The 57,447-nt window shown below is 58.8% G+C and carries 52 protein-coding genes (2 of these 52 cut by a window edge); 16 read left to right on the plus strand and 36 right to left on the minus strand.

Annotated elements, in window-relative coordinates:
- On the minus strand, positions 1–124 hold the 5' portion of the coding sequence (gene gpt, locus AB5Y86_RS06865; protein WP_005339007.1) for a xanthine phosphoribosyltransferase. The gene continues 344 nt to the left of window position 1, outside the view; the window shows 124 of its 468 coding nt (coding positions 1–124); the start codon lies at positions 122–124; the stop codon falls past the left edge of the window.
- 947 nt (positions 125–1,071) lie between these two features.
- Here gpt and AB5Y86_RS06870 point away from each other — a divergent pair.
- The gene (locus tag AB5Y86_RS06870) at positions 1,072–2,523 is read left to right on the plus strand and encodes an aminoacyl-histidine dipeptidase (RefSeq protein ID WP_108613104.1); all 1,452 of its coding nucleotides are present in this window, start codon (positions 1,072–1,074) and stop codon (positions 2,521–2,523) included.
- Positions 2,524–2,604: 81 nt separating this feature from the next.
- On the opposite strand, the gene djlA is transcribed toward AB5Y86_RS06870, so the two are convergent.
- Genes djlA through AB5Y86_RS06885 form a run of 3 tightly spaced genes read right to left on the minus strand, consistent with a single transcriptional unit; the run spans position 2,605 to position 5,133 of the window.
- On the minus strand, positions 2,605–3,438 hold the full coding sequence (gene djlA / locus AB5Y86_RS06875) for a co-chaperone DjlA (protein WP_368192454.1): 834 nt from the start codon (positions 3,436–3,438) through the stop codon (positions 2,605–2,607).
- Positions 3,439–3,457: 19 nt separating this feature from the next.
- Positions 3,458–4,126, minus strand: a complete 669-nt coding sequence (gene murU, locus AB5Y86_RS06880) for an N-acetylmuramate alpha-1-phosphate uridylyltransferase MurU (RefSeq protein ID WP_368192455.1) — start codon at positions 4,124–4,126, stop codon at positions 3,458–3,460.
- The gene (locus AB5Y86_RS06885) at positions 4,123–5,133 is read right to left on the minus strand and encodes an aminoglycoside phosphotransferase family protein (protein ID WP_368192456.1); all 1,011 of its coding nucleotides are present in this window, start codon (positions 5,131–5,133) and stop codon (positions 4,123–4,125) included. The genes murU and AB5Y86_RS06885 overlap by 4 nt, the downstream gene beginning before the upstream one ends.
- A gap of 174 nt (positions 5,134–5,307) precedes the next feature.
- On the opposite strand from AB5Y86_RS06885, the gene lptD reads away from it, so the two are divergent.
- From lptD to AB5Y86_RS06915, 6 genes are read left to right on the plus strand one after another with little or no spacing between them, the layout of a single operon-like run.
- Positions 5,308–7,752, plus strand: a complete 2,445-nt coding sequence (gene lptD / locus AB5Y86_RS06890; protein ID WP_368192457.1) for an LPS assembly protein LptD — start codon at positions 5,308–5,310, stop codon at positions 7,750–7,752.
- Positions 7,753–7,778: 26 nt separating this feature from the next.
- Positions 7,779–9,077 (plus strand): peptidylprolyl isomerase SurA, encoded by a 1,299-nt coding sequence (surA, locus tag AB5Y86_RS06895; protein WP_042054946.1) that lies wholly within the window; start codon positions 7,779–7,781, stop codon positions 9,075–9,077.
- Positions 9,077–10,072: a 4-hydroxythreonine-4-phosphate dehydrogenase PdxA gene (gene pdxA / locus AB5Y86_RS06900; protein WP_368192458.1), complete on the plus strand. Its 996-nt coding sequence runs from the start codon at positions 9,077–9,079 to the stop codon at positions 10,070–10,072. The genes surA and pdxA overlap by 1 nt, the downstream gene beginning before the upstream one ends.
- The gene (gene rsmA / locus AB5Y86_RS06905; RefSeq protein ID WP_203120020.1) at positions 10,062–10,874 is read left to right on the plus strand and encodes a 16S rRNA (adenine(1518)-N(6)/adenine(1519)-N(6))-dimethyltransferase RsmA; all 813 of its coding nucleotides are present in this window, start codon (positions 10,062–10,064) and stop codon (positions 10,872–10,874) included. The genes pdxA and rsmA overlap by 11 nt, the downstream gene beginning before the upstream one ends.
- A 4-nt stretch (positions 10,875–10,878) precedes the next feature.
- The gene (gene apaG, locus AB5Y86_RS06910) at positions 10,879–11,241 is read left to right on the plus strand and encodes a Co2+/Mg2+ efflux protein ApaG (protein WP_031227971.1); all 363 of its coding nucleotides are present in this window, start codon (positions 10,879–10,881) and stop codon (positions 11,239–11,241) included.
- A gap of 6 nt (positions 11,242–11,247) precedes the next feature.
- Positions 11,248–12,069, plus strand: a complete 822-nt coding sequence (locus AB5Y86_RS06915) for a symmetrical bis(5'-nucleosyl)-tetraphosphatase (RefSeq protein WP_368192459.1) — start codon at positions 11,248–11,250, stop codon at positions 12,067–12,069.
- Positions 12,070–12,188: 119 nt separating this feature from the next.
- Here AB5Y86_RS06915 and AB5Y86_RS06920 read toward each other — a convergent pair whose 3' ends face one another.
- The 7 genes from AB5Y86_RS06920 to rplU all read right to left on the minus strand — a co-directional run bounded on the left by AB5Y86_RS06920 (position 12,189) and on the right by rplU (position 18,130).
- A complete protein-coding gene (locus tag AB5Y86_RS06920) occupies positions 12,189–12,689 on the minus strand; it encodes a 2TM domain-containing protein (RefSeq protein ID WP_047436128.1) in 501 nt (166 codons plus the stop codon).
- Between the two features lie 123 nt (positions 12,690–12,812).
- The gene (locus tag AB5Y86_RS06925; protein WP_110303427.1) at positions 12,813–13,259 is read right to left on the minus strand and encodes a VOC family protein; all 447 of its coding nucleotides are present in this window, start codon (positions 13,257–13,259) and stop codon (positions 12,813–12,815) included.
- A 3-nt stretch (positions 13,260–13,262) separates the two neighbouring features.
- Complete coding sequence (locus tag AB5Y86_RS06930; protein WP_368192460.1) at positions 13,263–14,252, minus strand: luciferase-like monooxygenase; 990 nt, start codon at positions 14,250–14,252, stop codon at positions 13,263–13,265.
- 152 nt (positions 14,253–14,404) lie between these two features.
- Entirely contained in the window at positions 14,405–15,775 is a 1,371-nt protein-coding gene (locus AB5Y86_RS06935) for a YjiH family protein (protein WP_368192461.1), read from the minus strand.
- A gap of 365 nt (positions 15,776–16,140) precedes the next feature.
- The gene (cgtA, locus tag AB5Y86_RS06940) at positions 16,141–17,343 is read right to left on the minus strand and encodes an Obg family GTPase CgtA (protein ID WP_005339026.1); all 1,203 of its coding nucleotides are present in this window, start codon (positions 17,341–17,343) and stop codon (positions 16,141–16,143) included.
- 200 nt (positions 17,344–17,543) lie between these two features.
- Positions 17,544–17,801: a 50S ribosomal protein L27 gene (gene rpmA, locus AB5Y86_RS06945; protein ID WP_005339028.1), complete on the minus strand. Its 258-nt coding sequence runs from the start codon at positions 17,799–17,801 to the stop codon at positions 17,544–17,546.
- Between the two features lie 17 nt (positions 17,802–17,818).
- The gene (rplU, locus tag AB5Y86_RS06950) at positions 17,819–18,130 is read right to left on the minus strand and encodes a 50S ribosomal protein L21 (RefSeq protein WP_005304210.1); all 312 of its coding nucleotides are present in this window, start codon (positions 18,128–18,130) and stop codon (positions 17,819–17,821) included.
- Between the two features lie 242 nt (positions 18,131–18,372).
- Here rplU and ispB point away from each other — a divergent pair, with 242 nt between their 5' ends.
- Positions 18,373–19,344 carry an octaprenyl diphosphate synthase gene (gene ispB, locus AB5Y86_RS06955; RefSeq protein WP_005339034.1) on the plus strand — a complete coding sequence of 324 codons (972 nt, stop codon included), beginning with the start codon at positions 18,373–18,375 and terminating at the stop codon, positions 19,342–19,344.
- A gap of 48 nt (positions 19,345–19,392) precedes the next feature.
- On the opposite strand, the gene AB5Y86_RS06960 is transcribed toward ispB, so the two are convergent.
- The 11 genes from AB5Y86_RS06960 to AB5Y86_RS07010 form a co-directional block, all read right to left on the minus strand.
- Positions 19,393–20,721: an IS4 family transposase gene (locus AB5Y86_RS06960; protein ID WP_368192462.1), complete on the minus strand. Its 1,329-nt coding sequence runs from the start codon at positions 20,719–20,721 to the stop codon at positions 19,393–19,395.
- Positions 20,722–20,861: 140 nt separating this feature from the next.
- Entirely contained in the window at positions 20,862–21,050 is a 189-nt protein-coding gene (locus AB5Y86_RS06965) for a DUF2065 domain-containing protein (protein ID WP_368192463.1), read from the minus strand.
- 118 nt (positions 21,051–21,168) lie between these two features.
- Positions 21,169–22,053, minus strand: a complete 885-nt coding sequence (hflC, locus tag AB5Y86_RS06970) for a protease modulator HflC (protein WP_005339038.1) — start codon at positions 22,051–22,053, stop codon at positions 21,169–21,171.
- 3 nt (positions 22,054–22,056) lie between these two features.
- Positions 22,057–23,208: an FtsH protease activity modulator HflK gene (gene hflK, locus AB5Y86_RS06975; protein ID WP_005339041.1), complete on the minus strand. Its 1,152-nt coding sequence runs from the start codon at positions 23,206–23,208 to the stop codon at positions 22,057–22,059.
- A 91-nt stretch (positions 23,209–23,299) separates the two neighbouring features.
- Positions 23,300–24,586: a ribosome rescue GTPase HflX gene (gene hflX / locus AB5Y86_RS06980; protein ID WP_219594697.1), complete on the minus strand. Its 1,287-nt coding sequence runs from the start codon at positions 24,584–24,586 to the stop codon at positions 23,300–23,302.
- A gap of 63 nt (positions 24,587–24,649) precedes the next feature.
- The gene (hfq, locus tag AB5Y86_RS06985) at positions 24,650–24,913 is read right to left on the minus strand and encodes an RNA chaperone Hfq (protein ID WP_005339045.1); all 264 of its coding nucleotides are present in this window, start codon (positions 24,911–24,913) and stop codon (positions 24,650–24,652) included.
- Positions 24,914–24,985: 72 nt separating this feature from the next.
- A complete protein-coding gene (miaA, locus tag AB5Y86_RS06990; RefSeq protein ID WP_368192464.1) occupies positions 24,986–25,915 on the minus strand; it encodes a tRNA (adenosine(37)-N6)-dimethylallyltransferase MiaA in 930 nt (309 codons plus the stop codon).
- Positions 25,905–27,770 (minus strand): DNA mismatch repair endonuclease MutL, encoded by a 1,866-nt coding sequence (gene mutL, locus AB5Y86_RS06995; protein ID WP_368192465.1) that lies wholly within the window; start codon positions 27,768–27,770, stop codon positions 25,905–25,907. The genes miaA and mutL overlap by 11 nt, the downstream gene beginning before the upstream one ends.
- Positions 27,771–27,969: 199 nt before the next feature.
- Positions 27,970–29,661: an N-acetylmuramoyl-L-alanine amidase gene (locus AB5Y86_RS07000; RefSeq protein ID WP_234822147.1), complete on the minus strand. Its 1,692-nt coding sequence runs from the start codon at positions 29,659–29,661 to the stop codon at positions 27,970–27,972.
- Between the two features lie 23 nt (positions 29,662–29,684).
- Positions 29,685–30,158: a tRNA (adenosine(37)-N6)-threonylcarbamoyltransferase complex ATPase subunit type 1 TsaE gene (tsaE, locus tag AB5Y86_RS07005; RefSeq protein ID WP_005339056.1), complete on the minus strand. Its 474-nt coding sequence runs from the start codon at positions 30,156–30,158 to the stop codon at positions 29,685–29,687.
- A 10-nt stretch (positions 30,159–30,168) separates the two neighbouring features.
- The gene (locus tag AB5Y86_RS07010) at positions 30,169–31,680 is read right to left on the minus strand and encodes an NAD(P)H-hydrate dehydratase (protein ID WP_368192466.1); all 1,512 of its coding nucleotides are present in this window, start codon (positions 31,678–31,680) and stop codon (positions 30,169–30,171) included.
- 60 nt (positions 31,681–31,740) lie between these two features.
- On the opposite strand from AB5Y86_RS07010, the gene queG reads away from it, so the two are divergent.
- Both queG and ppgK read left to right on the plus strand, forming a co-directional pair.
- Positions 31,741–32,895: a tRNA epoxyqueuosine(34) reductase QueG gene (gene queG / locus AB5Y86_RS07015; protein ID WP_368192467.1), complete on the plus strand. Its 1,155-nt coding sequence runs from the start codon at positions 31,741–31,743 to the stop codon at positions 32,893–32,895.
- A 111-nt stretch (positions 32,896–33,006) separates the two neighbouring features.
- Complete coding sequence (ppgK, locus tag AB5Y86_RS07020) at positions 33,007–33,747, plus strand: polyphosphate--glucose phosphotransferase (RefSeq protein ID WP_005339062.1); 741 nt, start codon at positions 33,007–33,009, stop codon at positions 33,745–33,747.
- Positions 33,748–33,851: 104 nt separating this feature from the next.
- On the opposite strand, the gene AB5Y86_RS07025 is transcribed toward ppgK, so the two are convergent.
- Positions 33,852–34,307 (minus strand): hypothetical protein, encoded by a 456-nt coding sequence (locus AB5Y86_RS07025; protein WP_368192468.1) that lies wholly within the window; start codon positions 34,305–34,307, stop codon positions 33,852–33,854.
- 504 nt (positions 34,308–34,811) lie between these two features.
- Between AB5Y86_RS07025 and metN the strand changes: the two genes are divergently transcribed.
- The 4 genes from metN to rfaH all read left to right on the plus strand — a co-directional run bounded on the left by metN (position 34,812) and on the right by rfaH (position 37,912).
- Positions 34,812–35,855, plus strand: a complete 1,044-nt coding sequence (gene metN, locus AB5Y86_RS07030) for a methionine ABC transporter ATP-binding protein MetN (protein ID WP_005339067.1) — start codon at positions 34,812–34,814, stop codon at positions 35,853–35,855.
- Positions 35,836–36,489: a methionine ABC transporter permease gene (locus AB5Y86_RS07035; protein ID WP_005339070.1), complete on the plus strand. Its 654-nt coding sequence runs from the start codon at positions 35,836–35,838 to the stop codon at positions 36,487–36,489. The genes metN and AB5Y86_RS07035 overlap by 20 nt, the downstream gene beginning before the upstream one ends.
- Before the next feature lie 25 nt (positions 36,490–36,514).
- Positions 36,515–37,315 (plus strand): methionine ABC transporter substrate-binding lipoprotein MetQ, encoded by an 801-nt coding sequence (gene metQ, locus AB5Y86_RS07040; protein ID WP_005339072.1) that lies wholly within the window; start codon positions 36,515–36,517, stop codon positions 37,313–37,315.
- Between the two features lie 96 nt (positions 37,316–37,411).
- A complete protein-coding gene (gene rfaH / locus AB5Y86_RS07045; protein WP_005339074.1) occupies positions 37,412–37,912 on the plus strand; it encodes a transcription/translation regulatory transformer protein RfaH in 501 nt (166 codons plus the stop codon).
- A gap of 59 nt (positions 37,913–37,971) precedes the next feature.
- On the opposite strand, the gene AB5Y86_RS07050 is transcribed toward rfaH, so the two are convergent.
- The 6 genes from AB5Y86_RS07050 to arcB all read right to left on the minus strand — a co-directional run bounded on the left by AB5Y86_RS07050 (position 37,972) and on the right by arcB (position 49,892).
- Positions 37,972–39,948 (minus strand): methyl-accepting chemotaxis protein, encoded by a 1,977-nt coding sequence (locus AB5Y86_RS07050; RefSeq protein ID WP_368192469.1) that lies wholly within the window; start codon positions 39,946–39,948, stop codon positions 37,972–37,974.
- A 39-nt stretch (positions 39,949–39,987) separates the two neighbouring features.
- Positions 39,988–41,199, minus strand: a complete 1,212-nt coding sequence (locus tag AB5Y86_RS07055) for an EAL domain-containing protein (protein ID WP_199415547.1) — start codon at positions 41,197–41,199, stop codon at positions 39,988–39,990.
- The gene (locus tag AB5Y86_RS07060) at positions 41,180–45,421 is read right to left on the minus strand and encodes a transporter substrate-binding domain-containing protein (protein WP_368192470.1); all 4,242 of its coding nucleotides are present in this window, start codon (positions 45,419–45,421) and stop codon (positions 41,180–41,182) included. The genes AB5Y86_RS07055 and AB5Y86_RS07060 overlap by 20 nt, the downstream gene beginning before the upstream one ends.
- Positions 45,422–45,644: 223 nt before the next feature.
- Positions 45,645–45,848 carry a hypothetical protein gene (locus tag AB5Y86_RS07065; protein WP_136502003.1) on the minus strand — a complete coding sequence of 68 codons (204 nt, stop codon included), beginning with the start codon at positions 45,846–45,848 and terminating at the stop codon, positions 45,645–45,647.
- A 315-nt stretch (positions 45,849–46,163) separates the two neighbouring features.
- A complete protein-coding gene (gene dgt / locus AB5Y86_RS07070; RefSeq protein WP_368192471.1) occupies positions 46,164–47,528 on the minus strand; it encodes a dGTPase in 1,365 nt (454 codons plus the stop codon).
- A gap of 51 nt (positions 47,529–47,579) precedes the next feature.
- Entirely contained in the window at positions 47,580–49,892 is a 2,313-nt protein-coding gene (gene arcB / locus AB5Y86_RS07075; protein WP_368192472.1) for an aerobic respiration two-component sensor histidine kinase ArcB, read from the minus strand.
- Between the two features lie 206 nt (positions 49,893–50,098).
- Between arcB and AB5Y86_RS07080 the strand changes: the two genes are divergently transcribed.
- Positions 50,099–51,097 (plus strand): DUF2860 family protein, encoded by a 999-nt coding sequence (locus tag AB5Y86_RS07080; protein WP_058059483.1) that lies wholly within the window; start codon positions 50,099–50,101, stop codon positions 51,095–51,097.
- A gap of 67 nt (positions 51,098–51,164) precedes the next feature.
- Here AB5Y86_RS07080 and AB5Y86_RS07085 read toward each other — a convergent pair whose 3' ends face one another.
- From AB5Y86_RS07085 to AB5Y86_RS07100, 4 genes are all read right to left on the minus strand, one after another.
- Positions 51,165–51,863 (minus strand): DUF3334 family protein, encoded by a 699-nt coding sequence (locus AB5Y86_RS07085; protein ID WP_350237132.1) that lies wholly within the window; start codon positions 51,861–51,863, stop codon positions 51,165–51,167.
- A gap of 89 nt (positions 51,864–51,952) precedes the next feature.
- Positions 51,953–52,399, minus strand: coding sequence for an HIT domain-containing protein (locus AB5Y86_RS07090; protein WP_368192473.1), 447 nt, complete (start codon positions 52,397–52,399; stop codon positions 51,953–51,955).
- Between the two features lie 74 nt (positions 52,400–52,473).
- Entirely contained in the window at positions 52,474–53,115 is a 642-nt protein-coding gene (locus AB5Y86_RS07095; RefSeq protein ID WP_252656836.1) for a DUF2057 domain-containing protein, read from the minus strand.
- Positions 53,116–53,186: 71 nt separating this feature from the next.
- Complete coding sequence (locus tag AB5Y86_RS07100) at positions 53,187–54,086, minus strand: LysR family transcriptional regulator (RefSeq protein ID WP_368192493.1); 900 nt, start codon at positions 54,084–54,086, stop codon at positions 53,187–53,189.
- 97 nt (positions 54,087–54,183) lie between these two features.
- Between AB5Y86_RS07100 and AB5Y86_RS07105 the strand changes: the two genes are divergently transcribed.
- Positions 54,184–54,786: a short chain dehydrogenase gene (locus AB5Y86_RS07105; RefSeq protein ID WP_368192474.1), complete on the plus strand. Its 603-nt coding sequence runs from the start codon at positions 54,184–54,186 to the stop codon at positions 54,784–54,786.
- Positions 54,787–54,913: 127 nt separating this feature from the next.
- Here AB5Y86_RS07105 and AB5Y86_RS07110 read toward each other — a convergent pair whose 3' ends face one another.
- The 3 genes from AB5Y86_RS07110 to dapA form a co-directional block, all read right to left on the minus strand.
- The gene (locus tag AB5Y86_RS07110; RefSeq protein ID WP_040065098.1) at positions 54,914–56,017 is read right to left on the minus strand and encodes a phosphoribosylaminoimidazolesuccinocarboxamide synthase; all 1,104 of its coding nucleotides are present in this window, start codon (positions 56,015–56,017) and stop codon (positions 54,914–54,916) included.
- 171 nt (positions 56,018–56,188) lie between these two features.
- Entirely contained in the window at positions 56,189–57,316 is a 1,128-nt protein-coding gene (gene bamC, locus AB5Y86_RS07115; protein WP_368192475.1) for an outer membrane protein assembly factor BamC, read from the minus strand.
- Positions 57,309–57,447, minus strand: partial view of a 4-hydroxy-tetrahydrodipicolinate synthase gene (gene dapA / locus AB5Y86_RS07120; protein WP_005349232.1) — the final stretch only. It continues 749 nt past the right edge of the window; only the last 139 of its 888 coding nucleotides appear in the window; its start codon lies off the right edge, out of view — the gene reads right to left on this strand; the stop codon is at positions 57,309–57,311. Before dapA ends, bamC begins: the two co-directional genes overlap by 8 nt.

Raw genomic sequence — 57,447 nt, forward strand, 5'->3', positions numbered from 1 at the left:
GCACCAGACCACCACGGCTGACCGCGATGATACCTTTCCACTGGCTGACAGGCAGCTGACGACGGGCCAGACGGCGAGCTTCACGTTGCAGGTTGTCCCACGACACATAGAACTTTTTCGGCATGTTATCGATCTCGAATAGTTATTTAAAAACAATTACTTAAAATAACAACATCCGCAATTATCCCTGCGGATGCCTGTAAATGGCGGCCCTTGCCCGACTGAATTCAGATTGCACTTCAGCTGCCTCAGGGCTAAGCCTCGGCAGCAAATCTGATAACAATGGAAGCAAGATGGGCTTATCCGGCGATCGGTTAGATGAAGTGTCCAAACCGCGGACAGGCTGTTGGGCCGATATGATAGCACCGTTTGCAGAGAAAATGCCTGGCAAACGTATGCCAAAAACAGGAAAAATCGGCATCCCCCTCTCCATTCGGCACATCTCGAGCGCCAAACGACTAACCTGCCGTCCCTGCTGCCGAGTCCAAATGGGCTGTGCGGCAAATCGCAGATAAAAAAATAGCAGGGGGAGGATTTACCTCACGCACCTGCTGCTTTCTCGCCTCTGCCTGGTTGGGCAGCTCGCCTTAGCGACGAGTGACGAAGGGGTTAGGGTAGCTGAAACCCTGGGTATACAAAGAAGGGGCAAACCAATAGGTTGAGTTGCTGCCTGGCATATTGAAACTCCTGATTGCTTAACAAGTTACGTACCTTTAATGCGGGCTCAAATCCTTGAACGAACACTCGGTTCCATGGAGGCGCACTTGCTTTGCTTCGGTTCCCTGGAGGCTTTCATCGTCATCCTGACGGGTGGCGAACCACGGGAGCTAATTTACCAGTCGGTGCATTAAATTCAATATTTTTGTGAGATCGGTCACATATTTTCTTTTCTATCGGTCAGCGTCGTCCGAACCTGACGATCGTACTGCCTGGTTGCCATCAGCCAGCACAAGCTGCCTGCGATTTGCGCTGATTGCTCACATTTTTGTGTGATTGACTGTATTATCGTTATCCTCTTCCCCGGCCCGCTGATGGGGCCCTGTTAATTCCGTGCTGGTAAGGAGTCCCGACGTGGCACAGCTTAGCTCTCTCTCTCCCAAACTGATTTGGCATTTCTTCGAACAGATCTGCTCCATCCCCCACCCTTCCAAACATGAAGCCAAACTGAGCGCCTGGATCATCCAATGGGCTCAAGGGGAAGGTCTGGCGGTCAAGCAGGACAAGGTCGGCAACATCATCATCAAGAAACCGGCCACCCCGGGGATGGAAAACCGTAAAGCCGTGGTACTGCAGGCCCACATCGACATGGTGCCGCAGGCTAACGCAGACACCAAACACGACTTCGCGACCGATCCCATCGATGCCTATGTCGATGGCGAGTGGGTCACTGCTCGTGGCACCACCCTGGGTGCCGACAACGGCATCGGCATGGCCGGTTGTCTGGCTGTGCTGGCTGACAAGACCATCAAGCACGGTCCGCTGGAAGTGCTGCTGACCACAGACGAAGAGACCGGCATGACCGGCGCCTTCGGTCTGGAAGCGGGCTGGCTGGAGGGCGAAATTCTGCTCAACACCGACTCCGAAGAGGATGGCGAAGTCTATATGGGCTGCGCTGGCGGTGTGGATGCCAATATCCGCTTCCCGCTCGAGCTGGTTGACGCCAGCGAAGGCGAAGCGTTCGAGCTGGCGGTCAAAGGGCTGCGTGGCGGCCACTCAGGTTGCGATATCCATCGCGGTCGTGGCAACGCCAACAAGCTGCTGGTGCGTCTGCTCAAAGCAGCCGAGCCGCTGGGTGTGCGTCTGGCCGAGATCCACGGCGGCACTCTGCGCAACGCCATCCCGCGCGAAGCCCGTGCCACCCTGCTGGTGCCTGCTGCCAGCGTAAACGAGTTCAAGGCGCTGGTTGACCGCTACACCGGGATCTACCAGACCGAACTGGCCGCCACCGAGCCAAACCTGACCGTGCTGGTCAACAGCGCCGCCAAACCGGCCAAGCTGATGAGCGTCTCCCTGCAGCAGCGCCTGCTGGATGCCCTGATGGCCTGCCCGAACGGCGTGATGCGCATGAGCGATGCTATGCCCGGCGTGACCGAAACCTCTACCAACCTGGGGGTCATCAAGACTCAGGATGGCGAAGTGTACGTCCAGTGCCTGATCCGCTCCCTGATTGACTCCGGCCGCGAGAGCATCGAGCAGATGACCCGCTCCCTGTTCACCCTGGCAGGCGCCAGCTGCGAATTCACCGGTGCCTATCCGGGTTGGGCGCCGAACGTGGACTCCCCCGTCATGGCGCTGGTACGCAACAGCTACCAGACCCTGTTTGGTACCATGCCCAACGTCATGGTGATCCACGCTGGTCTCGAGTGCGGTCTGTTCAAGAGCGCCTATCCGGAGTGGGACATGGTCTCCTTCGGCCCGACCATCCGCGGTGCCCACTCCCCTGACGAGAAGGTACATATCCCGGCGGTCGAACGTTTCTGGCAACTGCTGGTGCACGTGCTGGAAGCGATTCCGGCCAAATAACCCGGCCTGCGCCACACGGCAAAACAAAGCCCCGCACTGCTGCGGGGCTTTTTATTGTCTGTTACAGCCAGATTTTGGCGCTTAACGGATGCCGCGGGCCTCGCGGATCCACTCCCAGGCTTGCTGGATCTCCTGGGTCTTCTCCTTGGCCATCTCCATCATCTCCGGCGGCAACCCCTTGGCGGCCAGCTTGTCCGGGTGATGTTTGCTCATCTCCTTGCGGTAGGCGCGCTTGATATCCTGATCGCTGTCGCTCTCGCTCACCCCCAGCAGCTGGTAGGCATTCTTGAGGCGCTCCGCAGAGGGTGCCGCCTGCCGATACTGCTGGCCACCGGAATGGCCCCCCTGATACTGGCCATGAGCCTGATTGAAGAAGTTCATCTGCGCTTCGGCCATCGCCAGAATGCGGGCCAACTCGATGCGGCTGAAGCCCAGCTCGTCGGCAATGGTGTGCAGAATGGCGCGCTCGCCCTCCTCCACCCGCCCGTCGGCAAAGGCCGCCTGCAGTTGTACCTCGAGGAAGAAGCGCAGAATATCGCGCTGCCCCAGACTGGCACGGCGGAACTCGGCCAGGGTCTCGCGCAGCGGGAAGTCGGCCTCTTTACCGAGACGAAACGACTCCTGCGCCCGGGCACGCTGTTCGCCCGCCAGCCGCATCCGATCCATCAGGTTGGAGGCAACCCGGATCTCCTGCTCGGTCACCTGACCGCTTGACTTGGCGATGTGACCCATCACCGAGAAGGTGGCATGGAAGAAGACGGCTTGCAGCTCTTGACTCGGGCCGCGACGAAACGCCCCCTGCAGCCCCATGCCACGGTCGAAACGGTGGCCGATCCAGAGGCCAATCAGTGCACCGATGATATTGCCGAGCAGAAAACCGAAGAAGGCGCCCAGCACCTTACCCCAAATACGCATGGTTCAAGACCTCTTGAAGTTAATGAGTGCGGGTCTGGAGCTGGTCATCCAGCTCGCGCAGTCGATCGACCGTGCCGATATCGCGCCACTCGCCAGCGAGCAGGCTGCCGCCTACCCGCCCTTGCGCCATCCAGTCACGCAGCAGGGGCGCCAGCTTGCGGGCGCCGCCCGCGAGACCGGCAAAGGCCGCCGGATCATATAGTCCAACCCCGCTGAAGGTAAACGCTGGCGTATCCACGACTCGCCCTTCTTGCAGGGCAAAGTCCCCGCTCGGGTGCTGGGGCGGATTGGGCACCAGCCAAAGGTGGGCCAAATCATCGCCAAGGGGCTGGCTGACCAGAGTGTGATAATCGAGATCGAGCCAGGTATCGCCGTTGATCACCAAAAAGGGGTCAGAGCCCAGCAGCGGCAGCGCCTGCACAATGCCGCCCGCGGTCTCCAGTGCGCTCTCCTCGGCTGACCAGTGGATGGTCACGCCAAGCGCACTGCCATCACCAAGGCTCTCAACCAGCTTGTGACCGAGCCAGGCGTGATTGATGACCAACTCGGTCACCCCGGCGGCTTTGAGTTTTTCGATGTGATGAACGATGAGCGGCTTGCCCCCCACCGCCAGCAGCGGCTTGGGCAGCAGGTCAGTCAGCGGGCGCATCCGCTCGCCACGGCCAGCGGCCAGGATCATCGCCTTCATGATTTAACTCCAGCATTGGCGATCCCCGGCAACACCACCTGCTCCAACCACTGACCAAAACGGGCCAATACCGGATAGGCACTACCATGAGTGCGACAGACATCCACCACGTAGCCGAGGGTACGGGGAATATCCTTGAGATAGCCGGACTTGCCGTCGCGATGATAGAGCCGGGTGAAGATTCCGGCCGCTTTGAGGTGTCGCTGCATGCCGGTCAGGTCGGCATCACGACGGAAACTGGCATAATCGAGCTCGCCAAGCAGACCCGCCTGTTGCAGGGTGGCAAAGCCGTGGCGCATCCCTTCATCGATCACCTCGTCAGGCCAGCGTATGTAGCAATCTTTAAGCAAGGAGACCAGGTCATAGGTAAGCGGCCCGATGACCATATCCTGAAAATCGATGATGGCCAGCCGGCTGCTCTCGGGGGTACCACCGCCACACACCATCAGGTTGCGACTGTGAAAATCTCTATGCATCACCCCCTGCGGCTGGGCCAGATTGCAGGCGGTGAGGCAGGCAAAGGTCTCATCGAACAACTGCTGCTCTTCATGGCTCAGGGTCAGCTGCAGATGCTGGCCCAGCAGCCACTCGGGGAAAATGCTGTTCTCCCGCGCCATAAAAGCCGCATCGAAGGGTTCAAGCGCCAGTTCAACCGCCCCCAGGCGGGGCAGCAAATCAATCGCCTTGTCATACCAGGCCTGCACATTGTGTTCGTTCAGGCAGCTGATCAGCTGGGTATCGCCCAGGTCACTGACCGCCAGCAGACCCTGTTCATAGTCCACAGCCTTGACCTCTGGCGCCAACAGCTGACGCGCCTGCAAGGCCGCTGCGTTACGAACAAACTCATGATTTTTTTCGGTTTTCGGATTGGCATCCACCCACACCAGACCACCACCACGAGAGTAGCGGCGGAAGCTGGCATCACCGGAAATGAGGGTAAGCGTGAGAGTGGCATCACCGGAAATACGGCGTGCCCACTGCAATAGCAGGGAATCGCGATCGTGCATAAGTAGAGGACCAAGGTGGAAAGCAGCACTTGGCTGTTAGCCCTGGCCGCAATAATGCTTTATCATTGCCGGCTAACATAAAGCAATGACATGCAATGTCAACTCGATGAAACCTGTCGTAAAATGCATGCCTTGGATCAACCGTATCTATCACGGATTGCACGAGTCTTTCACATGACAAAATGGACACTGGGGTACCGCTATCCCATCGCCCTGACTATCAGCCTGGCCCCCGCACTCACCCCTATGATGGTGCAGGCGGCCCCGTTCGAAGCGCCGCCAGCCACCGGCATTCTCGATAGTCTCTGCTATGACTATGTTCCCAAGATAGAGAAGCCTGCATCGGATAAGGATGCCAACGCACAGCCGGTCGAGGTTGATGCCGACCGTCTCGAAGCCAAACAGGGCGGCACCGCCGTCTATGAAGGTGACGTCAAGGTTCGTCAGGGTGTTCGCAAGTTTGACTCCGACTATGCCCAGCTCGACCAGAAGAGCCGGGATGTCATCGCCATCGGCAACATCTATTACAACGACGGTCAGGTGACCGTCACCAGCGACAAGACCCTCAAATCCAATCTGGATACCAAGAACTCCGAACTGGAAGAGGGCAAGTATCAGGTGCATGGCTCACCGGTGCGCGGCTTTGCCAAGCGCGTGGTGATGACCAACAACAACCAGAACATCACCATGGAGGGGGCTCAGTACACCACCTGCCCCCCCGGTCAGGAAGTGTGGACCCTCAAGGCGGGCAGTATCGACATCGACCAGAAAGAGGTGTTCGGCGAAGCCTGGAACGCCAGCCTCTGGCTCTATGACTACCCGGTGTTCTACTTCCCCTATATCAACTTCCCCATCAAGGATGAGCGGAAGACCGGTCTGCTCTACCCGGGTTACAAGCAGAGCTCCAGCAACGGCATGGATATCACCCAGCCCTTCTACTGGAACATTGCTCCCAACTACGATGCCACCATCACCTCCCGTTTTATGGACAAACGTGGCCTGATGGAGCAGGTGGAGTTCCGCTACATGCCGGACCCCGCCCACACCGGCACCCTCTATTTTGAAAATCTGGCGGATGACAAGCAGTACAGCCCGAGCAATCCGAGTCTGGCTGGCCTGTCCGATGGCCATCGCTACCTGATGAACGTCCGTCACGGCTCCGCCCTGATGGATGGCAGCCTGCGTTTTGGCATCGACTACACCCAGGTGCGCGACAAGGACTACAACTATTTCAACGACTTCAGCCCGCAAGTGGGAACTCAGGTCGACAGCCAGTTGCAGCAATCCTTTACCGCCGGCTATTACCAGCCTAACTGGAACCTCACCTCCGAGGTGCGCCGCTACCAGATCCTGAGCCCATATGCGCTGCTGCCCCACGAGATGCTGCCGCGTATCGACTACAACTACTATCAGCAAGGCAAGTGGTTCGATCTGGCCTGGAACAGTGAACTGACCAAGTTTGGCTATGACAGTAGCAGTGCCGCCACTCTGCAAGCAGGTGAGCGCTATACCGCCACCCGCCTGCATCTGGCGCCAACCCTGACCGTGCCCCTGGTGGATGTACCGGGTTACTACCTGACCAGTCAGTACAAGCTGATGTTTACCTCCTACAACCAGGAGGTACCCGATAATCTGGTTAGCCAGGACCGCAGCCGCTTCACCGATGCAGACAGCAAACAGCTGACCCTGAAAGAGGGCACCATTACCCGTACTCTGCCGTCCTTCCGCCTCAAGGGGGGCGTCAACTTCGATCGGCCACTCGACTGGTATGATGGCAAGGGTACCCAGACCCTGGAACCCGAGTTCCAGTACCTCTATATCCCTTACAAAAATCAGGACGAGATCGGGATCTACGACTCCACCACCACCCGTCAGGACTACTACAGCCTGTTCAGTGACCGCCGCTTTGCCGGTCTCGACCGTATCAGCGATGCCAATCGGGTCACCGTTGGCCTGACCAGCCGGGTCTATGACAATGTGGGTGATGAACGGTTGCGTCTGGCGGTGGCCCAGGCCTTCGAAATGACACCACCCAAGGTGCGCCTCTACCCTTCAAATCCGGAAAGCACCAACGCCCGCTCCCTGCTCTCGTTCGAGGGGGATGCCCGGATCACCGATGAGTGGTTTGCCCACGCGGGGACCCAGTACGATACCTCCGAGGGTGAATTTACGGCTGGCAACGGTGCAGTCGAGTACCGGACCGGCAAGCTGACCACTCAGGTCAACTATCGCTACATCAAGGATGGCAACCTGGACTATCGCTATCCGACCAACACGGCACTGGCAGAAGATCTGAGCCAGGCGGGTCTGGTGATGATGGCGCCGATCGCCGATCAGTGGCAGATGTATGGCGGTTACTACCGTGACATCAAGCAGGATGTGAACATTGACCGCAAGATCGGTGTCAAATACGACTCCTGCTGCTGGAGCATCAACATGAGCCTGGAGTGGCACAATCAGCCGGACAACGTCACCCTGAAGCCCACTTCGGAAAAAGTCATTGGTCTGCAGTTTGAAATGAAGGGACTTGGCAGCGTGGGTACCGGTGGCCGCAGCGTCACCCTGGATACCGAGCTGTTGCCCTATGTTCGCCCGTTTAATCTGAAAGGCCAGCAATGATGCTGGCCCAGCCTTGAGAGATGGATATGAAAAAGACCCTGATTGCCCTGCTGACCGCGGGAATGTTCGGTGCCATGAGCCAGGCCGCACTGGCTGCGCCCGAGCTGATGGACAAGGTGCTGGCCGTGGTCAACAAGGACGTGGTGCTGTCCAGCCAACAGGACGCACTGGTCAACAAGGTAAAACTCTCCGCCCAGGAGAGCGGCCAGTCCCTGCCTGACGATGCCACCCTGCGCAAACAGGCGCTGGATCGGCTGATCCAGGAGAGCCTGCAGCTGCAACTGGCGGAGCGCCAGGGGCTGAAGATCAGCGACACCCAGCTGGAACAGGCTATTCAGGGCATCGCCGCCGACAACAAGATGACCCTGGATCAGCTGCGCGCCCAGCTCGCCCGTGAAGGGATGACCTATGCCCAGTATCGGGAAGAGGTGCGCCGCGAGATCCTGATGAACGAGGTGCGCCGCAACCAGGTGCGCCGCCGTATCAACATCTCCGAGCAGGAGGTGAAGCAGGTGGTGGAGATCCTGAAGAAACAGGGTCAACAGCAGAACGAATACCACGTCGGCCATATCCAGATTGCCCTGCCGGACAACCCCACAGCCGCCCAGCTGGATGCCGCCAAGAGCAAGATCGAGCGCATTCTGGCCGCCCTCAAGCAAGGTGCCGACTTCCGCAAACTGGCCATTGCCGAGAGTAATGGTCCCAAGGCGCTGGAAGGGGGTGATTGGGGCTGGATGAGCCCGCAAGAGATGCCGACCCTGATGGCCGAAGCGGTACAGGGTGCCCAGAAGGGCGACATCGTCGGCCCGCTGCGCTCCGGCGCCGGCCTGCACATCGTCAAGGTGTTCGACACCAAGGGCCAGCAGCAAGTGATGCAGACCGAGGTGAAGGCACGTCACATCCTGATCAAGCCGTCCATTATCCTGAGCGAGGAGAAAGCCAAGGGGATGCTGGATGGCATTCTGCACGACATCAAGAGCGGCAAGGCAAGCTTCGCCAGCATGGCGGAGAAGTACTCCGAAGATCCGGGCTCTGCGGTGCAGGGTGGCGAACTGGGCTGGTCTGATCCCAACGTCTATGTCCCCGAGTTCCGCGACATGGTCAACCGTCTGCAACCGGGCCAGATCAGTGCCCCGTTCCGCACCAGCCACGGCTGGCACATCGTGCAGGTGGAAGATCGCCGCAGCCAGGATGCGACCGACAAGGCTCAGGAGCAGCGCGCCTACCAGCTGATCTACAATCGCCGCTTCGTGGAAGAGTCCCAGGCGTGGCTGGATGAGCTGCGTGACGAGGCCTACATCCAGATCGAAGGAGCCGGTAGCTGATGAGCTGCCGTCGCCTTGCCGTTACCCCGGGCGAACCGGCCGGGATCGGCCCGGATCTGGTGCTGCAGATTGCCCAACAGGATTGGCCCCACCAGTTGGTGGTGATCGCCGATCCGGCGCTGCTGTGCGAACGGGCAGCCCTGCTGGGGCTGCCCATCGAGCTTGAGCCCTACGATGCCGCCGCCCCTGCCCACCCGCAGCGGGCGGGCACCCTGACCGTCTGTCCGGTCTCCCTCGGCGCCCCCGTGGTGCCGGGCGAGTTGAACGAAGGCAATGGCGTCTATGTGCTGGCGACCCTGCAGCGTGCCTGCGATGGCAACATGAGCGACGAATTTGCCGCCGTGGTGACCGGGCCGGTGCACAAGGGGATCATCAACCAGGCCGGGGTCTCGTTCAGTGGCCACACCGAGTTCTTTGCCCAGCAATCCAACACCGCCGATGTGGTGATGATGCTGGCAACCGAGGGGCTGCGGGTCGCACTGGCGACCACCCATATTCCGCTGGCCTATGTGGCGATGGCCATCACCGAGGATCGCCTCGGCAAGGTGATCCGGATCCTCAACGAGGATCTCGCCACCAAGTTTGGCATCGCCAAACCCCGTATTTACGTCTGCGGCCTCAACCCCCACGCAGGGGAAGGTGGCCATCTCGGACGTGAAGAGATTGACGTGATCGAACCCGCCCTGGCCACCCTGCGCCAGGAAGGGATCGATCTGGTCGGCCCCTTGCCGGCCGACACCCTGTTCCAGGAGAAATACCTCAAGGATGCGGATGCGGTACTCGCCATGTACCACGACCAGGGGCTGCCTGTGCTCAAATACAAGGGCTTCGGCAGTTCGGTCAATATCACCCTGGGGCTTCCCTTCATCCGCACTTCGGTGGATCACGGCACCGCACAGGATCTGGCAGGCAAGGGCCTGGCCGATCCGGGCAGCCTTGTCACCGCGATTAACCACGCCATCAAGATGGTAGAGAAAAAAAGATATGAGCAGTAAGGTGCACATGGGCCACACGGCCCGTAAGCGTTTCGGTCAGAACTTCTTGCACGACCGGTATGTGATCGATCAGATCGTCGCCGCCATCAACCCGCAGCCGGGTCAGAATCTGGTGGAGATCGGTCCGGGTCTGGCCGCGCTGACCGAGCCGGTCGCCGCCCAGATGGACAAAATGACCGTGGTCGAGCTTGACCGGGACCTGGCAGCTCGCCTGCGCGAGCACCCGACTCTCAAAGACAAGCTGACCGTCATCGAAGCGGACGCCATGCGTTTCGACTTCGGCACCCTGATGGGTGAAGGCAAGGGGCCGCTGCGGATCTTCGGCAACCTGCCCTACAACATCTCCACCCCGCTCATATTCCACCTGTGCGAGTTTGCCGACCGGGTTGAAGACATGCACTTCATGCTGCAAAAGGAAGTGGTGTTGCGTCTGGCCGCCGGCCCGGGCAGCAAGGCTTATGGCCGTCTGAGCGTGATGACCCAGTACTACTGCCAGGTGGTGCCGGTGCTGGAAGTGGGCCCGGGCGCCTTCAAACCGGCTCCGAAAGTGGACTCTGCCGTAGTTCGCCTGATCCCGCACAAGAATCCGACCATAGTCGCAAAAGACATTCGTTGTCTGAATCGCGTCTGTACCGAAGGCTTTGGCCAGCGTCGCAAGACCATCCGCAACAGCTTCTCCAACTTCATCACCGACACCCAGCTGACCGAGCTTGGTATCGATGGCAACCTGCGCCCGGAGAATCTCTCCCTCGAGCAGTTTGTCATGATCGCCAACTGGCTGGCGGATCAGCAACAGGCCTGATCCTGTGGCACTCCCGCACATCGAGATCCGCCCATACCCCGTGTATGTGGCGGGCTCCAAAGACCCTTACCAGTTTCACTATCTGATCGAGATTGAGAATCTGGGGCCCGGCCCGGTGCAACTGCTACATCGGCGCTGGCTCATCACCGATGCCAATGGCAAGATGCTGGAAGTGGCAGGCCCGGGCGTGGTCGGGGAGCAACCCGTCATTGCCGAAGGTGAGACCTACCGCTACCAGAGCGGCGTGCCGCTGGCGACCCCGCTCGGGGTGATGGAAGGGAGCTATACCCTGCAAGATGGCTCTGGTCAGCAGTTTGAGGCGCCCATCGCCCCCTTCACGCTGGCCATCCCCAATATTATCAACTGAGGTTTCATGGCGAACTGTTTTGTCGGTGACATCCAGGGCTGTTACGACGACTTGCGCCGTCTGCTGGATCTTGCCGCGTTCGATCCCGACCAAGACGTGCTCTGGCTCTGCGGCGATCTGGTCGCCCGCGGCCCGGACTCGCTCAACACATTGCGATTCGTCAAGGATCTGGGCAACCGTGCCGTTACCGTGCTCGGTAACCACGACCTGCACCTGCTGGCGGTGGCCAATGGCGTTGCGCCGCTCAAGAAGAAAGACAAGCTGCAAAGCCTGATGGATGCCCCTGATCGGGATGAACTGCTGGAGTGGCTGCGCCACCGCCCGCTACTGGCCGAACATCCGGATCTGCCCATCATGATGGTGCATGCCGGTATCTCCCCGGCGTGGGATGCCCGCACCGCCCGCAACTGTGCCCGCGAGGTAGAGAGCCTGTTGCGCGGTGACCAGTACAGCTGGCTGCTGCACAACATGTACGGCGACCAGCCCGATGGCTGGAAAGATGACTTGGTCGGGCTCGACCGCTACCGCTACATCATCAACACCTTCACCCGGATGCGCTTCTGCTACTTCGATGGCCGACTCGACTTCAAATGCAAGAAGGGCCCCAAGGAGTCAACCCCGGGGCTGCGTCCCTGGTTCGAGCAGCGCGAGCATCACGTGGATGACCCCATTTTGGTGTTCGGCCACTGGGCGGCGCTGATGGGCAACACCGGCAAGAGCGACATCAAGGCACTCGATACCGGCTGCGTCTGGGGCAACAGCCTCACCCTGTGGCGCTACGAGGATGATGCCCTGATCGCCACCCCCTGCCCGGTTCACGCAAGCTAGGGGGGACGCAGCAATCTGGCGGTCGCTGCCGCACGGATTGCTACAACCCGTTCCAATAACAAAGCCCGGCAATCTGCCGGGCTTGCTGTTTTAGGTTCCCTGTTTTCCAGCGAATGAAGTTACAACTTGCGCCCCAGCCGCTTCTCGATCTGGCGCCGCTCCCACTCGGGGCCAAACAGCTTGAAGGGCTGAAACACCCGAACAGCATGGGAGGCAAGCCCCAGCCCCCAACCCAGGGTTGGCCACCAGGCCCAGATGTACTCCGGATTGCTCAGGTAGTTGATGACAAACAGCCCGCAGATCACCACCACGTAGCTGGCGGCATGGTGATAGAAGCCCTTGAGCTCCTCCACATAGCGCATTGCCGCCCGCTCCTCTGCAGATACCTGCACCGCATCCTGACCCATAGTGTCACTTCCTCTCATCTCGCGCTCCTGTTGCTCTGATCCATCCAGTTGAGCCACATCGAGTTCAAAGACGGCGGCCAGGGCCTTGAGAGATTCCAGTCCGGGTTGCTGCCCCTGCTCGATCCGCTGGATAGTGCGGACACTCAAACCAGTCAACGTTGCCAACTGATCCTGAGACCAACCCCGTTGCAATCTCAACTTCCTGACGATCATCTCGAACTCCTTGTGGTAATTGACAGGGCCAGCATAGGGCTTGCGCCGCGAAAGGTGACACGACAGATAGCCGACAGACATCTGACAGTCCTTTAAAATCAGATGGTTAAGATTTCAATCTTGTCAGTCAGCCGCTCGTTCCCCCAGATATTGCACAAACCGTAACAGATAACCATCGGGATCCTGCAGCAAAAATTCGCGCTGCCCGGCCAGCATCTCGCCCACTGGATACCAGACCTCAGTGGGCTGCCGGAAAAGTGCAATCTCGGCGGCCTGCAATCGGTCGAGTAGCGGCTGGATCTCGGTCAGCTCCATCTGCAGATTGATCCCCCGACCGAACGGTGGCTCCAACGCCCCGACCTGCCAACCCGCCGGATGTACCTGCTCCAGCATCAGCTGTATCTGTTGCTGCTCAAGATAAGCAAAAGGAGGGTCATCGCGCCGATAGCGGACCGAGAAGCCCAACAAACCGGTATAGAAAACCAGAGATCGAGCCAGATCGGTAACCGACAGCTCCGGTACCATGGGATTCCAATACGGCCCATCCACCGCGACAGTAGGGTTCGTCATGGCTTACAGGCTCTGCATCAGCTCGGCGGCAATTTCAAAGGAGCGCAATCGGGCCTGATGATCGACGATGGGCCCATTGAACATCAGCTCATCGGCCCGGGTTTCCGCCAGCAGCGCCTTGAGGCCATGGCGGATCTGCTCCGGATCGCCCACCAGAGAGCGGGCAAGGGTCTGCTCCATCGCCATCAACTCGCGTGGCGACCATTGCTCGCCCAACTCGGCAACCGGTGCTGGCAGCTTGCCCGCATCACCGCGATGGAGGCGCAGGAACTGCTGCTGCAATGTAGTGAACTGGAAGCGCGCCTCCCGTTCGCTGTCGGCAGCGATCATGTTGATACAGACCACCGCATGGGGCTTGGGCCAGCGAGCAGAAGGGCGATACTGGCTGCGATAGATCTCAAGTGCTTGCAGCAACATGGCTGGCGCAAAATGGGAGGCAAAACCAAACGGCAAGCCCATCGCCGCAGCCAGTTGGGCACTGTAGAGGCTGGAGCCCAGCAGCCAGATGGGCAGATGCAGCCCCTGCCCGGGTACTGCCTGCACCGCGCCAATCTCGTCGCCAAAGTAACTCATCAGCTCGCGGACATCGGTCGGGAAGTCATCCACCTCACCGCTGCGTTGGCGTCTGAGGGCCCGCATGGTGCGCTGATCGGTCCCGGGCGCCCGGCCAAGGCCCAAATCGATGCGGTCGGGGTAGAGCGAGGCCAGGGTGCCAAACTGCTCGGCAATGACCAGCGGCGAGTGGTTCGGCAGCATGATGCCACCCGCCCCGATCCGCAGGGTGCTGGTTGCCCCGGCAAGATGGCCGATCAGCACCGATGTCGCTGCACTGGCAATACCCGGCATGTTGTGGTGTTCGGCCAGCCAGTAGCGATGGTAACCCCAACGCTCGGCATGTTGTGCCAGATCGCGCGAATGGTGGAACGATTCGGCAGGATGGGAACCCTCGGCAACCGGCACCAGATCGAGAAGGGAATAGGGAATGGCAGACATAAATACACTCCGTTGCATCACAATTTGCTAACAGAGGGGCACTCTAGCATGAGATGTTCGAACGGAACACATCTGCCCTGCAGGAGCGCACGCGCCAGATGCAAAAAGGCCACCCCGCAAGCGGGATGGCCTTTTTCAGCACTACGACCTGATCAGAACAGCAGGTGTGCCACCCCGGCAATAACCGGCAAGGTAACCAAAGTGCGCAGCAGGAAGATAACGAACAGTTCCCACAGCTTGACCGGGATCTTGCTGCCCAGCAGCAGGGCGCCCACTTCCGACATATAGATCAGCTGGGTTACCGACATGGCGGCAATCACGAAGCGGGTCATGTCGCTCTCGATGGTCGAGGCCAGTACCGCCGGAATAAACATGTCGGCAAAACCGACCATGATGGTCTTGGACGCCGCTTCCGCCTCCGGCAGTTGCAGCAGCTCCAGCAAGGGGACAAACGGGGCGCCAAGCCAGTTGAAGATAGGGGTATGTTCGGCCAGCATCAGGGCACAGGTACCGATCGCCATCACCACCGGCAGCACGCCAAACACCATATCCAGTGCATTCTTCACCCCTTCCCGCGCGACGGCGCCGAGATCAGTCATGCTGTCAGCCTTGGTCAGGGCACGCTCGAAACCATAGCTCATTACGCTGTGCTGGTGCGGCACTGCTTCCTGCTTGCGGCACAGGGGAGTGCCATCGGCATAGATGTCCTTCTTCCAGCAGAGCGGTGGCAGACGCGGCACCACGATGGCGGCAACCACCCCCGCCAGACAGACGGTCAGGTAGAAGGGGACGAACATGTGCTCCAGCTTCACCTGGGAGATCACCACCAGACAGAAGGTGATGGAGACGGCAGAGAAGGTGGTGCCAATCACCGCGGCTTCACGCTGGGTATAGAACTTCCCTTCGTACTGCTTGCTGGTCAGCAGGATACCGACGCTGCCATCGCCGAGCCAGGAGGCAAAGCAGTCCACTGCGGAGCGACCCGGCAACCGGAACACCGGACGCATGATGCGGGTCATCATGGTGCCGACAAATTCCAGCAGCCCGAAATCGAGCAGCAACGGCAGCAACAGGCCGGCAAAAATGAAGACCGAAAACAGAACCGGCAGCAGATCGTTGAGCACCAGTCCACCGGTTGCGCCGGAGTAAAGCACCTCTGGCCCCAGCTGGAAGAAGGTCAGCAGCACGAAGATACCGCCCAATACCCGCACGCAGGCCCAGAAAGGGGAGACATTGAACAAGCTGTTGAGGAAAGGACGACGCACCAGAATCGCCGGCTTGAACAACCAGGCAATCACCGTCATCAGCATGGTGGTGGTGATCACCGCACTGACCATGGCGACCAGATAATCGGCAAAAACACGCTGCACCAACTTGGCCAGCACGGCCACCGGGATGGTGACGTTACCGTCATAGACGACCGGCGTCATGAACAACAGGATCCCGATAAGTGACGGAACCAGAAACATCAACAAGTTACGGCGAGTATTGACCGCAGGTGCTTCGAGACTCTTTTCCAACATGATATGACTGCCCTAATGTTACTTTTCCCTAGCCCGGCCAACCTGCGTATTCATGCATTAACCGGCAAAACGGGCGCAAGAATACTCTAAAAAAATGCACAAACAAGCCCTTAAGGCAGAAATCTGCGCATAAATATTTCTACAGGCAAACCTTCCATTAAAACAATAAGATACAGATGCGCATATCGATTCAATCGACATCGCCAGATGATTGTTTCGTTATTGTTAATTTTGGTGGGCAGTATAATCGGTTATCAGTGGCAGGCAATAAGTGACATCACAAATATATCTAATAAGTTGCTGCTCGATAGACATAAAAAACCGGAGCCTGTTCAGGCTCCGGTTTTCAATGAAAGTGACGGGGATCAGTCACGAACGTAGATGACTTCAACGCCATCATCTTCGTCGTCATCCCAATCGTCATCATCAAGCCCTTCATCGAAGGCAAGAGAGGCAGCCAGTGCTTCCGCTTCAGCCTTGGCCAACTGGTTCTTGTGGTAGTCGTCCCACTTGAACTCCACCTTCTCGATGGCGTCTTTGGCATCTTCCGCCAGCTGACGGGGCATGGTATCCAACAGATCCAGAATGTCGTAGCAGACCTTCTTGGTACCTTCCTTGCTGATGGCAGTGATGGCATAGACCGGCCCTTCGTGGTTCAGGGCCGCCTTGACGCGATCCATCACCTCCTGGGCTTCTTCTTCCAGGATCAGGTCCATCTTGTTAAACACCAACCAGCGCGGCTTGCCAGCCAGTTCCGGGCTGTACTTCTCCAGCTCCTTGACGATGGTCACGGCATTTTCAGCAGGATCGGAGCCATCAACCGGGCAGATATCCACCAGGTGGATTAGCACGCGGCAACGCTCGAGGTGTTTCAGGAAGCGGATACCCAGACCTGCACCTTCGGCAGCGCCTTCGATCAGGCCCGGGATATCGGCGATCACGAAGGAGCGGGAGTTCTCACCACGCACCACACCCAGGTTCGGTACCAGGGTAGTGAAGGGGTAATCAGCCACTTTCGGGCGAGCCGCAGAAACGGCGCGAATAAAGGTAGACTTGCCTGCGTTGGGCAGACCCAGCATGCCGACATCGGCCAGCAGCAGCAGCTCCAGCTTCAGGGTACGCACTTCACCCGGAGTACCATTACTCTTCTGGCGGGGAGCACGGTTGACGGAGCTCTTGAAACGGGTGTTGCCCAGACCGTGGAAACCACCTTTGGCAACCAGCAGCTTCTGCTCGTGGTGGGTCAGATCCCCCAGCAGTTCACCGGTATCTTCATCGGTCGCACGGGTACCGACCGGCACGCGCAGGATCTTGTCCTTGCCGCGGCGACCGGTACAGTTGGCGCTCTGGCCATTCTCACCGCGCTCGGCAGCATGGAAACGCTCGAAACGGTAGTCGATCAGGGTATTGAGGTTTTCGTCGGCGATCAGATATACGTCGCCACCGTCACCGCCGTCACCGCCGTCCGGACCACCGTTGGGAATATATTTTTCACGGCGAAAGCTTACACAACCGTTACCACCGTCACCGGCATCGACTCGAATCTGGACTTCATCAACAAACTTCATAGGTAACCGTCACCTTAATTCGAAAAACCGATACGCAATTATAGTGGTACAGACCCCTGCGGGCGATACGCATCTTGCCAATCATGCCCGTCAGAGCCAAAGTCAGCTGCGTTCCGTTTTTTCGTCAACGACATCAGAAAGACGTCATAAAAACAAAAGCCCCGCCTGTTGGCGGGGCTTCGGATCCTTGCGGTCCGTAATTACTCAGCAACGATGCTAACGTACTTACGATTCAGCGGACCTTTAACTTCGAACAGGATTTTACCAGTCGCGGTAGCGAACAGGGTGTGATCCTTGCCCAGACCAACGTTGGTGCCAGCGTGGAACTTGGTACCACGTTGACGAACGATGATGCTGCCAGCCAGAACTGTTTCGCCGCCGAAACGCTTCACGCCCAGGCGTTTAGCTTCAGAATCGCGACCGTTGCGGGATGAACCGCCAGCTTTTTTGTGTGCCATTTATCGGACTCCTCTAATTAAGCGCTGATGCCAGTGATTTTGACTTCAGTGAACCACTGACGGTGGCCCGCTTGCTTACGATGGTGCTTACGACGACGGAACTTGACGATAGTCACTTTCTCGCCACGGCCGTGAGCCACAACTTCAGCTACAACCTTGCCACCTTCAACGAAAGGAGCACCTACTTTAAAAGTGTCGCCTGCAGCAACCATCAGAACTTCGTTGAAGTCGATGGTAGCGCCAGTCTCAACGTTCAGCTTTTCCAGACGAACGATTTGACCTTCGGCCACACGGTGTTGTTTTCCGCCGCTTTGGAATACCGCGTACATTTGATTAACTCCGTAAAGGCATGTCTTTTGCTCAAGGCTAGACATGCGCAAAAACCTATAACAATGGGCGGGCATTCTACGCAAATCGATCTGCTCAGGCAAGGCCAATTTAGCAAAAAGTTTATTTTGTGCGCATATCTGCCGCCGTGGATAAACGCCTAACTGTAACCCATTGTGAAATCGTGTAGAATCCCTGCCATTACTAAAATCGCAGTTATTGCTGCTGTCACGTTACGAGACTTATGGACCAACAGACTATCCGTGCGCTCTGTGCCGCCGACATGACGGCGGTCAATGAACTGATCCTGGCCCGACTCCAGTCCGACGTTAGTCTGATTAATCAGCTGGGTTTCTACATTGTCAGCGCCGGCGGGAAACGGATGCGCCCCATGCTGACCGTGATGGCTGCGCGTGCGCTTGGCTATGAGGGTGAGGATCACCTGAAACTGGCCGCCATCATCGAATTCATTCACACCTCTACCCTGCTGCATGACGACGTGGTCGACGAATCCGACCTGCGCCGTGGCAGGGAGACCGCCAACGCCATGTTTGGCAATGCCGCCAGCGTGCTGGTCGGTGACTACCTCTATAGCCGCTCCTTCCAGATGATGGCCGAACTCTCCAACCTGCGGGTGATGGAGATCCTCTCGGATGCCACCAACACCATCGCCGAAGGGGAAGTGTTGCAGCTGATGAACTGCAACGACCCGGATACCACCGAAGAGAGCTACATGACGGTCATCTACTGCAAGACCGCCAAGCTGTTCGAGGCCGCTACCCGACTCGCCGCCGTGCTGACTCATCAACCCGAGCCCGTCGAGCAGGCCATGACCGATTACGGCAAGTATCTGGGCACCGCGTTCCAGATCATCGATGACGTGATGGACTACTGCTCCCAGAGCGAAGAGATGGGCAAGAACGTCGGCGACGATCTGGCCGAAGGCAAACCGACCCTGCCGCTGCTGCGCGCCATGGAAGTGGGTACGCCGGAAGAGCGCCAGCTGGTGCGCGATGCCATCGAGCACCGCAACGGCATGGAGCATCTTGAGCAGATCCTCGGCATTCTCGACCGTACCGGCGCGCTGGAGTACTCCCGCATGCGAGCCAGGGAAGAGGCCGACAAGGCCATTGCCGCCCTCGCCATCCTGCCGGACTCCCCGCACAAGCACGCGCTGGAAACACTGGCCCACATGGCCGTGCAGCGCAGTGCCTGAGTAAACGACATGCATGAAAAAAGAGGCCTTCGGCCTAATGCCAGTCAGTTAAGCCTGACTGGCATTGTTTTTATTGGCTTTTTGCACCGCATACTTTTGCGGTCTTGCCTTCACACTGCGGGGGTAACTCCGCTCCCTTCGCTCCGGTAATACAAACTGCCCCGCCTGTTTCTCCAGCTCTGCCACCCGCTTCGGGATGCTCCCCGGTGACAGGTACGGCATGCAGCTCAGTTCATGGATGAGATAGACCGACGCCATGTGAAAACTCAGCTGGCTTGCCGTGTATCCCTTCAGGCTCGCCGCCATCTTCACCATCTGGCTGCGCAGCAGGTTATACGCCAGCAGCACGCCCCACAGCTCTTGCCGTATCCCCGCCGCCTTCTTGCTGCGCAGGGTCAGCCGGTGTTGTTGCAGGCTGTGCTTCATCTCCCGATAGCCCAACTCGATTTCCCAGCGGTGGCTGTAGAGCTCAACGATATCGGCCCCCGGGAAACGCATCGGGTCGACCATTGAGGTCAGCACCTGCCGCTCTTTGCCGTTGATAATGCGAGTCAGCAAGCGGGCTTCTAGCGTCTCTGGCAGTTGCGGCCACTTCTTCCGCGCCTGTGGGCTGGTTTTCAGCAAGACCAGCACATCCTGACGCCCCAGCTTGCGCACCACCTCGTATTGCGTGCCTTTTTTGAGTGGCAGCAGCCAGTGCCGCTCGCTGCCAGTGGTTTGCCAGGCGTGGAGCAGACCGAGAGAGTAAAACACCTTGTCGAACAGGGTGAGCGAGTGGTCCGGTGTACGCGCGATGAGTTGCTCGGCCAACACCATCTCGTTGACGGCGCAGCTCTCCATGACGGCCTGCACAAGTAGGTGACTGGTCAGCTCCATCTGGCAAAGCATGCGCACCTGCGGATAGGTGGTCTCGCCATGCTGGGTGCCGGGTTTGGCAAACTCGGCGGTATTGTCCGGGGTATCGGGTGTGCGCCACATCACGCCATCAACGGCGAGCAGTTGCAGCCCGGCCCAACCCGGATGATTGGCCTGCTGGTGCCAGAGAGAGGCGGTCTCGTGAAACAGCCGCTCGATGCTCTTGTCCCCCAGTTTTTGGCGAGCTTGCAGAAAGGCGCTGGGAGCAACAAAGGGGCGGTCGCCGGGCAACAGGATATCGAGCTGATTAACCAGCTGGGTCATGGGGACGTGGCGGAAGATGGCCATGCCGATGATGGCCCAGACCAGACGCTCCATGGGCATGCGACGACGGCGCAGGGTAGCAACGCCCTCTTCGCCGAGCAGCATCGTGATGAGCTCGTTGGGAATGAGGTCGGAGAGTGACTCAAACTGAGCAGCATTGCTGGCGTGGAGGAAGTCGAGGGCCTGTTCGATACGCATAAAAAATCCGAAACCAATCAACAGGTTTCGGATTTTTACACAACAGAAGGATCGGTCAATGGATCCTTAACTGATCGGCATTAGGCCTTCGGCCTCTTTTTTATTGTCTGCTATCTGCTGGACAGTGCATTGCGCCAGACTCAGCGACTCAGCATCCAGAGGATCACGCTACCTGCCACCACTAGCGAGCCGCCGATACGGCGAAACTGCTCCGGTGGCTGATCGCTCAGCAGCCGCAACATCTGCTGCCATGCCCTGGGCATCAACAGCGGGCCGAGCCCCTCGAACAACAACAGCAATCCCAACCCCATCAGCATGGATGTCAGCATCCGACCTCCTTCAGCACAGCGTCAACCCAACCAACCACTGGTGGTCGACGGCTGGCATTGGCACCAAAAACAAAAAGGGTCTGACAATGCAGACCCTTTGAATGTGACCTCGTGGCGATTACTGCTTGGTGCCGTGAGGAGACTTGAGGTAACGGAAGAACTCGCTGTCCGGCTTGAGCACCATCAGGTCGTTGCCACCGGCAAAGCTCTTGCGATAGGCCTCCATGCTACGCACGAAGCTGAAAAACTCGGGGTCTTTCTTGTAGCTGTCGGCATAGATCTTGGCGGCTTCCGCATCCCCTTCACCACGCAGCTGGCGAGCGTTACTCTCGGCGTCGGCGATCATGACGGTCACCTTGCGGTCGATATCGGCACGCAGGATTTCAGCCTTCTCGCGACCCTGAGAGCGGTGCTCACGGGCGACTGCGGTACGTTCGGCACGCATCCGCTGGTAGATGGAGTTGGAGACTTCCACCGGCAGGTTGATCTGCTTGATCCGCACATCCACCACCTTGATACCGAGCTCGGAGGAGCGCGCCATCTTCTTCAGGGCATCTTCCATCACGGTACTGCGCTCACCGGAGACGATGTCCTTGATGGTGCGGTTACCGATCTCGGAACGCAGACCGTTATTGATCTTGCGCTTGAGCAGATCTTCAGCCTGCAGCTTGTTGCCACCACCGGTTGCCAGGTAGTACTTGGAGAAGTCCTCGATCTTCCACTTCACGTAGGAGTCGATGATCAGGTCTTTCTTCTCGGAGGTGACAAAACGGTCGGCCTGGCTGTCAATGGTCTGGATGCGGGCATCCATCTTGCGAACCTGGTCGATGAGCGGCACCTTGAAGTGCAGGCCCGGCTCATAGAGGCGGGGTTCACCGGAGTCAACCCGCTTCACCTTGCCAAACTGCACCACAATCCCCTTCTGACCTTCATCAACGATAAAGACAGAGGAGAAGCAGACCATGGCCGCGACAGCGATTGCACCAATAGCTAGCTTTTTCATCTATCAGTTTCTCCCTGAGCTGAAGCGGTCACCGCTACGCAGCGGCATTGTCGGCGTAGAGTTGGCACCCTCGTTGGAAACGGGGACCTGCTCTGTGACCGGGGCGACAGTGGCACGATCAGACTGGGCAGCCTTCGGCTTGCCAGACAGCTTGTCGAGCGGCAGGTAGATCATGCTGTTGTTGCCAGCCGGCATGTCGACCACCACCTTGTTGGCCTGCTGATAGAGCTCTTCCATGGTTTCCAGATAGATACGCTCACGGGTCAGCTCGGGGGCAGCCAGATACTGGGGCAGCAGCTCGTTGAAGCGAGCAACTTCACCCTGGGCTTTCAACACGATCTGGGACTTGTAAGCTTCCGCTTCCTGCTCCAGACGCTTCACCTGGCCACGGGCCTTGGGCTCCACTTCACGAGCATAGGCTTCTGCTTCACGAATGAAACGCTGTTCATCTTCCTGAGCGGAGATGGCGTCATCAAAGGCGTCTTTCACCTCTTCCGGCGGACGCGCCGGCAGGAAGTTGACGTCGACGATCTGCAGACCCATCTGGTAGGGCTCGATGATGCCATCGATCACCTGCCAGGTCTCCTGACGCACCTTCTCACGACCGGTTGTCAGCACGTCATCCATCCGGGTATGACCCACCACGTAGCGCAGGGCGCTATCGGTGGCCTGACCCAGACTCTCGTCGGCATTGGTCACGCTGAACAGATACTGCTCGGGATTGACCACACGGTACTGCACGTCCATCTCGACCCGTACCACGTTCTCATCCTGAGTCAGCATGAAACCGGAGGCAGGCAGGGAGCGCACGGACTCGACGTCCACCGGGATCACCTGATCGATAAAGGTCGGCTTCCAGCGCAGGCCCGGCTCGACAATATGGGAAAACTTGCCAAACCGCAGCACGGCACCACGCTCCGCTTCGCGAATGGTGTAGAAGCCGCTGACGACCCACACCACCACAGCCACAACCAACGCGATGGAGATACCAAAGCGACCTACATCGCCGCCAGATTTGCCGCCACCAAACAAGCCACCGAAACGGCGACTCACTTTGCGCAGCATTTCATCCAGATCAGGGGGTCCCTGATTCTTGCCGTTATTCCCCCAAGGGTCACGGTCTTTGCCGTTGTTACCAGGCTCATTCCAAGCCATCAGCGTCTCCATTAATACATGCGGATGGATATCATCTCTACCGGGCCGTCATACGTTGAGAAGCCCCTAAGGGTTCATCTTCATCAACGAATCAATGCCTGATAAAGCGTTGTAAACTCTCACCTTCCTGTTTCACGAGGCGGTTCCAGTCGGCCACTTGCAAGCGGACTTCCAGCACGAAATCACCCTCCTCGCTAAAACCTTCCTGCTCAATCCCTTTCAGCTGATAGAGCGCACTGCGCAATCTCGCGGCAGAAGGAGGCAACTGCAGGGTGTGATGCACCATGGAGCCAGCCAGCAATTCGGTCAGCGCCGTAAACAGATGCTCACAACCTTCACCGGTCTGGGCCGACAACCAGACGCGCAACGGGCGCCCCTCATCATCTCGCTCCAGACCTGCCGGACGATCCGCCAGCTTGTCGATCTTGTTGCAGATCATCAGCTGGGGCCTGTCATCGGCTTCGATCTCGGCCAATACCTGCTGCACGGAGTCGATATTCTCCTGCATCTGCTCATCGGCACAGTCCACCACATGCAGCAGCAGATCCGCTTCACGGGTCTCCTGCAGGGTCGCCTTGAAGGCCGCGACCAGATCATGGGGCAAGTGTCGAATAAATCCAACTGTATCCGCCAAAATCACATCACCCACATCCCGGATCACCAGTTTACGCAGGGTGGGATCCAGAGTTGCGAACAATTGGTCGGCAGCATACACGCTGGCAGCTGTAAGTTGGTTGAACAAAGTGGACTTTCCGGCGTTGGTATAACCAACCAGTGACACCGTCGGCACTTCGTTGCGGTTGCGGGCACGGCGTCCCTGCTCCCGCTGCTTGGCCACCTTGTCGAGCCGACGCAAAATCGCCTTGATGCGTTCCCGCAGCAGACGTCGGTCAGTTTCAAGCTGGGTTTCACCCGGGCCACGCAGACCGATCCCGCCCTTTTGACGCTCAAGGTGGGTCCAGCCTCGCACCAGACGAGTGGAAAGATGGCGCAACTGGGCCAGTTCGACCTGCAGTTTACCTTCGTGGGTTCGGGCGCGCTGGGCAAAGATATCGAGGATCAGGCCGGTTCGATCCACCACCCGGCACTGGAACAGACGCTCCAGGTTGCGCTCCTGGGCAGGGGTCAGGGCATGGTTGAAGATGACGACGTCGGCATCCAGCATCTGGACTTGGGACGCGATCTCTTCAGCCTTGCCACTGCCGACAAAAAATTTGGCACTGGGCGCATTGCGACTGGTGGTAATTACCCCCAGCGCATTGACTCCGGCCGAGCTCACCAACATCTTGAGCTCTTCCAGATCCTCCCGCTCACCCTCATCACTGAAGTTGACATGCACCAGAACGGCCTGTTCGCCAGCTTCATAACGGTCAAACAAGCGCTTGCTCCTTAACAGGAATCATGATGAATCTGAGTTGGCGAGTCGACTCGCCCAGGGATATCACGCCTCGGCATCACCCTGTTCATCAGCCGCGCCACCCGGAGTGGGCTGGTGATGATTGACGGCACGGGCCGGTACGACAGTCGAGATGGCGTGCTTGTAAACCATCTGGCTCACGGTGTTTTTCAGCAGGATAACAAACTGGTCAAAAGACTCGATCTGACCTTGCAGTTTGATGCCGTTCACCAAATAGATAGAAACAGGAATCCGCTCACGGCGCAGCGCATTCAAAAACGGGTCTTGGAGAGATTGCCCCTTAGCCATTTTTCTTTTCCTTATAGTTTGTTGTTTTTAAACACCGAATATCAATATAACAACCTGATTATACAGGGAGTGTCAAGCCGCACCAGCGCGAGCAAGCACGCGGTCGAGATTGCCAGACTCACCAGATTCCAACCAGGTCACATCGGGCCAGCCGCGCAACCAGGTCATCTGTCGTTTTGCCAATTGGCGTGTGGCAACAATGCCACGATAACGCATCTCATCATACCCCACTTCACCGCACAGGTAGTCCCACATTTGGCGATAACCCACACAGCGAATGGAGGGGAGATCCGGGTGCAGATCGCCGCGCGCCATCAGCGCACGAACCTCCTGTTCAAAGCCACCTTGCAGCATCTTGTCAAAGCGCTGTTCGATACGCTGATGCAGCACGGCACGATCGCTCGGGGCGATGGCAAACTGCTGCACCCGATAGGGCAAGCCCTCCCCCTGCACCTGCGTCAGCTCGGTAAGGGTCTTGCCGCTGATGCGGTAGACCTCCAGCGCCCGGGAGAGTCGCTGCGGGTCATTGGGGTGAATTCGCGCACCGGCCACCGGGTCGATGCGCACCAGCTCATCGTGCAGCGCCTGCCAACCGAGGCGGGCAGCCTCTTCCTCAATCCCGGCACGAACGGCGGGATCGGCAGAGGGCAATGGGGACAATCCCTCCAGCAACGCCTTGAAATAGAGCATGGTGCCGCCCACCAGCAGCGGAATGCGGCCACGATCGGCGATCTCTTTCATCTCTCGCAGGGCATCCCTGCAAAAATCGGCTGCCGAATAGCTCACTGCGGGATCAAGAATGTCGATCAGCCGGTGCGGGGCACGTGCCAGTTCATCGGCAGTCGGCTTGGCTGTACCGATATCCATGCCGCGATAGATCAGCGCTGAATCGACGCTGATGATGTCACAAGGCAATGCCTGGCACAGTTCAATGGCGAGATCCGTCTTGCCGGAGGCCGTCGGCCCCATCAGAAAAATTGCGGTCGGCAAGTCACTCGCCATGTTCAAACTCCTCCAGCACGGTCGCCAACGAAAGGGGGCGCACCATGCGAATGTCTGCCAGTTGGTCACTGAAATCGGTCACAAGTTCCGTCAGCAGACGACTGGCAGTTGAAAAATCGTATATCTTCTCGCGGCTTATCCCCTGCTCCACCAGCCATTGGCATAATACTTCAGCCTGCTGACCAGCATCACTGTCAGATCCGCCCTCGATAATTTGCAGCAATTCGGGTAACAGACGCACCAGATCGGTCTGGCGCAGCAGAGCCGGCACCCGAGTCAGGATCATGGTGTCGCGCCCCCCGCTTTTCAACTCCAGCCCCATCCGTTTCAGCAAACGTTCCTGCTCGGTCACCAGCGCGATCAAATTCTTCGGCAATTTGAAGGAGACCGGCAGCAACAGTGGCTGGGCCGCCAGCCCCTGACCCCAGGTCTCCAGCAGCCAATGGCGCAGCAGCACCCGCTCGGCGCGCACCAGCGAGAGCAGCGCCAGCTGATTATCCCGCTCGATCAACAGGTAGGCCTGCTCCACCAGTGTCAGGGCGCGACATCCCCCCTGTTTGGGTGACGGCACTGGATCAGTGGGCTGCGCAGGAGCAGCCTCAGTTGCGATAGGCAACGTAGTGAGCAGAGCGCCCATGCCGCGCATCGCCTCCCGACTCGGCGGCTCAGGTGGTTGATAATTGCAGGCTCGGCCTGCACCACCGCCCCCCTCCCGCACCTGTGCAGGTGCCCGGTAGCTGTGCTCGGCACCGTACCACTCCGGGCGTGGCGCCTGACCGGGATATTCAATCTGCGGACTGACCGGCAACTCGACCAGGGTTTCGGCCAGCGGCGCGTCCTGATGAGCGGCGCTGACTCCTTCGCGGCGCAGAGCGGTAAACAGCGCCTGAAAGATAAAGTCGTGGATCAGTCGCGCCTGATGGAAGCGCACCTCATGCTTGGCCGGGTGAACGTTGACATCTACCTGACGGGGATCCAGCTCGATATAGAGCACATAGGCGGCGAAGCGGTCGGGAGGCAGCAACTCGTCATAGGCCTGACGAATGGCGTGATTGATGAGCTTGTCGCGCATCATCCGGCCGTTGACATAGGTGTATTGCAGATCGTTTTGCGGTCTTGCCCCCTCCGGAGCCGCCAACCAGCCCCACAGCCGCACGTCGCTGTGTTCGCTCTCCACCGCCAGCGCATGGTGCATGAAGGGGGTGCCGCAAACGGCGGCGAGGCGACGCTCCTGCTCCGGCACGGTATTGGCGGCCTTGTACTGGCGCACCACCTTGCCATTGTGGCGCAGGATCAGGGTGGCATCGAAGCGGGAGAGCGCGATGCGGCGCACCAGCTCATCGATATGGGCAAACTCGGTCTTTTCGCTGCGCATGAACTTGCGCCGCGCGGGGGTATTGAAGAAGAGATCCACCACCTCCACCGTGGTGCCTACCGGATGGGCCGCCGGCTTGATGGTGACGCTCATCTCCCGCCCTTCCGCCTGGGCTTGCCAGGCTTCTGACTGCTCGGCGGTACGGGAGGTGAAGGTGAGACGGGAGACCGAGCTGATGGAAGCGAGCGCCTCGCCACGAAAGCCGAGGCTGTTGATCCCTTCCAGATCGTCCAGCGTGGCCACCTTGGAGGTCGCATGACGCGACAGCGCCAGCACCAGCTCGTCTTTGGCGACGCCACAGCCATTGTCACGGATGCGGATCAGCTTGGCCCCCCCCTTGTCGATGTCGATCTCGACCCGGTCGGCACCCGCATCCAGGCTGTTCTCCACCAGCTCTTTCACCACAGAAGAGGGCCGCTCCACCACCTCTCCGGCTGCAATCTGGTTGGCCAGAATGGGTGGCAAAATACGGATCGGCATCGTTTACTCCTGAATTTCTATCTTGCGGATGGTCAGTCTCTTAAGGCTCCAGGAGGGCCGCTCCACCACCTCTCCACCAACCGGAATCTGGTTGGCCAGAATCGGGGGTAATATACGGATCGGCATCACTTACTCCTGAATTTCAATCTTGCTGATGGTATTCGCTAACAACGGGAGTGGCATCGCCCAATCCCGCGCGTCAGTTTTGCGGAATGTAGAGCACCTGCCCTACCTGAATATTCCGCGACTTGAGCTTGTTGATCTCTACCAGCCGTGCCTGACTCACCCCATGTTTCTCGGCAAGGCGGGAGAGGCTCTCGCCCCGCTTGACCACATGGCGGATCATCTGCGACTTGTCGTCACTGCGAACGGGGGCAGCAGCGCGGCTCTGCCCCTGCTGAGGGATATAGATAGTCTGACCAATCTGAATATCCCGGCTGCGCAGCTGGTTGATCTCCACCAGAGTGGACTGACTCACTCCATGCTTCTCGGCAAGGCGAGAGAGGCTCTCACCCCGTTTGACCACATGGCGGAGCATCCGCGATTTGTCATAGTCGCCCACACTGCTGACCGGTGCACCGCTCTCCTGCGTTGCCGCCGAGTAAGGCTTGATCACCCCGGCACCAGAGCCGCTCGCCGTTCCGCTATCACGGGCAGTAGCGGGCATCTTGTTGGTCACCACCGGCTGCGACTGTGTCTGCCTGGGCTGGCTCACCGGCTGCCGGGCTACCGGTGCAGGGCGAGTGGTCGCGACAGGTTGGCTCACCTGCCCCTTGCCGGTCAGCATGGCCCCCTTGGTCGGGTGGGCGCGGTAGTAGTTGCGGATCCCCTCGAAGATGGCGCGGGCCAGCTGGTCCTGATAGCTGGCGGTAGCCAGCAGCTTCTCTTCCGCATGGTTGGAGATAAACCCAGTTTCAACCAGCACCGAGGGAATATCCGGCGCCTTCAGCACCGCCAGACTGGCGTGCTCCGGCGCCTTCTTGTGCAGTCGGGCAACCTTGCCCATGGAGCGCAGGATCTGGCGGCTGACGTCATACCCTTCGGCACGGGACTTGTCCATGGAGAGGTCGAGGAAGGTCTGCGCCAGATAGGGGTTGGGATCGGATTCCGCCAACACCTTGCCGACACCGCCCAGCAGCTCGCCCTGCTTCTCCTGCTTCTCCAGCCAGCTGCCCATCTCGCGGTTGGCACGGTTGGTCGAGAGGACCCAGACCGAGGCGCCGCGCGGAGTGGAGTTATGGAAGCTGTCCGCATGGACCGACACCAGCAGATCCGCCTTGGCCTTGCGGGCAATCTCGGAGCGCTTGTTGAGGTCGACGAAGTAGTCGCCACGGCGGGTCATCACGGCGCGCATCCCCGGCTCGCGGTCGATCAGTGCCGCCAGCTTCTGGGAGACCGCCAGCGTGACCCGCTTCTCGTAGGTACGGCGCGGGCCGATGGAGCCCGGGTCTTCCCCGCCGTGGCCCGGGTCGATGGCAATCACCACCCCTTTGCCTTTGCCACCGACAGGCGTGGATTGCACTGCTGCCGCCGAGCGCTTCTCTTCATAAGGAAGGTCGATGACCAGACGGTGGCCATAAGGCCCGGCTGGCGCCAACGGAAAGACCACCGGCTTGATGGCGGAGCTGAGATCCATCACCAGCCGCAAACCGCCCTTCTCCAGCGGAGTGCTCTGGCGGATCTTGCGCACCAGTTCGCTGTTGTTCTCGATCCGCGCCAGATTGGCGGCGTTGCTCGCCCCTTTCAGGTCGATCACCAGCCGATCCGGGCCGGTGAGGGTGAAATAGTTGAAGTTGGGGGCGCTGCTCATATCGAGCACCACCCGGGTATTATCCGGTGATGGCCAGATTCGTACGCTCTTGAGCTGATTCGCCCAGGAGGGTAATGCCATCAAAGAGAGAGCAATAACAAGGATCAAGCGCACGTAGATGACAACCGTTCCAGAATGGCTTCGCCAATAGCAGTGCGGGCCTCTATCAGAACCTCGCGCTGCTCGCCTACATAAGTGAGGGTAATTTCCAGGTCGGGAGCCGGTAACCAGCCCTCGCCCTTCTCGGACCACTCCACCAGACAGAGAGTGTTGGCGGCAAAATAGTCCCGAATGCCCATGAATTCCAGCTCTTCCGGATCAGCCAGGCGATAGAGATCGAAATGGTAGACCTGCCAGCCATCGAGCTCATAGGGCTCGACCAGGGTGTAAGTCGGGCTTTTTACCTTGCCCTGATGGCCAAGGCCCTGCACCCAGCCGCGGGTCAGGGTGGTTTTACCAGCGCCAAGCGTGCCATGCAAAAACACTGTGGTCGCCTGCTGGCAGGCCTGTGCCAGACGGCCACCCAGAGCCACGGTTGCTGCCTCGTCCGGCAGTGTCATCATCAACTGTTTTGCCATGTTCTTCTTTTTAACTTGTAATGGTGTCGGGATTAACCAGTTTGCGGATCAGCGGCAGCAGATCTGACGCCAGCATGCCCCGCTCGCCGTCAGCGGCGGCCTGATCTGCAGCCTCGCCGTGGATCACGGCGCCCAGCCAGCTTGCCATGGTAGCAGACCAGCCCTGGGCCAAAAGGGCGGCGATTATACCAGATAACAGATCGCCCATGCCGCCACTTGCCATGCCTGGGTTGCCTTCACAACAGAGAGCGACCCGCTCGCCGTCATAAATAAGTGTTCCCGCCCCTTTTAACAACACCACACCGCCATAACGCCGCTGCAGTGCCTGCACGGCGGCAAACCGGTCGGTTTCAATCTCGGCAATGGTGCATCCCAGCAGGCGCGCAGCTTCACCGGGATGGGGCGTGAGCACCCAATTATCCTGATGGCGGGGAGATTGCGCCAGCCAATTCAATCCATCGGCGTCCAAAACCAGTGGCAGCCGGTCGGTGAGATAACGGGCGATTTGCGCGCTTCCCCACTCATCCTGACCGAGCCCGGGGCCAATGACCCGCACCGACGCCCACCCCTCGTCATCAGCGGTAGTGAGACTCATCAGTTCGGGTTGATAGAGGCTGACCGGTGGATGATCCGGATGCTGACACACCCGCACCAGCCCGGCCCCCGCCCGCAGGCAGGCGCGGGCCGCCAGCACGATGGCCCCCTGCATGCCGCGATTGCCCCCCACCAGCAGTACCTTGCCATAAGAGCCCTTGTGGGAAGCGCGCGGGCGCGGGGTCAGCAGCGTGCTGAGCTGCGGATAATCGATACGCCAGGCGGCGGGCAGCATAGTGTCATCAGGCGTCACGCCAAGGGGATCACAATCGAGCTGACCGACACAATCCACCCCGTCGCCGGTGAGCATCCCCAGCTTGATACCGATAAAAGTGAGAGTGCGAGTAGCCTGCACCACGGACCCCATGGCACGGCCGGTATCGCCGTTGAGGCCGGAGGGGAGATCCACCGCCAGCACGGGCACAGCCAAGCCATTGATTGTTGCGACGATCTTTGTCAGTAGTGGCGAGAGGGAGGTGTTGACGCCGGTGCCAAGCAGGGCATCGACCACCAGATCCGGGGTGGAGTGCTGGTCCTTATCAAATTGCTCGGCCAGCCAGACCCGGCCACCGGCCGCCAGCCACTCATCGGCGGCCCGTCTGGCATCCCCCTTCAGCTGGTCGGGTGCCCTGGCGGCAATCACCACCACCTCGATGCCAATCTGGCGGGCAAGGCGGGCCAGCACATAGCCATCACCGCCGTTATTACCGGGGCCGACGAAAATCCACCAGCAGCGACTGTCGGGCCAATGCAGGGTGGCATAAGTACGCAGCGCGGCACCGGCTCGCTCCATCAGGGCATAGAGAGGTTGCCCCTCACGCGCGGCCCAGTTGCGCTCCAGTGCGCGGATCTGTTCAGTCTGCCACAACCCCTGTGGTAAACTGCCACCCTCTTTTGTGCCCAACGCGCCCCTGATGATCTCTACCATGACGGCTCCCGCCTCTTATCAATCGACCCACGCCAGCAAACGCCGGCCAGGCCAAGCCACATGAGAGCACCTGACTTCCACCAGCTGGCTCACGATATCAAGCTCTGGGCACGGGAGCTAGGATTTGACCAGGCGGGCATCACCGACACCGATCTACGTATCGAAGAGCCGAGATTGCAGGCCTGGCTGGATGCGGGCTATCACGGCAGCATGGATTACATGGCACGTCACGGCATGATGCGGGCGCGCGCCCACGAACTGCTGCCGGGCACGGTGCGGGTGTTGTCGGTGCGGATGAACTACCTGCCGTTCGAGGCGGGCTTTGCCGCTACCCTGCGCGATCCGACTCTGGGCTATATCAGCCGCTACGCTCTCGGTCGCGACTACCACAAGGTGCTGCGCAACCGGCTAAAACAGCTGGGTGATCGCATCGAAGCGCGCTGCGCCGAGCTGTTTCAAGGCTCTGAAGAGACCTTGGGTGAGTGGCGCCCCTTCGTTGACTCCGCCCCCATCCTCGAGCGGCCGCTGGCAGCCAAGGCGGGCCTCGGCTGGGTTGGCAAACACTCACTGCTGCTCAACGAATCGGCCGGATCCTTCTTCTTTCTCGGTGAGCTGTTGCTCAACCTGCCGCTGCCGCTCGACCAGCCAGTGGAGAAGGAGCAGTGCGGCAAGTGTGTCGCCTGCATCAACATCTGCCCGACCGGCGCCATTGTCGCCCCCTATGTGGTAGATGGCCGCCGCTGCATCTCCTATCTCACCATCGAGAATGACGGCCCTATTCCGGAAGAGTTCCGGCCCCTGATGGGCAACCGCATCTACGGCTGCGACGACTGCCAGCTCATCTGCCCGTGGAACCGCTACGCCGATGCCAGCCCGGAACCCGACTTCAGCCCGCGCCCCAGTCTGCACCGCCCTCCCCTGCTGGCGCTGTGGTGCTGGAGCGAGAGCGATTTCCTCAAGCAGACCGAAGGGAGCCCGATCCGCCGCATCGGCTATCAACGCTGGCGCCGCAATCTGGCGGTCGCCCTTGGCAATGGCCCGGCGACCCCCGAGGTGATCGCGGCCCTGCAACTGGGGCTGACCACCGCCGAGCCCATGGTGGCCGAACATATCGAATGGGCGCTGGCCACCCTTGCCCGGCGTCAGGATGAAGAGAACAAGAAGACCCGTTTGCTGATCCGCTGCATCGAAAAAGGTCTGTCGGATCACGCATAAGTGATCTGCCCCTTGCCGGATTGCAGCACTTTTTTCATGCTCTGCCGACTTGCAGTGCCCATAACAGCGTGGTCACTGCAAACTGCTCGGCACACAACAAGGACAACACAGATGCATATGTTGGGAGTGGATATTGGAGGCTCGGGGATCAAGGGCTGTCTGGTCGATACCAAAACCGGCGAGTTGATTGGCGAGCGCCATCGCATTGCCACACCACAACCGGCCACCCCGGCCGCCATCGCCCATACCCTCAAGGCGCTGGTCGAACATTTTGACTGGAAAGGGCCGGTGGGCTGCGGCTTTCCCGCCACTATCCACAACGGGGTTGCCAAGAGTGCCGCCAATATCGACAAGAGCTGGATCGAAACCGATGCCGAGCATCTGTTTGCCGATGTCACCGGCAAGCCCTGCTATGTGCTGAATGATGCCGATGCCGCCGGTCTGGCCGAGATGCGCTTTGGTGCCGGCAAGGATCGCAAGGGGGTCATCATCCTCATCACGGTCGGCACCGGTATCGGCACCGCCATCTTCGTCAACGGCCATCTGCTGCCCAACACCGAGCTGGGTCACCTGATGCTGGAAGGAATGGTCGCCGAGCACTACTGCTCCGATGCGGCACGCAAACGGGAAGATCTCTCCTGGAACCGCTGGGGCAAGCGCTTCAACAAGTATCTGGCGCGCCTCGAGTTTCTCTTCTCCCCCGACCTCTTCATTCTGGGGGGCGGCAGCGCAGCCAAGCTGGATAAGTTTGTCGATCGCATCGAGACCCGGGCGCCGCTGATTCCGGCGGCCAGCCTCAATCAGGCGGGCATTATCGGGGCCGCCCTCTACGCGGCCGAGCAGCAGGGCTGACCGACGCTCACTGCAAGTCAGCAGATACCTATTGAAAGGGCTCGGCACTGCTGCCGGGCCCTTTTGTTTGGCCGTCATCTTGCGTGTTTGGTGCTTATCACCCGCTACATGTCGTCGAGTCGATACACCCCGTGCACCAGCCGAGTCAGGCGGGTCTGCTCCAGCCCGGCCAGATTCTCGAGCAAAGCGGTGGTGGCCGGTGTCGGGCACTCCCGGGCCAGATGGCTCAGCTCGCCCACCAGCTGCTCTTCCCAGCGGCATACCTGAGTAACGATATCCTGGGTCTGGACTGATGCCGGCAGCTCGAAGCCGGTAATGGCAGGCAGCATATCCTCGCTGAAACTCTGGTTCAGCCAGGTCTCCCTGACCGCCTCTCCCAGCTGAGCGGCATATTCGTGCAGATGGGCACTGGCCGCATCCTCACGCCCTTGCAGATAGACCAGCAACATCCGGCTCCGTTCGTTGTCCACCTGACTGGCCAAACGCCCGTAACAGAGTCCGAGCTGGTGGTGAACCTGCTCAAGATAGTGCAGCAACTCTTTGATCTGTTGGAATCTCATCGCACTGCCCTCCATGCTTGTCGACAACATCAGTATAAAAAACCGGCGCCACCGACCCAATCCCTATCCGTGCCCCCCTTGCGCTGCATCAAGGTTGACGCCGACAAAGTGGCGATCAGGTGATCCGGTCACGAATAGGGAACGATTTGCGCAGCAATTTGTGTAACGATGGAGGAGCATTAAGCTAGACAGCAGATGTGAACAGAAACGAGCTAACACACTAATAAAACCAGCCTTACCCGGCATAAACCATCTTTAATTCGGTTATCTGCCACAGGGACGAAACAGGATCTGGAAGAGCAACAATACCATCCTGATTGTTATCCGCCTGACAGAAATCCTTATCACTTTTTTAGACGTCTAGACGTAAAAACATGCGTTGACATGGCCATCCAGACATCTTAGCATCATCCTCCATGATGACAGAGTAACCCAGTGGAACCTCTGCCCAATTTCCCCGCCTGTAGCGCCCTGTGCTTTAAGGCTGTTAGCACGGAAGAATCCATGATTAAGTTGATCGGTCTCAACAAAGTCTACGGTACAGGCAGTGACGCCGTGCACGCCCTGCGTGATGTGAGTCTGCATGTACCCCAAGGCAAAATTTTCGGGGTGATCGGTGCCTCCGGTGCCGGCAAGAGTACCCTCATTCGTTGTGTCAACCTGCTGGAGCGCCCGACAGAGGGTCAAGTCATCGTTGATGGCCAGGATCTGGTCGCCCTGAGCGAACGGGATCTGACCCAGGCTCGCCGCCAGATCGGGATGATTTTCCAGCACTTCAACCTGCTTGCCTCCCGCACCGTGTTTGCCAACATCGCCTTTCCGCTGGAGCTGGCAGGCTGGAGCAAAGAGAAGATCCAGCAACGGGTTGCCGAGCTGCTGGCGCTGGTCGGGCTGGAAGCCCGTGCCCAGGCCTATCCGTCCGAGCTTTCCGGCGGTCAGAAACAGCGCGTCGCCATTGCCCGCGCACTGGCACCGGCCCCCAAGGTGCTGCTCTGCGACGAGGCCACCTCGGCCCTCGACCCGCAGACCACCCGCTCGATCCTGACCCTGCTCAAGGAGATTAACGTCAAGCTGGGGCTCACCATCCTGCTCATCACCCACGAGATGGATGTGGTGAAGGGGATCTGTGACGAAGTGGCCATCATCAGCGACGGCCGTCTGATCGAGCAGGGCGAAGTGGCCTGGTTCTTCAGTAATGCCAAAACCCAGCTGGCCCGTGACTTCATCCACTCCACCATCCATCTGGAGGTACCGCAGGAGTATCAGGATCGGATGAGCAGCGAGCGGGTGCCGGGCAGCTACCCGCTGGTGAAGCTTGGCTTTACCGGCAGCACTGTCGATACGCCGCTGATTTCCGAGGCGAGCCGCCGTTTCAATATCGACATCAGCATTCTGAGCGCAGACATCGAATACGCCGGTGGCGTCAAATTCGGTTTCCTGCTGGCCGAGCTGTTCGGGGATGAAGCCCAGTGCGAGGCGACCCAGCAGTTTCTCATCGACAACCACATTCAGCTGGAGGTAATGGGTTATGTCCGAAGCCATGATTAATCTGCTCATCACGGCCCTGGGCGACACCCTGATCATGGTGTTTGCCTCCGCCCTGTTCGGCTGCCTGCTGGGTCTGCCGCTCGGCGTGGCACTGCACGTGACCAAGGCGGGCCAGATCCTGGCCAACCCCTTGCTCAACCGTACTCTGGGTATGGTGGTCAACGTGGGTCGCTCGGTGCCCTTTATCATCCTGCTGGTCGCCATCATTCCGCTAACCCGGCTGATTGTCGGCACCAGTATCGGCACCATCGCCGCCATCGTGCCGCTGACTGTCGGCTGCATCCCTTTCATCGCCCGTCTGGTGGAAGGGGCCCTGATGGAAGTGCCGGACGGCCTGCTGGAAGCGGCCAAGGCGATGGGCGCCAAGCCGCTGCAAATAATCACCAAGGTGCTGCTGCCCGAGGCTCTGCCCGGCATCCTCAACAGCGTCACCATTACCCTCGTCACTCTGGTGAACTACTCGGCCATGGCCGGGGCCATCGGTGGCGGTGGTCTGGGGGATGTGGGTATTCGTTATGGTTATCAGCGCTTTGACCCGACCGTCATGCTGGTGACCGTGGTTATCCTGGTAGTACTGGTTCAACTTATCCAGAGCGCGGGTGAGCGCCTGGTCAACAAATGTGATCATCGTTAATCGTCGATTTCTGACAGGAGGTTTTATGAAATTTGGCATCAAATCCGTTGCGGCTGCCCTGCTGGCTGGTCTGGTTCTGGCCGGTTGCGGTCAAAAAGAAGAGAGCAAGGTTCTGAAAGTGGGCGCTATTGCCGGCCCGGAGACCGAACTGGTTGAAGTGGCTGCCAAGGTAGCCAAAGAGAAATACGGTCTGACAGTCGAGGTGGTCAACTTCTCCGACTACGTCACCCCGAACGTGGCGCTGAACGATGGCAGCATCGACGTCAACGCCTTCCAGCACAAACCTTATCTGGATGCGCAGGTGCGTGATCGCGGCTTCAAGCTGGTGCCGGTTGGCAACACCTTCGTCTACCCGATCGCCGGTTACTCCAAAAAGATCAAGGCGCTGAGCGAGCTGCAAGATGGCGCCCAGATCGCGGTACCGAACGATCCGACCAACCTGGGCCGCTCCCTGATCCTGCTGGCCAAACAGGGTCTGATCACCCTGAAGGATGGCGCCGGTCTGGAAGCCACCGTGCTGGATATCGCCAGCAACCCGCGCAACTTCAAGATTGTGGAACTGGAAGCAGCCCAGCTGCCGCGCTCGCTGGAAGACGTGGACTTGGCCATCATCAACAACACCTTCGCCGGTCAGATTGGTCTGACCCCGACCGAAAACGGCCTGTTTGTTGAAGACAAAGAGTCCCCGTACGTCAACCTGATCGTCGCCCGCGACAACAACAAGGATGACGAGAAGGTCAAACAGTTCGTACAAGCTTTCCAGACCGATGATGTTTACAAGAAAGGTCTCGAGCTGTTCAAAGGTGGCCTGGTAAAAGGTTGGTAATTGCTCACTCGGTAAAAAAGGCCACGCAATGCGTGGCCTTTTTTATTGGCGCCGCTATCATATCCGCGAGCACGGCAACACGAACATACTCATAACATGAAAAAATGGTATCTGGCCTACTGCAAGCCAAAAGAAGAGGCCCGCGCCCGCGCCCACCTCGATGCCCAGGGTATCGAATCCTATTACCCCATGGTGGAGATCGAGAAGCTGCGCCGGGGCAAGCGAGTTCCGGTACGGGAACCCATGTTCCCCAACTACCTGTTTATCTTTGTCGATCTGGAAGAGGTGACACCTGTCACCCTGAAATCGACCCGCGGCATCAGCAGAATCATCCACTTTGGCAGTGAATGGACCCCCATCAGCAGCAAGCTGGTCTATCAGCTGATGAGTCGTGATGACAGCGACGAGGCGAGAGCCAGCTACGCCAGCCTGCCCTGCTCGGGCGACAAGGTGCTGATTGAAGAGGGGCCGTTGGCTGGATTCGAAGCCATCTATATGGAGCCGGATGGAGAGAAACGGGCAATTTTGCTGGTCAGCCTGCTCAACCGGGAGACTACCAGCAGCTTCGACAACCACACCTTCAGACGTCTGGACTAAACCCACGGGCCAGACGGCCCGGTGCATGGCAATAGCAATGGCGGGATGATCCCGCCATCTCATGCATCAAGATCAAAGCGGGCGATGACCGCCTTCAGCTTGCCGGTATCGCCAGCCAGTCTGGCTACGATCTCTTCCCCCTGCTGACTACGCTGACAGGATTGCCGACTGAGCGCGGCAATGTCGTCGACCGTCCCAGATACCTCGGCGGCCACCCGCGACTGCTGCTCGGTTGCCACCGAAATGGCCTCCAGCTGGCCCGACAGCGACTGCACCAGCTGGTTCATGGCACTCAGGGTATCGGTCACCAATCCAACAGCATCCCGCCCTTGCTCTACCAACCGGGTACCGCTGCTGACGGTACTTACCGTCTGGCGAGTCTGCTGGGAGATGGCCGCAATAGTCTGGCTGATCTCGGCGGTGGATTGATGGGTGCGGGTCGCCAGCTGGCGAACCTCATCGGCCACCACCGCAAAACCACGCCCCTGCTCGCCTGCTCGCGCCGCCTCGATGGCGGCATTGAGGGCCAGCAGGTTGGTCTGCTCGGCAATGGTGGCGATCACCTCGGTGATCTGCCCCACCTGTTCACTCTGATGCTCCAGCAGCCCCATGGCTTCGTTGGCCTGTCCAATCATGGCGGCAATCTGCTGCATGGTATCGCTCATTCGCGCCAGCGCGGCCTCTCCCTGACGGGTCTGCTGCTTCACCTGATGGGCACCATCCGCCACACCGGCAATGTTGCCAGCCACATCACGAGCACTCACCGACATCTGATCGATAGCCGCCGCCACCGCATCGACCCGCTGATCCTGCTCCGTCAGATCCGCCACTATGGCTCTGGTAGTACTGCCCACATCGAGACAGGCCACCTCGACCTGCCCCACTGCGCCCTGCAACTCCCCGACCAGATGATGTAACTGGGCAGACATCCGGTTGATGGAACCAGTCAATTCTCCCAACTCATCCTGCCCTGTGATTGGCAAGGGCTCGGCCGCCAGACGACCATCCGCAACCTGCCCCGCCCGGTTCACCAGACAGACTATGTCACGGGTCAGACGGCGACTAAAGAGCCATGCGACCACCATGCCAAGCACGATGGCGCTGCCGGTAGCCGACAGCAGTGTCTGGTTGATAGCCCTCCCGGCTCCGGTCATCTGCGCCGAAATCAGCTCCACCTCGGCGCGGGTTTTCTCCACCTGCTGGACCAGCTGCTCGCTGAGGCTGGACTGCATCGGCTCGATGTCGGTGGCCATCAGGTAGTTTGCCTGATCCCAATCCGGCGCCTGGCGTTTCTCGATCACCAGCCCCACCAGCTCGGAGAAGGGGGTCGCCATCTCTTCAAACAGCTGCCAGAGGCTCTGCTGGGTATCGGTAAAGAGCGCGGCTTGCTGCTTCACCTCAGCCACCCGCTGCTGGTGAAACTGGTAGTAATCCTGATATTTGCTGCGGTATTCGGGATCGCCTGAGATGAGAAAATCCCTCAGGGCAGAGAGGGAATTGGCGAGGCTGTTGTAGGCATCTCCCACCTGTTTGAGCAACATACGGCGATCGCCAGAGAGTTGATCCTGCGGGGTCGCCACCTCCTCATTGGCAAAAGATTGCAGTTGATCGAGCGCCGCCTCCGCCAGCGGCCCCGCCTCCTGCAGCATCTGGGTATGAGCGGGCAGATTCTCTTCACTCTGGGCTATGGTCCACACCTTATCCTGATGGCTTTTGAAGGTCTCAAGAGACTTGGCGAGCGCCGGACTGAACGCCTGATGGGCGATGGCCTGCCAGGCCGACTCCCACTCCTGCTTGAGGCGGGAGGCCTGAGCCGGATCCTTGCCGAGGATAAGATAGCCACGCAAGGCGGAAACGGTGGCAACCAGCGCCTTCTGGCTCGTTTCATCCCGCTGCAGGGCGGGCAGCGCCTGCTCCAGCAGGGTGTGTTGGGCCTGATTGATCTGGGTCAGCCGGTAATAGACCAGCGTGGAGGAGAGCAGGATCAGCAGGTTGATAAAACCGAAGCTGAGCAGCAACTTGCTTGAGATTTTCATGAACATCCTTGTTCAAACGGAGGGATCCAGCCAACAGAATCAGATAGATATCAGTGTAGGCAATCTATCTTGCCAAGTCCGGTGCCAATTAGCCAATTCACTGCGCGGCATCGGGCGGGCAGAGAAAAATCCCTGACAAAGGTCGCAACCGAGTTGGGCCAGCACTCGCCAGGTCGCCTCATCTTCTACCCCTTCCGCCACCGACTTCAGCCCCAGCTTGCGGGCTAACTCGATACTGGACTCGATGATAGCCAAACGTGACGGATCGGCATGGCAGCGATCGACAAAGGAGCGATCCAGCTTGAGTTCGGTGAACGGCAACAGTGCCAGCTGCCGCATCGAGGAGTAGCCGGTACCAAAATCATCGATGGAGAGGCCAAAACCGTGCATCCTCAGCCGGGTCAGCACCTCCAGAGACTTGCCCAGATCCTGCACGAATGCGCTCTCGGTCACCTCCAGAGTGATAAGTTCCGGATTGATACTCCAGCGCTTGCACTGATCAATCAATAAGTTGCAAAGATCCCCTTCAATGAGTGAGGTGGTGGAGAGGTTCATCGACAGATTGAGTGACAACCCGGTTTCCTCCCATAAATGACCATCACTCAGAGATTTGCTGATGATCACCTCGGTCAACGGATCGATAAGCCCGCTGCTCTCCGCCAGTGAAATAAAACGCCCGGGGGGGATCAGGCCAAACTCGGGGTGTTGCCAGCGGGCCAACGCCTCCATCCCGACCCATTCGCCGGATGCAAAACTCACCTTGGGCTGATACCAGGGCAGCAGTTGATCTTGCTCGATCGCTCGACGCAACTCATCGAGCCCTATTCTGTGCCCCTCTTCCTCCCTGACGGGTTCCTGCCGGGGTGACCAAGCCTGGATAAGCCGCTGGAGCTGCTGCGGCGTTGAGGGTTTATCTATGCGACCGAGCACCTGCAAGCCATAAGCGGCACTCATACGCAATACGGCTTCCACCACATCCCCCTCAAGCGCACTGGAGAGGATAATGCCGCCCTGAAAACCACCTAGCGACAGGCGGCTCAACAGCGCCATGCCATCCATTCCGGGCATTCGCAGATCACAAAACAGGATATCGACGTTGTGTTGCTGGCTAAGCGCCAACGCCTCGACACCATCAACCGCTTCCAGCAGATTCTGGTAACCCAGGCTGCGGATCTGGTGCAGCAGCGCCTTGCGCTGAAATCCATGGTCTTCCACGACCATGATGACCAACTCATGTTGTGCTTTTATCATCGAGCCATAATCCAATGTCGTGGGCAATCGCCGTCATCAACCTCTGCACAGTGCTGACCAGATCGTCGAGCTCGTCGAGCCGCTTCAATCGCGCTGCCGATTCCAGTATGGCGGCCTGGCTGGCAAGCTCCTCCAACCCGACCATTCGGGCAGCCCCCTTGATCCGGTGGGCGGTCTCTACCAAAGCGCTGGCATCATGACAAATCAGCGCAGCCATCATGGCCTCGCCATCCTGCCGGTTGGAATCGAGATACTCCACCGCCATGGCTCGCGCGGTCAGCTCGTCACCAAACAACGCCAACCAGCGTTCAGCCTGCATGCCAGTCACCCCACCAACGGGCGCAACCGCGCTTCTGGTTGGCGTCTTCTCTGCCAGCCAATGGGCCAGCATCTGGCGCAAGATATCCAGCGGGTAGGGCTTCAGTAGCATGTCACTCATGCCTGCCTCTACCATACGAGCACTCGCCTCTTCCGACGTATCTGCCGTTACCCCTATGATGGGGGCCGTCACTCCCGCAGCCCGCAACGCCTTGGTCAGAGCATAACCATCCATCACCGGCATATGGCAATCAGTCAACAGCAGAGAGAATTGCTGTCCCTGCCAGGCCCGCAGAGCCTTCTCGCCATCTTCCACAACCTGAGCCTCGATACCAAGAATGGCCAACTGCCGTGCCAGCAAGGCACGATTGACCGGATGATCATCGGCCACCAGTACTTTGCCACCCAGCATCTTTGCAAGCGCTGGGAGGTGCGGTGTGACCCGCTCTTGTAGCAATTCGTGGCAGCTCTCCAGCAGAAGATCCGGATAGAGAGGAGATAGACCCAGGCGCCACCATTTCTGTTCACCAATCCGACCCCGTAACGCCTCATCAGGTGACGCTATAATCCCCTTCAGCGCAGAGTGTTGCAGCCAGCTTTGCCATTCCCCCCCCAGCGCTTGCTCAAGCCACCGTTGATCGGCCAACAGCAACCCGTCCAGTGAGCGACTGAGCTCACTGGCCCCCAAGTACCTGAGCTTGGCCCCCTGCCGCACCATGGCCGCTTCGAGGTTGGTGTCATCGCTGAAAAACCACCATTCTGTGTCAGCCAGAGCTGGGGGCTCCCACTGCGGATTGGTAAGCGGTACGGTAAAGCGGAAGCAGGAGCCCTCTCCTGCCTTGCTGGTCAGTGTCAGTGCCCCCCCCATTTTGCATACCAGCTGCTCACAGATTGCCAACCCCAGTCCGGTGCCACCAAAACGACGGTTGATATCTGACTCCACCTGCTCAAAAGGCGTGAACAGCAGCGCCTGCTTTTCTTCGGCGATCCCGATACCGGTGTCACTGACACTGATGGTCAGTTGCTCGTTCAGGTAGCTGACCCGAATCGTAATCCCCCCTTGTTCGGTAAACTTCACCGCATTGTTGAGCAGGTTGGAGATGACCTGACCGATACGCACCCCATCGATGTCGGCCCAATCCGGCACATGATGCTCCCACTCCAGCACCACGTGGAGCCCCTTGTTATGAGCCAGTGTCGCGTGGCCACGAATAGCATCGCAGATCACCGTTTGCAACCGGCTGCTCTGGTAATTCAACTGCAACTGACCTGCTTCTATCTTTGAGAAATCGAGGATGTCATTGACCAGATAGAGCAGGTTATTGGTCGAGGTGACCACATTGCGCACCATAAAACGCTGGTCGTCGTTGAGCTCGCTCATTTGCAGCAATTCGAGCATGCCATGCATGCCTGAGATGGGTGTTCGTAGTTCATGGCTCATGGTTGCCAAAAAGCGGCTGCGAGCCTGCATCGCCTGCTCGGCATAGGCGCGAGCTTCGCGCAGCTCATATTCCTGTTGCTTGAGGGCAGTGATGTCCTGAATCACCCCGTTAAGGATCAGTGCCTGCTGCTCCTGTCTGACAAAGTTGCCACGCACTTGCAGATAGCGATCTCCATCAGGCCGCTCCACCCTGACCTCCAGATCGAGGGGGGCCAGGGTCTCGGCATGGTTGGCCACCTTGCTGACAAACTCCTGCAGGGCCTGTTCGGTAAAGCCAAATACCTCACCACCCGATTCAGCGTTAAATAAATCCTGGTGAGATACCCCCAGAATCTCGTTGGCCCCCTGAGAGGCATAAAGAAAGCGCCCCTTGCCCGGCCCTTGCCACAAATACTGATAGACCACCCCAGGCATGCTGTCGGTAATCTGGGTAAGGCGATTTTCAGCCTGACGGGCGCGCTCCTCCGCCTCCTTGATCCGGCTGACATCGGTCAGTACTGTCAACACCCCCAGCATATTGCCATCGGGATCGCGATAAGGGCGTTTGGCATAGATAACATGGCAGGGCGTACCATCAGCTCGCAGGTTGCTCCCTGCCCCCTCCAAATCCTGTCCTGTCTGCCACACTAAACGCTCTTCTTCCAACACACTGTTTCTGAGTGTCTCTGGCATGTTTTGCAGCTCCTCACTGCAACTGCCAGCACCGAGAAAAGCATCGCGATAGGCCTGATTGCACAAGGTGATCCGCTGCTCGCTATCACGTAGCGCCACCATGGTTGGCAGTGAGTTGAGCAAGGTCTGCACAAACAGCAACTGTTCGTTCAGCTTGTCCTCTGCGATTTTCCGCTGCGCAATCTGGCGACGCAAACTGCGAGCCCAAAGCATCACCAGCAAACCGCTGACGAGCAAGGCGCCCCCCCCTATGGCCAACCATTTGTAAATCAGGGTGTAATCAGACTCGATGTTGACCGATACATTGAGCCAGCGTCGTTCCAGCAGTTGCCACTCCTCATCCGTGATGGTCAGCAGCAATTTGTCCATGATTCGGAGCAACTCGGGCTGAGCATTGTCGACGGCCATACTGATAGGTACGGAAAATTCGGGGGAACTCAGCACCACCTGATACTTCTCATTGAAACCCTTCATTGCCTGCTGTCCCAGATTGGTCATGGTCAACAGCACATATTCAGCTCGCCCAGTATCAAGCAAGGTCAGTAAATCGGCATCTTTGCCTACTTCGATAATATTGGCGCCCAGCGCGTGAATGAGAGAGGCTTCGTAAGAGCCCGTCACACCACCAATCAGACGCCCTTTCAGCTCGACCAGCGACTTCAGCGGGCGAGCACCGTGTCTGGCTACGACATAGCTGTCGAACTTCAGATAGGAGGAGGTAAAAGAGGCAAAGGACTGACGATCCTTGAGCGGTGTCATCAAGGGAATAAGGTCCACTTTGTGCTGTTTCAGCAGTTTAAGTGACTCCTGCCAGGTATTTGTCGACGCCAGCTCAAAGCGGATCCCGGAGCGCAGACTCAATAACTTCATCAGGTCTGCCGTATAGCCATGCAATTCACCTTCGTCATCGATTTCACTGATGCCGGCAAATCCGGGGGCAACGGCGAACTTGATGACCTTGTTTCTCTGCTTCAGCCAACTAGCCTCATCTGGTTCCAGCAACAGACCAGCGTTGGCGCGTTCATCTTTCTGATGCAACCGTAATCGTGAGTCTGCAACGGGTATCTGTTGATATGCCTGCCAAAGCTTCTCACTCAGTTCTGGCTGGCGGGAGCTGGTCGCCATCGTCAGCGTGCTGCCAGAAAGCCACCCAGGAGCGACAACCCCCATTGACGCTGGCATTCTCTCCATCTTGAGGGAAACAATGGGTTCCAAATCAAGATATGCATCGACAGCGCCCAGCTTGACCATATAGGTCGCCTCAGTACGGCTCTCCAGCTCAGTTACATCAGAGATCCCCAAACGAGCCAATTCATTACAACTGCCAAAACCACGAATACAGACCCAGCGTAACTTGCGCGCCTGCTCCAGGGTCAATCGCTGATCCGGGGTATGCATTAAAATGGAGCGAGCATAAGAACCGATACTGCCAATAGGGTTTATCCCCTTCAATTCAAGAGCATTACGTTCGACCCCGATTAATGCATCGATCTGGCCGCCTTGGAGAGCAATCTGGGCATCCACGTAGGAGTTGTAGGGGATATAACGCAATGACACGCCCATTTCGGCTGCAATGCGCGAGGCCAGCTCCTTGAGCGGACCGGCATAACGCTGGTTGGGGAGTTGATAGATGAAAGGGAGATAGCCGCCACGGGGAACCCCAACCAGCAGCTCCTTTTGTGCAGAAATCTCGTTACTTGTGCTCTCATCTTGCGGTTGGGGAGCCGCAACAGCCAACATGCCTGAAAACAACAGCAAAATGGGAAGAAAAAGCTGACGAAGGAGTAGCATAAGGTCTTGTCCTGATGAGTAAAACAGATAGGGCTGCCACCTCTAATCTTGCAGATCCTGACGACGCAAGGCGAGAAAACAATCACAGCTGTTACAAAGAGGGCGGAGAGGATAATACTGAGTCACCAACATGTGAACCTGGAATCAACCATAAGATGGAAAAATGGCAGGCATGCAGCCTGCCATTTCACTAGCGAGGGGGATCTTATTCTCCCCCTCGCGATCAGGTTATTCGATTCCCGAGGCGGAAGCCGGTTTGATACTCCCGCTCGCGAACGAGGGCGATTTGACCCTGATATCCTTCCAGCCCGATATCCCTGAGCAGGGCGGGTGACAGATTGACCTGCACGAGACGATGCTCGACCCGGGCAATCCTTCTCTGGACCAGGGATTCAACACTGCGCAGTAAAACCAGTTCGATAGACATGACATTCTCCAGTTGAACATGCGGTTCTCCCGGAGAAAGTGGATATCACCCTGCGGGACGAACCGCGGGTGATAAAAAGACAGGGGTTACCTGTTTACGCCACGCGGTAAAAGAGCACGAGATTTCACGCCGCACGCAGTGCCGCGAGAGAATGCAATATTGAGCATCAGATGTTGCATTTTCGTCTCCTTACCGGGTAAAAGTTGAACAGGTTGCAGAAGTCTAAAAAATATCCGAATTTAAAACAAGCCTCTTGCGACTCCTTTTTAAACGTTTTTACGGCATTTTATGCTGCCCGACAGGGAGCCTGGGGCATCAGATCCCCGAGAGTAGCCGGTACTCCTCCAGCACGTAGGTATCCGTCATGCCGCTGACATAATCGAGCAGCAGCCGCACCCGGTAATACCACTCCTGCTCGTTCTGGCAGGCAAAGCGCGGATCCGGAGTGGCGATCGCCAATCGATAGGCCTTGAGATGGCGGGCCGAGAGGCGGTGATAGAGGCGGCGCGCAAAGAAAAGCGTCTGACTCCCCTCCCCGGCCAGCAGACGGGCAAACTGTGGCGCTGGCAGCGACAACAGGCAGGCATAACTGGTCAGCACCCCGCGCAGCGCCGCATACCCCTCCAGCTCAAGCGCTTCCACCTCGGGGCGCATAAAGACCAGCTCGCGGGCCACCCGTTTGAGGATATCGAGCACCCGCGCCGCCGGCGCCTGACCGTGCAGCAGCGCTTGCGGATAGGATCCCTGCAAAATGGCCTGATGTTCGCTGACATAGCTCTGCGCCGCCAGCGCAACCAGATCCCGGGTAAGTTGCTGGCGAAAATGGGGGAAAAAGCCCCGACCAGAAGCCAGCGCCTCATCCAGCAAGGTGCCCATGTAATCACTCTGGTCAGCAGCTCGCAGCGCCGCCAGCAGTTCACCCTGAGTCAGGATCCGCCGATCTACCGCATCTTCCAGATCGGCGATGCAGTAGGAGATGTCATCGGCCGCCTCCATGATGTAAACCAGCGGATGACGGCAGCCAGGGGCCAATCCCAGGCTCTGACCGAGGGCGCGGTAGAGCGGCTGCTCGCTAAAGAAGATGCCCCGCTTGCTGCTCCAGCCATGATGCTGGCCATAACTCACCCCGGGTTGCGGCTGCTGCGGGTATTTGCAGAGCGCCGCCAGTTGTCCGAGTGTCAGGTTGAGCTCGTGCAAGCTGTGCACCAGCCGCAGACTCTGGGCGTTGCCATCAAACAGTTGCAGATCCTGACGCAATTCAGCCCACTGGGCCGAAGGTGGCTGCGCCAGCGCCTGCTGATAGAGGGGATCGAGCATCTCGCCGAGCCAGTGGCTCATCACCTGCTCGCCAAAGTGGCCAAACGGCGGGTTGCCCACGTCATGAAGCAGGCAGGACATCTCCACCAGATTGATAAAAGCCCCTTCACAGACCATCCCAGCAGGCAAGGCGGCCAGAATGCGGCGGCTGATCTGGCGACCGGTCTCCTGCACCTCCAGCGAGTGGGTGAGGCGACTACGCACCGAGGCCTTCACATCGAGCGGAAAGACCTGGGTCTTCTGCTGCAACCGGCGTACCGGCGCGGCCTGCACGATACGGGCGCGATCCTGCTCGGTCGCCTCCAGCAGCTCCTCATCCCCCCAGGAGTGGATGCGCGCGGGGGTAATCAAACGGCTATACATCTTGCAGCTCCTTGCCAGCAACTTCCATCAGACTCAAGACAACCTCCAGCCTCAAGACAGCAACCAGCGCCGCAGACGGGCGATGTCGCCCGGATATTCCTGGCGCAGCGTCTCAATCCAGTCTTCCACGTTTTCCCACCAGGCGGGATGATCCGGGCTCTGGATCAGCTGGGCCGTCTGCTGCAATCGGCGCAGGCCAATGGAGCCTGCCGCCCCTTTTATCTTGTGTGCCTCTTCCACCACCCCGGCCTGATCCTTGGCAATCATGTTGGAGTCGAGCACAGCCATGTAGTCCGGCATCATTTTCTCGAACAGATCGACGCTGGAGAGCAGCACCGGCTTGCCCACGGTATCGGCGTAATCGGTGAGGAAGGGGATATCCAGCAGGACATCCTGATTGCCCGCATCCGCCTGCTCGTCCGCTTCATCCTCGGCCAGATCGGCAAACAGGTGACCAATCACCTCCCGCACCGCTTTGGAGCCAAGCGGCTTGTTAATGACATCCTGCATGCCGTGATCCCGGTAGTACTGGCGATCGCCGGTAGAGTTGGCGGTGAGTGCCACCATGGGTGGCAGGCTGTCGCCATAACGCTCCAGCAGGGTTTTCGCCACATCAAAGCCGGTCATATCCGGCAGCTGGATATCGAGCAAAATGAGGTCGAAATCATCCGGGTTGGCCATCGCCAACGCCTGGGTACCGTCCCGTGCCACCTGCACCTGATGACCCAACTTGCCCAGCAGGGCGCAGGCCACCGTCACGTTAAGCTCCACATCCTCCACCAGCAGGATATCGAGGGAGGGCATCTCCTCCTCCTGCTCTGGAAACACAGGCTCGGCGCAAGCCACTTCCAGCTCGGCGGTAAAGCAGGAACCTTCGCCCGGATCGCTGTCCACATAGAGCTGGCCGCCCATCGCCTGCACCAGCTGACGGGAGACCGCGAGGCCAATGCCGGTGCCGGTGGCGTGCTTCTTGCCCTGCACCTGATAGTACATGGCGAAGATCTTCTCCTGCTGAGCGCGCGGGATACCGATACCGGTATCCTCCACCTCGAAGTGCAGGGCCAGCTTGCCCTGCTCGTCGGCGGGATGGGAGAGACAACGCACGGTGACGCCCCCCTCATCGGTAAACTTGACCGCGTTGCCCACCAGATTCCACAGCACCTGACGCAGGCGGGTACCGTCAGCCATCACAAATTGCGGCATGTCACCATCGCGATCGAAATGGAGATAGAGCCCCTTCTGCTCCGCCTGAATGCGCGACAGGGTCTCCAGCTCGTCGAGGAAGGCGGGCAGGTCGATACGGGTCGGCGCAATTTCTAGGCGACGGCGATCCAGTTTGTCCAAGTCGATGATGTCGTTGAAGATATTGCCAAGGGTCACCGCACTCAGGTGAATGGTCTTGAGCTGCTGGTGCTGCTTGGGATCGAGGGGGGTATCCATCAGCATCCGGCTTAAGCCCACGATGCCGTTGAGCGGGGTGCGCAACTCGTGGCTGATGGTGGAGATAAAGGTGGTCTTGTCGCGACTCGCCTTCTCCAGCTTGTCCTGATACTGCTTGCGCTCGGTGATATCGCGGCCAAAACCGAGCAGGCCGAGTCGCTTGCCGAAGCGGTCGAAGAAGGGCACCTTGCGCAGCTCGAAGTAAGCTTTGCGGCCATCGGGATACTCCAGCCACTGCTCGTAGGTGAGCGGCTCGTTGCTGGCAAAGACCTGCTTGTCGGTCTCCACCACCTTGTTGGCGATCTCCTGCTTGTAGACATCGAACGGGGTCAGACCGATCAGCTCGGCCTCTACCTTGCCGGTCAGCTCTTCCATGGCGCGGTTGCAGCCGGAAAACTGCTCATCCTCGTTGCGGTAGTAGACCAGATCCGGGGAGCAGTCGATAAAGGAGCGCAGCAGCGCGGTGCGCTCCCCCAGATGGAGCTGGGCTTTCTCTCGCTGGAACACCTCGTTCTCGAGATCCTCGATGGCCTGCAGACGCAGGCTCTCGGCCCGGTTGGTCTCGGCAATCTGGGCGTTGAGGCGGCTGATGTTCTCCTGCAGCTGGGTATTGAGCTCCAGATCCCGCTCGCGCATATCTTGCAGCTTGCGCACCATCCGGCTCAGTCGCTGACGGGAATCCTCCAGCTGATCCACCACGATGGAGAGAAAATAGACCGCCCAGGGGGTCACCAGCAGGCCAAAAAAGACCGAGCGAACGAAGTCGATCACATCGATATTGCCGCGCAGGAACAGGGTCACCCCCATCTGGATGGCGACCGCCAGCACGATAATGCCCGCCGCCAGGAACATGCTGAAGCGCACCAGTCCCAGCTTGGTCATCAGATCGACATAATATTGCGCCCAGGATTTAATCTGTTTCATCTTATTGTTTTCCCCCGATATTCGCGGTACAGAATACCAGCACAACCGAGTGAACTCTTCTTAATCTCGCACAATTAATTAACGATTCGCCGAATGAAATGAGTGGGTTAGGATAATTGGCAATATTGAGTCAGTTGCCATTAAGGTTTTTTCTTTATACTCACCGGCCGAAAAAATTCACCACCATTTAATTTAGGAGTTATCCGATGCGCAATACCACCTTGCTGGGCCTGGGCCTGCTGGTCGCAAATAGTGCTTATGCTGATTTGGGTGAAATTCCCAAGGAGTCTGGCTGGTCCGGTTTCCTGCTTGGCGGGGTCAGTGTCATCAATTACGAATCGAATTTTTATAGTGGTGATGATGAAAACCGCCGCCTGAGCGGACTGGGCAGTGCCGAGAGCAGCTCCGCCGTTGCCCCGCTGCTCAACGCCGATATCCGCTACACCTTTGCCGATACCCGCACCCAGGTCTTCCTCGGTAACCTGATCCAGGATGCCATCCGTTTCGACTTCACCCAGCAGCTCGGTATCCGTCAGGAGATGAGCGACAAGGGCATCGTAGCTGGCTCCGTGGTCTTTAATGCCATGCCGACCGAGCAGTGGAGCGATCCCTTCGCCGTAGGCGTTGATCGCCAGTCGACCGATATCAAGTCAAAAGGGGTGCGCTTCGCCTGGGACAGCATCTGGGGTAGCAACTTCAATGGCAGCCTGACCACCCGCAACATCGAGGTGGATGAGGAGCGCAGCGGCCAGCAATACGATAAGGATAACCAGACAAACTATGCAGCCAAGCTGGATCGCAACGGCAAGATCCACGCCCTCGACCTCTCCTACAAATGGCAGCTGGCACCCGGTCAGATGCTGGAGCCAGCCTTTATCTACCGTCAAGCCGACCTGGACGGTAGCGCCCAGAGCTACAAGAGCAACGGCCTGCAGTTGACCTACGGCATGCGCGCTTCCCAGTGGTCTTTCGTCAGCAACGCCTATCTGGGCCAGACCAAATATGATGAGGCCAACCCCATCTTTGGCCAAAACGCCGACTCCGACGAGTTTGCCCTGACCGGTACCTTCTTCTGGCACCGCCTGTTCGGTATTGCGCCGCTCTCGGCAACCTTTACCGCTGGCTATGCCAAGTCCGATTCCGACATCAACTTCTACGATTCTGAATCCGTGATGTTCAACACCGGCCTGCTCTACAACTTCTAACGACTGTTGTGCGCACCGATACAACAAGGCCACCCGAAGGTGGCCTTGTTGCTATCCGGCGTTTGACTCAAATACCCAGAGAGTCGAGTAGATCGTCGTGATCGTTGGCGACCGGGGTCGCAGCCTGAGCCGGCTTGGCGGCATCCTGCTTGGCCTGGGCGATCAGCGCATCGGGATCCAGCTCTTCATGCTCCATCCCCTCATTGTGGATGCGGATGAACTCGGTTTTGTCCATCGCCAGCTCCAGATAGAAGATGTTGTTGCGGGCGGTGAAGAAGGTGACGCGGCGGGACTCCGGGCTGTCGAGATTGGTATCGACGCTCAGCATCACCTGCTTGTTGAGGGCCAGCATCTTCGGCTGGTTCTGGGTAATGTGGGTCTGCAGATCCCGGCCCACCTTGACGGTGAAGCTGCCGACGATCTGGTTCATCAGCTCGCCCATCACGTTGCTCACCTCATCAGAGGTGTGGGAGATGGCGAGATCCTCTTTGGAGAGCCCCATGCTCAGCATGTAGCTCTCGTACAGCTCCATGGCGGCGGCGGCGGAGAAGTTGATCACCACCAGACCGGAAAAACCGCCATCGAACAGCACGAAGCAGCCGATATCCGGCTTGAGGCAGGTCTTGCTGATCCGCTGCACCATGCCGGAAAACCGCACCTGACTCATGGTCGCGGCACTCAAAACGTCCGTCACCGAGTTGCACAGGCTGAGCAGCACATCCTCTGTGGTCAATACGGCATCGTCATCGGATCTTGTCACTATCATGGGACCTTCCTGAACATCGAAAATGGGCTTATCTATACCATAACTCTAACAGATGGCGCGGCCCGGAGGCTGAAATAGCGACACGCATCTCAGTTGACTCCGTTATCAGCAGCCACAGGGGTGAAACCGCTCAGCTTGGCGAGCCGGGCACGCCATATATCGGCCTGCTGTGCCAAAACTTGTGGCTCATAAGGCACGACCGGATGAGCGCCCCAGATGGGGCCGGGCCAAGCACGATCCGTCTCAAAGCGGGCGACATGGTGAAGGTGGAGTTGCGGCACCAAATTACCCAGCGCCCCAATGTTGATCTTGTCCGGGCTGAGGGCCTGTTCCATCAGGGCGGCGACGGCGCAGGACTCCTGCATCAGCTGTTGCTGCTGCTCCGGCGCCAGATGGTGAATTTCCCGCAGGTTGGCTACTCGCGGTACCAGGATAAGCCAAGGATACTGGCTGTCTTTGGCCAGCAAGACACGGCAGAGGGGCAGATCCCCGAGCCACCGGGTATCTGCCTGCAGGCGTGAATGCAATTCAAACATGAAAACCTCGTTGAGTACGATGAACAGAGCGCCTGAAAAAAGGAGTGTCCACGTTACTGCAACGGGCAGAAAACTTAAAGCTGTGGCACGGCCCAACCGATAAAGCGCTTGCGCAGGGCCGGATCGGCCTGGAGGAACAACTGCTGCAACTGCCCTTCCAGCTCGCTGGCAGCCACAACGGGTTGCCCCCTACCGGATAGCGTAGCCGTTGGTTGTGTAGTCACAGCGACGGCCGTCAGCGCCGCCTTGCCGCCGCTGCGGTTGTATTCAGCCAGTTTGCCGTTCCAATCCACCCCTAGCAGCATGCCGCTGGTCACCAGCGCATCCTGCTGGATAGCAAGCGCGCGGCCATTCTCCTGCAGCGCTACCACAGGAGCCTTGGCATACGCCTGCATCCCCCGCTCGTCTCCCGGTACGCTGGCCGTCAACTGCAAATGCTGATTGCTGCCCTGATAGCGCACCACCTGTGGCTCGGAGTGTACCTGCCGATCATTCTCGCTGCTGCTGCGACTGGGGATCACCCCCTCGAAGCGCACCAGCAGTTGCTGCTCGCCATCAGCCAGGGTGGCATGCTGCTCGTCCTGCAAGGTACCGTTGCTCACCGCGAGAATGCGGAAATTCTCCGGCACCTTCACGTCCACCATGGCCTGTACACTGCCTGCCCCCAAGACTGCACAGAGCAGCACAAACCCGGTCAACCCTCTATTACTCTTCATTCCCGCTGATCTTCCTGATGCCGATGATGGGCGCAGGGTAGCAGCCGAAGATGACAGAAAAATAACGCCGCTCAGAACAGGTAGTGGGGCCGCTCGGCAAACCACTGGGCCAGCACCTGCTTGAACAGCCGGATCTTGCGCGGCACCCGCCGCTGCTGGGCATGCAGTACATGGAGCTGATGCAGCCCGCTCTGCCATTCGTCGAGCACGGTCACTAGCTCTCCTGCCGTCAGCTGCGATTCCACCAGCATCAGCGGGCACTTGGCATAGCCCATACCGGCGCGCACCAGTTGCAACACGGTACTGTAGTGGTTGGCCCGCACCTTGCCTTGTACCAGAATGTGGGCCTCTTCCCCCTCACGGATAAAGTGCCACTGCTCCCAGGCCGGATTGTGCCCCTGCAACAGGCAGTTGCGCCCGCTCAGTTCATAGGGAGTGGCAGGATGCCCCTCTCGCGCCACCAGCGCGGGGCTGGCCACCACCACATCCTTGAGCCGACCGAGCGGCAGGGCTACCAGATTGTCCGGCACCTCGTTCATGGCGCGCAGGGCGATGTCGTTCTCCCCCTGACTCATGTCGACCATCTGGTTGGTGAAGTTGAGCTCGACTTCAACTCCGGGGCAGAGCGCGGCAAAGCTGGTCAGCAGCTCGCTCACCATGCGATCGCCGGTGCTGACCGGGCAGGTAAAGCGCAAGCGACCGCCATCCTCTTCGGTCAGCGCCTGAATATCCTGCTCCGCCTGCCGAGCCAGCGCGAAGATCTCCCCCGCCTGCCGGTAGAGGGTCTTGCCCGCCTCGGTCAGACTGAGGCGGCGGGTGGTGCGCTGCAACAGTTGTGCATTGAGGGAGGACTCCAGCGCGCTGACGTGGCGGCTTAGCATCCCCTTGCTCACTCCCAGCGTATCGGCAGCAGCCGAGAAACTGCCGCGCAGCACCACCTCGTAAAAGCTGGCCAGATGGGCGATATCCATCATTAGCTCCAATATGGAAACAATGGGTTTATTTTACGCGCTTTTTCGCATTTTCTGTTGCGCTAGAATCGATACATCCCAACCAGGAGTGATGCAGATGAAAATTGTGATTGTGGGTGCCTCCGGCACCGTCGGCTCCGCAGTCAGTGAACTGCTTGCCAAAGATCATCAGGTGATCCGGGTCGGCCACAGCCGTGGCGATGCCACGGTCGACATGCGCGATCCCGCCTCCATCAAGGCGCTGTTCGCCCAAGTGGGCCAGTTTGATGCACTGGTTGTCGCCAGCGGCAGCGTGGCCTTCAACGGCCTGACCGAGATGACCGACGAGCAGTGGCAGGTGGGACTGGAGAACAAGCTGATGGGCCAGATCAACCTGACCCGAGCCGCCATCCCCTATCTGACTGACAAGGGTTCCATCACTTTGATCAGCGGTATTCTGAGCGAGGAGCCGATCAACTGGGGGGTGAGCGCCAGCACCGTCAACGGCGCCATCGATCACTTTGTGAAAGCGGCCGCCTGCGAGCTGCCAAGGGGCATTCGCATCAACGTGGTGAGCCCCACCGTGCTGGCGGAGTCGATGGACAAATACGCCGACTTCTTCCCGGGGTTCGTGCCGGTGCCCGCCGCCAAGGTGGCGCAGGCTTACAAGAAGTCGGTGCTGGGCATCCAGACCGGCCAGGTGTTCAGGGTCAACGGCTGAGCGCCGCTCGCTTGCCGCCAGACCAGCAATAAAAACGGGCCCCGTAGCGGGGCCCGTCTGTTTCTCTGCCTATCTCCTTCGCTATCGGCAAACGTTTGTTTGTTGACGACAAAAAAGAGCGCAACCCTTAGTCGATCAGACCGTACTGGTCGCGTAGCACCTCGATGATCTCCTGCTTGGGATTGGCAGAACGCGCCAGCTTGTGGCCGATGATCTTCTCGGCGATCCCGACATAGGTGTTGGAGATATCCATCATCACTTCGGTAGGCAGCTTGTTGTCGCGGGCCAGGGCAAAACGTTCCGGCATACGGTTCTTGTTGAGCAGGATGTCCGGATCCGGGAAGTGGTTGAGCAGCCACTGACGGAAACCCTCTTTAGACTTCTCGACAATCTGACCGTCGCGTAGGGCCGCGCCATCCCAGATACGGGAGCTGTCGGGGGTGCCCACTTCGTCCATGTAGATGAGCTTTTCATTGCCCGCCGCATCGTGGACGTAACCAAACTCGAACTTGGTATCGACGAAGATCTGATCCAGCCCGGCCAGCGCGTCGCTGATGACGTTGAAGCCCTCTTTGAGCAGCACTTCGTAGCGGTCGATGTCGGCCGGCTTGCTGAAGTTGAAGCCCTTATAATGGCGCTCTATATCGGCACGGGAGACGTTGACGTCATCGGCTTCCGGCACGCCATCCAGCCCTTTCAACACGCCCTTGGTGGAGGGAGTGATGAGGATCTCCGGCAGTTTCTGATCCTTTTTCAGCCCTTCCGGCAGAGTGATGCCGCAGAACTCGCGCTCGCCATCCTTGTAGGCACGCCACATGGAGCCGGTGATGTACTGGCGGGCAATCGCCTCGATCATCACCGGACGGGCTTTTTGCACAATCCAGACAAAGGGGTGCGGAATATCCAGAATGTGGCTGTCGGCCAGTCCCTTCTCCTTGAACAGCTTGAACCAGTGGCTGGAGATGGCATTGAGCGCAGCCCCTTTGCCCGGTACGCCGTTCAGGCCATCCACACCTTGCCAGATGCAATCGAAGGCCGAGATGCGATCGCTGATCACCATGAGGGCGAGGGGCGCATCGGCCGGCACATCATAACCTTTCTCTTTTATGAGCCGGGCACTGTCTTCGGGGGTCAACCAGTAGACGCTGCGCACTTTGCCGGAATGGACAGGTTTATCGGTACGGATCGGTAAATCGTCATTCACCGCCAATACTTGATCTGCAAGACTCATGGCTAATAACACTTCCTGTTTGTGGGGGGTAAACATCGCGAGTCCCTCACCTGCGCGCCCTGTTTGTTTGCAACGGGCTGGCAAGGGGGCTCGCATCATCGAAAACCGCTCGGAATCCCCGCGTTTTCAGGGGGATTTTGATAACAAAACAGGGGCACAAGGCCCCTGTATTTATTCTGCTTTTGCTGCTGCCTGATCGGCCAGCCCCTTGGCGAACGCCTCGGACAGGCTGATATACATCTGGGAGATAACCCCGGACGATACCGGCTTCTTGTCCTTGTCGAACAGGGTGATGGAGGTCTTGCCTCCCGCCATTTCGCCAAGCTGGAAGCGGTATTTCTCCTCCTCCAGTTTGAACGGCTCGCTCCCTTTCGCCTTCCAGAACTCGGCACTCGGCTCTTCGTACTCGACGTCGATCCAGCCCAGAGACTGCTGGGTATCCTTGATGGTGAAACCGTAAGCGGGCAGTACCTGGTTGAGGCGACGCCACACCTGATCAAAGGAGCCTTCGGCAATCCAGGCGCTCAGTTCGTTGTTGTCCAGACCCAGTTGCAGACCCATGCCATCGTTGGACTTGTGCTGCTCGCGGGCTTTCAGCTGGCTGTCGTAATAGAGCGAGAACTGGTTCAGCACTCGCGCGGCATAGCGCTGGGCATCGGCAGGGGTCAGCTTGTTGCTGGTCTCGCCGTCGATGGTCTCTTCGTGATCCAGTACCCGGACCGACATGTTGACGGCGTGGCGCTGGGCATCGTTGCGCACGGTGAACTGGTAACGCTGACGAATTTTGAAGTCTTCGTCATCTTCACCCCAGCCATCGAGGGCGACCGTGTTGTCAAACCAGCCGGTCTGCAATACTCCATTCTGCTGATCCAGCTTCTCGGTGGTGACCTTGTATTTGGCCAGGAAGTTCATCAGGAACGACCAGGTATCGCGCTCCACGCTCTGGCTGGTGCTGAGGGCATAGAAGGCAACGGTCGGTTCGGTTGCGCTCTGCACGACCTGACTGCCCGGTACCACGGTCAGCAGCTGAGCGGGTGGGCGCACATCGACCTGGGCGCCGAGGGCACCTTCACGGCTGCTCTCGGGAAGCGGCGGGATATCGTACTGGCTGTTGAAGGTGGGGGCACTCAATCCTGCGGGGATCAAGAACGCGCGGCCCTCGAGGCGGGCATCTTCATAACCGAAGTCGCGGTTGGCCATTTTGCGATCCTGGGGGGTGCTGCAACCGGCCAAGACGGCAACAGTCGCAACGCTCAGCACCAGACGGGCTCTATTTCCCTTTCCATTAGATTTAAACACTCGCCATCAACTCCGCTGTGGTCAGTGCTCGCGCCATCAGCTGTTCGCCCTCGGGGGTGAGGTCAACCAGCGGCAGGCGCAAGGTGGCTGTTGCAATCAACCCCAGTTGGGCACAGGCCCATTTCACCGGG

Origin of the sequence: Aeromonas sp. s8, from assembly GCF_040907785.1 — a bacterium.
GTDB classification, from domain to species: domain Bacteria; phylum Pseudomonadota; class Gammaproteobacteria; order Enterobacterales; family Aeromonadaceae; genus Aeromonas; species Aeromonas veronii.

Excerpts from the sequence above, each read along its gene's own strand:
- djlA (WP_368192454.1), bottom strand. The coding sequence starts at position 3,438 with ATGCGTATTTGGGGTAAGGTGCTGGGCGCCTTCTTCGGTTTTCTGCTC.
- murU (WP_368192455.1), bottom strand. The coding sequence starts at position 4,126 with ATGAAGGCGATGATCCTGGCCGCTGGCCGTGGCGAGCGGATGCGCCCG.
- AB5Y86_RS06885 (WP_368192456.1), bottom strand. The coding sequence starts at position 5,133 with ATGCACGATCGCGATTCCCTGCTATTGCAGTGGGCACGCCGTATTTCC.
- lptD (WP_368192457.1), top strand. The coding sequence starts at position 5,308 with ATGACAAAATGGACACTGGGGTACCGCTATCCCATCGCCCTGACTATC.
- surA (WP_042054946.1), top strand. The coding sequence starts at position 7,779 with ATGAAAAAGACCCTGATTGCCCTGCTGACCGCGGGAATGTTCGGTGCC.
- pdxA (WP_368192458.1), top strand. The coding sequence starts at position 9,077 with ATGAGCTGCCGTCGCCTTGCCGTTACCCCGGGCGAACCGGCCGGGATC.
- rsmA (WP_203120020.1), top strand. The coding sequence starts at position 10,062 with ATGAGCAGTAAGGTGCACATGGGCCACACGGCCCGTAAGCGTTTCGGT.
- AB5Y86_RS06915 (WP_368192459.1), top strand. The coding sequence starts at position 11,248 with ATGGCGAACTGTTTTGTCGGTGACATCCAGGGCTGTTACGACGACTTG.
- AB5Y86_RS06920 (WP_047436128.1), bottom strand. The coding sequence starts at position 12,689 with ATGATCGTCAGGAAGTTGAGATTGCAACGGGGTTGGTCTCAGGATCAG.
- AB5Y86_RS06925 (WP_110303427.1), bottom strand. The coding sequence starts at position 13,259 with ATGACGAACCCTACTGTCGCGGTGGATGGGCCGTATTGGAATCCCATG.
- AB5Y86_RS06930 (WP_368192460.1), bottom strand. The coding sequence starts at position 14,252 with ATGTCTGCCATTCCCTATTCCCTTCTCGATCTGGTGCCGGTTGCCGAG.
- AB5Y86_RS06935 (WP_368192461.1), bottom strand. The coding sequence starts at position 15,775 with ATGTTGGAAAAGAGTCTCGAAGCACCTGCGGTCAATACTCGCCGTAAC.
- cgtA (WP_005339026.1), bottom strand. The coding sequence starts at position 17,343 with ATGAAGTTTGTTGATGAAGTCCAGATTCGAGTCGATGCCGGTGACGGT.
- rpmA (WP_005339028.1), bottom strand. The coding sequence starts at position 17,801 with ATGGCACACAAAAAAGCTGGCGGTTCATCCCGCAACGGTCGCGATTCT.
- rplU (WP_005304210.1), bottom strand. The coding sequence starts at position 18,130 with ATGTACGCGGTATTCCAAAGCGGCGGAAAACAACACCGTGTGGCCGAA.
- ispB (WP_005339034.1), top strand. The coding sequence starts at position 18,373 with ATGGACCAACAGACTATCCGTGCGCTCTGTGCCGCCGACATGACGGCG.
- AB5Y86_RS06960 (WP_368192462.1), bottom strand. The coding sequence starts at position 20,721 with ATGCGTATCGAACAGGCCCTCGACTTCCTCCACGCCAGCAATGCTGCT.
- AB5Y86_RS06965 (WP_368192463.1), bottom strand. The coding sequence starts at position 21,050 with ATGCTGACATCCATGCTGATGGGGTTGGGATTGCTGTTGTTGTTCGAG.
- hflC (WP_005339038.1), bottom strand. The coding sequence starts at position 22,053 with ATGAAAAAGCTAGCTATTGGTGCAATCGCTGTCGCGGCCATGGTCTGC.
- hflK (WP_005339041.1), bottom strand. The coding sequence starts at position 23,208 with ATGGCTTGGAATGAGCCTGGTAACAACGGCAAAGACCGTGACCCTTGG.
- hfq (WP_005339045.1), bottom strand. The coding sequence starts at position 24,913 with ATGGCTAAGGGGCAATCTCTCCAAGACCCGTTTTTGAATGCGCTGCGC.
- miaA (WP_368192464.1), bottom strand. The coding sequence starts at position 25,915 with ATGGCGAGTGACTTGCCGACCGCAATTTTTCTGATGGGGCCGACGGCC.
- mutL (WP_368192465.1), bottom strand. The coding sequence starts at position 27,770 with ATGCCGATCCGTATTTTGCCACCCATTCTGGCCAACCAGATTGCAGCC.
- AB5Y86_RS07000 (WP_234822147.1), bottom strand. The coding sequence starts at position 29,661 with ATGGCATTACCCTCCTGGGCGAATCAGCTCAAGAGCGTACGAATCTGG.
- tsaE (WP_005339056.1), bottom strand. The coding sequence starts at position 30,158 with ATGGCAAAACAGTTGATGATGACACTGCCGGACGAGGCAGCAACCGTG.
- AB5Y86_RS07010 (WP_368192466.1), bottom strand. The coding sequence starts at position 31,680 with ATGGTAGAGATCATCAGGGGCGCGTTGGGCACAAAAGAGGGTGGCAGT.
- queG (WP_368192467.1), top strand. The coding sequence starts at position 31,741 with ATGAGAGCACCTGACTTCCACCAGCTGGCTCACGATATCAAGCTCTGG.
- ppgK (WP_005339062.1), top strand. The coding sequence starts at position 33,007 with ATGCATATGTTGGGAGTGGATATTGGAGGCTCGGGGATCAAGGGCTGT.
- AB5Y86_RS07025 (WP_368192468.1), bottom strand. The coding sequence starts at position 34,307 with ATGAGATTCCAACAGATCAAAGAGTTGCTGCACTATCTTGAGCAGGTT.
- metN (WP_005339067.1), top strand. The coding sequence starts at position 34,812 with ATGATTAAGTTGATCGGTCTCAACAAAGTCTACGGTACAGGCAGTGAC.
- AB5Y86_RS07035 (WP_005339070.1), top strand. The coding sequence starts at position 35,836 with ATGTCCGAAGCCATGATTAATCTGCTCATCACGGCCCTGGGCGACACC.
- metQ (WP_005339072.1), top strand. The coding sequence starts at position 36,515 with ATGAAATTTGGCATCAAATCCGTTGCGGCTGCCCTGCTGGCTGGTCTG.
- rfaH (WP_005339074.1), top strand. The coding sequence starts at position 37,412 with ATGAAAAAATGGTATCTGGCCTACTGCAAGCCAAAAGAAGAGGCCCGC.
- AB5Y86_RS07050 (WP_368192469.1), bottom strand. The coding sequence starts at position 39,948 with ATGAAAATCTCAAGCAAGTTGCTGCTCAGCTTCGGTTTTATCAACCTG.
- AB5Y86_RS07055 (WP_199415547.1), bottom strand. The coding sequence starts at position 41,199 with ATGATAAAAGCACAACATGAGTTGGTCATCATGGTCGTGGAAGACCAT.
- AB5Y86_RS07060 (WP_368192470.1), bottom strand. The coding sequence starts at position 45,421 with ATGCTACTCCTTCGTCAGCTTTTTCTTCCCATTTTGCTGTTGTTTTCA.
- AB5Y86_RS07065 (WP_136502003.1), bottom strand. The coding sequence starts at position 45,848 with ATGTCTATCGAACTGGTTTTACTGCGCAGTGTTGAATCCCTGGTCCAG.
- dgt (WP_368192471.1), bottom strand. The coding sequence starts at position 47,528 with ATGTATAGCCGTTTGATTACCCCCGCGCGCATCCACTCCTGGGGGGAT.
- arcB (WP_368192472.1), bottom strand. The coding sequence starts at position 49,892 with ATGAAACAGATTAAATCCTGGGCGCAATATTATGTCGATCTGATGACC.
- AB5Y86_RS07080 (WP_058059483.1), top strand. The coding sequence starts at position 50,099 with ATGCGCAATACCACCTTGCTGGGCCTGGGCCTGCTGGTCGCAAATAGT.
- AB5Y86_RS07085 (WP_350237132.1), bottom strand. The coding sequence starts at position 51,863 with ATGATAGTGACAAGATCCGATGACGATGCCGTATTGACCACAGAGGAT.
- AB5Y86_RS07090 (WP_368192473.1), bottom strand. The coding sequence starts at position 52,399 with ATGTTTGAATTGCATTCACGCCTGCAGGCAGATACCCGGTGGCTCGGG.
- AB5Y86_RS07095 (WP_252656836.1), bottom strand. The coding sequence starts at position 53,115 with ATGAAGAGTAATAGAGGGTTGACCGGGTTTGTGCTGCTCTGTGCAGTC.
- AB5Y86_RS07100 (WP_368192493.1), bottom strand. The coding sequence starts at position 54,086 with ATGGATATCGCCCATCTGGCCAGCTTTTACGAGGTGGTGCTGCGCGGC.
- AB5Y86_RS07105 (WP_368192474.1), top strand. The coding sequence starts at position 54,184 with ATGAAAATTGTGATTGTGGGTGCCTCCGGCACCGTCGGCTCCGCAGTC.
- AB5Y86_RS07110 (WP_040065098.1), bottom strand. The coding sequence starts at position 56,017 with ATGAGTCTTGCAGATCAAGTATTGGCGGTGAATGACGATTTACCGATC.